60 protein-coding genes (2 of these 60 only partly in view) are annotated in these 54,453 nt (G+C 55.2%); 23 read left to right on the top strand and 37 right to left on the bottom strand.

The window, feature by feature from the left end; all coding sequences use genetic code 11:
- The 6 genes from KGP25_RS11795 to KGP25_RS11770 all read left to right on the top strand — a co-directional run.
- Window positions 1-125 carry the final stretch of a hypothetical protein gene (locus tag KGP25_RS11795; protein WP_000089313.1) on the top strand. Its footprint begins 298 nt before the window's first position, so the window shows 125 of its 423 coding nt (coding positions 299-423); its start codon lies off the left edge, out of view; it ends in the stop codon at window positions 123-125.
- A 111-nt stretch (window positions 126-236) separates the two neighbouring features.
- On the top strand, window positions 237-704 hold the full coding sequence (locus tag KGP25_RS11790; protein WP_000218697.1) for a hypothetical protein: 468 nt from the start codon (window positions 237-239) through the stop codon (window positions 702-704).
- Window positions 705-749: 45 nt separating this feature from the next.
- On the top strand, window positions 750-1,121 hold the full coding sequence (locus tag KGP25_RS11785) for a hypothetical protein (protein WP_096645245.1): 372 nt from the start codon (window positions 750-752) through the stop codon (window positions 1,119-1,121).
- 281 nt (window positions 1,122-1,402) lie between these two features.
- Window positions 1,403-1,846, top strand: a complete 444-nt coding sequence (locus KGP25_RS11780) for a PACE efflux transporter (protein WP_196346338.1) — start codon at window positions 1,403-1,405, stop codon at window positions 1,844-1,846.
- 94 nt (window positions 1,847-1,940) lie between these two features.
- Window positions 1,941-2,312, top strand: a complete 372-nt coding sequence (locus KGP25_RS11775) for a VOC family protein (protein WP_223540509.1) — start codon at window positions 1,941-1,943, stop codon at window positions 2,310-2,312.
- A 135-nt stretch (window positions 2,313-2,447) separates the two neighbouring features.
- Window positions 2,448-2,810, top strand: coding sequence for a DUF4406 domain-containing protein (locus tag KGP25_RS11770; protein ID WP_048223225.1), 363 nt, complete (start codon window positions 2,448-2,450; stop codon window positions 2,808-2,810).
- Window positions 2,811-2,848: 38 nt separating this feature from the next.
- Here the strand turns inward: KGP25_RS11770 and KGP25_RS11765 are convergent, their stop codons facing one another.
- A complete protein-coding gene (locus KGP25_RS11765; RefSeq protein ID WP_223540555.1) occupies window positions 2,849-3,622 on the bottom strand; it encodes a DeoR/GlpR family DNA-binding transcription regulator in 774 nt (257 codons plus the stop codon).
- Window positions 3,623-3,708: 86 nt separating this feature from the next.
- Here KGP25_RS11765 and KGP25_RS11760 point away from each other — a divergent pair, with 86 nt between their 5' ends.
- Window positions 3,709-4,293 carry an NUDIX domain-containing protein gene (locus KGP25_RS11760; protein ID WP_063621628.1) on the top strand — a complete coding sequence of 195 codons (585 nt, stop codon included), beginning with the start codon at window positions 3,709-3,711 and terminating at the stop codon, window positions 4,291-4,293.
- 306 nt (window positions 4,294-4,599) lie between these two features.
- Complete coding sequence (locus tag KGP25_RS11755; RefSeq protein WP_045910553.1) at window positions 4,600-5,292, top strand: LuxR family transcriptional regulator; 693 nt, start codon at window positions 4,600-4,602, stop codon at window positions 5,290-5,292.
- 14 nt (window positions 5,293-5,306) lie between these two features.
- Here the strand turns inward: KGP25_RS11755 and KGP25_RS11750 are convergent, their stop codons facing one another.
- Entirely contained in the window at window positions 5,307-5,945 is a 639-nt protein-coding gene (locus KGP25_RS11750; protein ID WP_048223222.1) for an acyl-homoserine-lactone synthase, read from the bottom strand.
- A 439-nt stretch (window positions 5,946-6,384) separates the two neighbouring features.
- On the opposite strand from KGP25_RS11750, the gene tam reads away from it, so the two are divergent.
- Window positions 6,385-7,143: a trans-aconitate 2-methyltransferase gene (tam, locus tag KGP25_RS11745; RefSeq protein ID WP_063621942.1), complete on the top strand. Its 759-nt coding sequence runs from the start codon at window positions 6,385-6,387 to the stop codon at window positions 7,141-7,143.
- Between the two features lie 5 nt (window positions 7,144-7,148).
- Here tam and KGP25_RS11740 read toward each other — a convergent pair whose 3' ends face one another.
- The 6 genes from KGP25_RS11740 to KGP25_RS11715 all read right to left on the bottom strand — a co-directional run bounded on the left by KGP25_RS11740 (window position 7,149) and on the right by KGP25_RS11715 (window position 12,633).
- Entirely contained in the window at window positions 7,149-8,339 is a 1,191-nt protein-coding gene (locus tag KGP25_RS11740) for a cytochrome c biogenesis protein/redoxin (RefSeq protein ID WP_063621627.1), read from the bottom strand.
- 137 nt (window positions 8,340-8,476) lie between these two features.
- Entirely contained in the window at window positions 8,477-9,778 is a 1,302-nt protein-coding gene (locus tag KGP25_RS11735) for an ATP-binding protein (RefSeq protein WP_223540507.1), read from the bottom strand.
- On the bottom strand, window positions 9,775-10,515 hold the full coding sequence (locus KGP25_RS11730) for a response regulator (RefSeq protein ID WP_223540554.1): 741 nt from the start codon (window positions 10,513-10,515) through the stop codon (window positions 9,775-9,777). Before KGP25_RS11730 ends, KGP25_RS11735 begins: the two co-directional genes overlap by 4 nt.
- A gap of 44 nt (window positions 10,516-10,559) precedes the next feature.
- Complete coding sequence (locus tag KGP25_RS11725; RefSeq protein WP_196346334.1) at window positions 10,560-11,555, bottom strand: alpha/beta hydrolase; 996 nt, start codon at window positions 11,553-11,555, stop codon at window positions 10,560-10,562.
- Window positions 11,556-11,709: 154 nt separating this feature from the next.
- Window positions 11,710-12,150: a GNAT family N-acetyltransferase gene (locus KGP25_RS11720; protein ID WP_223540505.1), complete on the bottom strand. Its 441-nt coding sequence runs from the start codon at window positions 12,148-12,150 to the stop codon at window positions 11,710-11,712.
- Between the two features lie 12 nt (window positions 12,151-12,162).
- Entirely contained in the window at window positions 12,163-12,633 is a 471-nt protein-coding gene (locus tag KGP25_RS11715; protein WP_223540504.1) for a GNAT family N-acetyltransferase, read from the bottom strand.
- A gap of 118 nt (window positions 12,634-12,751) precedes the next feature.
- On the opposite strand from KGP25_RS11715, the gene KGP25_RS11710 reads away from it, so the two are divergent.
- Entirely contained in the window at window positions 12,752-13,300 is a 549-nt protein-coding gene (locus tag KGP25_RS11710; protein ID WP_047075363.1) for a GNAT family N-acetyltransferase, read from the top strand.
- Here KGP25_RS11710 and KGP25_RS11705 read toward each other — a convergent pair.
- From KGP25_RS11705 to sad, 9 genes are all read right to left on the bottom strand, one after another.
- On the bottom strand, window positions 13,288-14,202 hold the full coding sequence (locus tag KGP25_RS11705) for a bestrophin family protein (RefSeq protein ID WP_111966668.1): 915 nt from the start codon (window positions 14,200-14,202) through the stop codon (window positions 13,288-13,290). The two genes, KGP25_RS11710 and KGP25_RS11705, sit on opposite strands and share 13 nt — an antisense overlap.
- Before the next feature lie 199 nt (window positions 14,203-14,401).
- Window positions 14,402-15,853 (bottom strand): tagaturonate reductase, encoded by a 1,452-nt coding sequence (locus tag KGP25_RS11700; RefSeq protein WP_223540503.1) that lies wholly within the window; start codon window positions 15,851-15,853, stop codon window positions 14,402-14,404.
- Between the two features lie 117 nt (window positions 15,854-15,970).
- Window positions 15,971-16,498, bottom strand: a complete 528-nt coding sequence (locus KGP25_RS11695) for a GNAT family N-acetyltransferase (protein WP_048030473.1) — start codon at window positions 16,496-16,498, stop codon at window positions 15,971-15,973.
- 82 nt (window positions 16,499-16,580) lie between these two features.
- Window positions 16,581-17,546 carry a sensor domain-containing diguanylate cyclase gene (locus tag KGP25_RS11690; protein WP_048030475.1) on the bottom strand — a complete coding sequence of 322 codons (966 nt, stop codon included), beginning with the start codon at window positions 17,544-17,546 and terminating at the stop codon, window positions 16,581-16,583.
- Window positions 17,547-17,665: 119 nt separating this feature from the next.
- On the bottom strand, window positions 17,666-19,105 hold the full coding sequence (locus tag KGP25_RS11685) for a GGDEF domain-containing protein (protein ID WP_223540502.1): 1,440 nt from the start codon (window positions 19,103-19,105) through the stop codon (window positions 17,666-17,668).
- Window positions 19,106-19,218: 113 nt separating this feature from the next.
- Window positions 19,219-19,575: a DUF4186 domain-containing protein gene (locus KGP25_RS11680; protein WP_021242499.1), complete on the bottom strand. Its 357-nt coding sequence runs from the start codon at window positions 19,573-19,575 to the stop codon at window positions 19,219-19,221.
- Window positions 19,575-20,501, bottom strand: a complete 927-nt coding sequence (gene glsB, locus KGP25_RS11675; RefSeq protein WP_045910537.1) for a glutaminase B — start codon at window positions 20,499-20,501, stop codon at window positions 19,575-19,577. The genes KGP25_RS11680 and glsB overlap by 1 nt, the downstream gene beginning before the upstream one ends.
- Before the next feature lie 62 nt (window positions 20,502-20,563).
- Window positions 20,564-22,153 carry a methyl-accepting chemotaxis protein gene (locus tag KGP25_RS11670; RefSeq protein ID WP_126533879.1) on the bottom strand — a complete coding sequence of 530 codons (1,590 nt, stop codon included), beginning with the start codon at window positions 22,151-22,153 and terminating at the stop codon, window positions 20,564-20,566.
- 111 nt (window positions 22,154-22,264) lie between these two features.
- Complete coding sequence (sad, locus tag KGP25_RS11665) at window positions 22,265-23,653, bottom strand: succinate-semialdehyde dehydrogenase (protein ID WP_223540501.1); 1,389 nt, start codon at window positions 23,651-23,653, stop codon at window positions 22,265-22,267.
- A 97-nt stretch (window positions 23,654-23,750) separates the two neighbouring features.
- On the opposite strand from sad, the gene KGP25_RS11660 reads away from it, so the two are divergent.
- Entirely contained in the window at window positions 23,751-24,629 is an 879-nt protein-coding gene (locus KGP25_RS11660) for a LysR family transcriptional regulator (protein ID WP_223540499.1), read from the top strand.
- Here KGP25_RS11660 and KGP25_RS11655 read toward each other — a convergent pair.
- From KGP25_RS11655 to KGP25_RS11645, 3 genes are all read right to left on the bottom strand, one after another.
- Entirely contained in the window at window positions 24,583-25,065 is a 483-nt protein-coding gene (locus KGP25_RS11655) for a GNAT family N-acetyltransferase (protein WP_048030483.1), read from the bottom strand. The two genes, KGP25_RS11660 and KGP25_RS11655, sit on opposite strands and share 47 nt — an antisense overlap.
- Before the next feature lie 91 nt (window positions 25,066-25,156).
- Window positions 25,157-25,948: a PhzF family phenazine biosynthesis protein gene (locus tag KGP25_RS11650; RefSeq protein ID WP_223540498.1), complete on the bottom strand. Its 792-nt coding sequence runs from the start codon at window positions 25,946-25,948 to the stop codon at window positions 25,157-25,159.
- A 27-nt stretch (window positions 25,949-25,975) separates the two neighbouring features.
- On the bottom strand, window positions 25,976-26,764 hold the full coding sequence (locus KGP25_RS11645; protein ID WP_223540496.1) for a PhzF family phenazine biosynthesis protein: 789 nt from the start codon (window positions 26,762-26,764) through the stop codon (window positions 25,976-25,978).
- A gap of 177 nt (window positions 26,765-26,941) precedes the next feature.
- Here KGP25_RS11645 and KGP25_RS11640 point away from each other — a divergent pair, with 177 nt between their 5' ends.
- A complete protein-coding gene (locus KGP25_RS11640; RefSeq protein WP_223540495.1) occupies window positions 26,942-28,138 on the top strand; it encodes a sugar transporter in 1,197 nt (398 codons plus the stop codon).
- Between the two features lie 85 nt (window positions 28,139-28,223).
- Here the strand turns inward: KGP25_RS11640 and KGP25_RS11635 are convergent, their stop codons facing one another.
- A complete protein-coding gene (locus KGP25_RS11635) occupies window positions 28,224-28,889 on the bottom strand; it encodes a MarC family NAAT transporter (RefSeq protein WP_032651801.1) in 666 nt (221 codons plus the stop codon).
- Between the two features lie 255 nt (window positions 28,890-29,144).
- Here KGP25_RS11635 and marR point away from each other — a divergent pair, with 255 nt between their 5' ends.
- The 3 genes from marR to marB are packed head-to-tail and all read left to right on the top strand — an operon-like array spanning window position 29,145 to window position 30,234.
- A complete protein-coding gene (gene marR / locus KGP25_RS11630) occupies window positions 29,145-29,579 on the top strand; it encodes a multiple antibiotic resistance transcriptional regulator MarR (protein ID WP_008502236.1) in 435 nt (144 codons plus the stop codon).
- A gap of 22 nt (window positions 29,580-29,601) precedes the next feature.
- Window positions 29,602-29,982, top strand: a complete 381-nt coding sequence (gene marA, locus KGP25_RS11625; protein ID WP_008502237.1) for an MDR efflux pump AcrAB transcriptional activator MarA — start codon at window positions 29,602-29,604, stop codon at window positions 29,980-29,982.
- Between the two features lie 33 nt (window positions 29,983-30,015).
- The gene (marB, locus tag KGP25_RS11620) at window positions 30,016-30,234 is read left to right on the top strand and encodes a multiple antibiotic resistance protein MarB (RefSeq protein WP_008502238.1); all 219 of its coding nucleotides are present in this window, start codon (window positions 30,016-30,018) and stop codon (window positions 30,232-30,234) included.
- 32 nt (window positions 30,235-30,266) lie between these two features.
- Here the strand turns inward: marB and eamA are convergent, their stop codons facing one another.
- Window positions 30,267-31,172: an O-acetylserine/cysteine exporter gene (gene eamA / locus KGP25_RS11615; RefSeq protein WP_021242508.1), complete on the bottom strand. Its 906-nt coding sequence runs from the start codon at window positions 31,170-31,172 to the stop codon at window positions 30,267-30,269.
- Window positions 31,173-31,366: 194 nt separating this feature from the next.
- Here eamA and ydeE point away from each other — a divergent pair, with 194 nt between their 5' ends.
- Window positions 31,367-32,584 carry an efflux MFS transporter YdeE gene (gene ydeE, locus KGP25_RS11610; protein ID WP_045910532.1) on the top strand — a complete coding sequence of 406 codons (1,218 nt, stop codon included), beginning with the start codon at window positions 31,367-31,369 and terminating at the stop codon, window positions 32,582-32,584.
- A 46-nt stretch (window positions 32,585-32,630) separates the two neighbouring features.
- On the opposite strand, the gene zinT is transcribed toward ydeE, so the two are convergent.
- The 8 genes from zinT to KGP25_RS11570 form a co-directional block, all read right to left on the bottom strand.
- Window positions 32,631-33,272 carry a metal-binding protein ZinT gene (gene zinT / locus KGP25_RS11605; RefSeq protein ID WP_223540493.1) on the bottom strand — a complete coding sequence of 214 codons (642 nt, stop codon included), beginning with the start codon at window positions 33,270-33,272 and terminating at the stop codon, window positions 32,631-32,633.
- Window positions 33,273-33,324: 52 nt separating this feature from the next.
- Entirely contained in the window at window positions 33,325-34,023 is a 699-nt protein-coding gene (gene urtE, locus KGP25_RS11600) for an urea ABC transporter ATP-binding subunit UrtE (protein WP_223540492.1), read from the bottom strand.
- A 9-nt stretch (window positions 34,024-34,032) separates the two neighbouring features.
- Complete coding sequence (gene urtD, locus KGP25_RS11595) at window positions 34,033-34,830, bottom strand: urea ABC transporter ATP-binding protein UrtD (protein ID WP_223540491.1); 798 nt, start codon at window positions 34,828-34,830, stop codon at window positions 34,033-34,035.
- Window positions 34,830-35,903, bottom strand: coding sequence for an urea ABC transporter permease subunit UrtC (gene urtC, locus KGP25_RS11590; protein ID WP_196364585.1), 1,074 nt, complete (start codon window positions 35,901-35,903; stop codon window positions 34,830-34,832). Before urtC ends, urtD begins: the two co-directional genes overlap by 1 nt.
- Window positions 35,903-37,477 carry an urea ABC transporter permease subunit UrtB gene (gene urtB / locus KGP25_RS11585; protein ID WP_223540490.1) on the bottom strand — a complete coding sequence of 525 codons (1,575 nt, stop codon included), beginning with the start codon at window positions 37,475-37,477 and terminating at the stop codon, window positions 35,903-35,905. The genes urtC and urtB overlap by 1 nt, the downstream gene beginning before the upstream one ends.
- 24 nt (window positions 37,478-37,501) lie before the next feature.
- Entirely contained in the window at window positions 37,502-38,773 is a 1,272-nt protein-coding gene (gene urtA / locus KGP25_RS11580; RefSeq protein WP_023618714.1) for an urea ABC transporter substrate-binding protein, read from the bottom strand.
- Between the two features lie 202 nt (window positions 38,774-38,975).
- Window positions 38,976-40,079 carry a cobalamin-independent methionine synthase II family protein gene (locus KGP25_RS11575; protein ID WP_045910526.1) on the bottom strand — a complete coding sequence of 368 codons (1,104 nt, stop codon included), beginning with the start codon at window positions 40,077-40,079 and terminating at the stop codon, window positions 38,976-38,978.
- Between the two features lie 156 nt (window positions 40,080-40,235).
- On the bottom strand, window positions 40,236-40,649 hold the full coding sequence (locus KGP25_RS11570) for a rhodanese-like domain-containing protein (RefSeq protein ID WP_008502248.1): 414 nt from the start codon (window positions 40,647-40,649) through the stop codon (window positions 40,236-40,238).
- A 73-nt stretch (window positions 40,650-40,722) separates the two neighbouring features.
- On the opposite strand from KGP25_RS11570, the gene ftrA reads away from it, so the two are divergent.
- Complete coding sequence (ftrA, locus tag KGP25_RS11565; RefSeq protein WP_167210587.1) at window positions 40,723-41,730, top strand: transcriptional regulator FtrA; 1,008 nt, start codon at window positions 40,723-40,725, stop codon at window positions 41,728-41,730.
- A 33-nt stretch (window positions 41,731-41,763) separates the two neighbouring features.
- On the top strand, window positions 41,764-42,300 hold the full coding sequence (locus KGP25_RS11560; RefSeq protein ID WP_047075346.1) for a dihydrofolate reductase family protein: 537 nt from the start codon (window positions 41,764-41,766) through the stop codon (window positions 42,298-42,300).
- 162 nt (window positions 42,301-42,462) lie between these two features.
- On the opposite strand, the gene KGP25_RS11555 is transcribed toward KGP25_RS11560, so the two are convergent.
- Window positions 42,463-42,825, bottom strand: coding sequence for a hypothetical protein (locus KGP25_RS11555; protein ID WP_223540489.1), 363 nt, complete (start codon window positions 42,823-42,825; stop codon window positions 42,463-42,465).
- Between the two features lie 245 nt (window positions 42,826-43,070).
- On the opposite strand from KGP25_RS11555, the gene KGP25_RS11550 reads away from it, so the two are divergent.
- On the top strand, window positions 43,071-43,301 hold the full coding sequence (locus tag KGP25_RS11550; protein WP_223540488.1) for a DUF2554 family protein: 231 nt from the start codon (window positions 43,071-43,073) through the stop codon (window positions 43,299-43,301).
- Here the strand turns inward: KGP25_RS11550 and KGP25_RS11545 are convergent, their stop codons facing one another.
- Both KGP25_RS11545 and KGP25_RS11540 read right to left on the bottom strand, forming a co-directional pair.
- A complete protein-coding gene (locus KGP25_RS11545) occupies window positions 43,302-45,266 on the bottom strand; it encodes a U32 family peptidase (protein WP_223540487.1) in 1,965 nt (654 codons plus the stop codon).
- Between the two features lie 80 nt (window positions 45,267-45,346).
- Complete coding sequence (locus KGP25_RS11540; protein ID WP_048030503.1) at window positions 45,347-45,874, bottom strand: XRE family transcriptional regulator; 528 nt, start codon at window positions 45,872-45,874, stop codon at window positions 45,347-45,349.
- A 92-nt stretch (window positions 45,875-45,966) separates the two neighbouring features.
- Here KGP25_RS11540 and KGP25_RS11535 point away from each other — a divergent pair, with 92 nt between their 5' ends.
- Window positions 45,967-47,133, top strand: a complete 1,167-nt coding sequence (locus tag KGP25_RS11535) for a benzoate/H(+) symporter BenE family transporter (RefSeq protein ID WP_223540486.1) — start codon at window positions 45,967-45,969, stop codon at window positions 47,131-47,133.
- Here the strand turns inward: KGP25_RS11535 and KGP25_RS11530 are convergent.
- The gene (locus KGP25_RS11530; protein ID WP_126533893.1) at window positions 47,113-47,985 is read right to left on the bottom strand and encodes a response regulator transcription factor; all 873 of its coding nucleotides are present in this window, start codon (window positions 47,983-47,985) and stop codon (window positions 47,113-47,115) included. The genes KGP25_RS11535 and KGP25_RS11530 overlap by 21 nt on opposite strands.
- A 173-nt stretch (window positions 47,986-48,158) precedes the next feature.
- Here KGP25_RS11530 and KGP25_RS11525 point away from each other — a divergent pair, with 173 nt between their 5' ends.
- On the top strand, window positions 48,159-49,055 hold the full coding sequence (locus KGP25_RS11525) for an EamA family transporter (protein WP_008502257.1): 897 nt from the start codon (window positions 48,159-48,161) through the stop codon (window positions 49,053-49,055).
- A gap of 34 nt (window positions 49,056-49,089) precedes the next feature.
- On the opposite strand, the gene KGP25_RS11520 is transcribed toward KGP25_RS11525, so the two are convergent.
- Both KGP25_RS11520 and KGP25_RS11515 read right to left on the bottom strand, forming a co-directional pair.
- The gene (locus tag KGP25_RS11520) at window positions 49,090-49,764 is read right to left on the bottom strand and encodes a DUF3313 domain-containing protein (RefSeq protein ID WP_223540485.1); all 675 of its coding nucleotides are present in this window, start codon (window positions 49,762-49,764) and stop codon (window positions 49,090-49,092) included.
- A 135-nt stretch (window positions 49,765-49,899) separates the two neighbouring features.
- Complete coding sequence (locus KGP25_RS11515) at window positions 49,900-51,495, bottom strand: ABC transporter substrate-binding protein (protein ID WP_048223159.1); 1,596 nt, start codon at window positions 51,493-51,495, stop codon at window positions 49,900-49,902.
- 111 nt (window positions 51,496-51,606) lie between these two features.
- Here KGP25_RS11515 and pepT point away from each other — a divergent pair, with 111 nt between their 5' ends.
- Window positions 51,607-52,836 (top strand): peptidase T, encoded by a 1,230-nt coding sequence (gene pepT / locus KGP25_RS11510; protein WP_069719249.1) that lies wholly within the window; start codon window positions 51,607-51,609, stop codon window positions 52,834-52,836.
- Here the strand turns inward: pepT and tehB are convergent.
- Window positions 52,833-53,426, bottom strand: a complete 594-nt coding sequence (gene tehB, locus KGP25_RS11505; RefSeq protein ID WP_048030510.1) for a tellurite resistance methyltransferase TehB — start codon at window positions 53,424-53,426, stop codon at window positions 52,833-52,835. The two genes, pepT and tehB, sit on opposite strands and share 4 nt — an antisense overlap.
- A gap of 135 nt (window positions 53,427-53,561) precedes the next feature.
- Between tehB and ydcK the strand changes: the two genes are divergently transcribed.
- Window positions 53,562-54,453, top strand: partial view of a YdcK family protein gene (gene ydcK / locus KGP25_RS11500; RefSeq protein WP_223540484.1) — the 5' portion only. 89 nt of this gene lie beyond the right edge of the window; the window shows 892 of its 981 coding nt (coding positions 1-892); it begins with the start codon at window positions 53,562-53,564; its stop codon lies beyond the right edge, outside the window.

Raw genomic sequence — 54,453 nt, 5'->3', positions numbered from 1 at the left:
TTTTCGATGATATGGTTTCGTGGTACGGAACTGGCTGGGGAATGTCGCTGATGTTCTTCGGGATTCTTATCGTCGGATACGGCCTACTTTATTGGTGGCACAGAAGAAAGTCATATTACTGGTAACTCCGCCGCGGGAAACCACGGTAAAGTTCGGGTGTCACTGAACCCCGAACCGCAAGCGGTTAAATAGCAATCAACTATAGAGAGTAAGTCAAAACATATAAGGGTTAAATAATGACAGTATCTCTTGGCGATGTGTTTGGTGGTTTGGCGTTTTTTCTCTCAATCTATGCAACAATTAAAACCGTAAAGTTCAATGAAAGACAAAAAGCGTTAATAGAAGCGCAAGAAAGGTTAACGAACCTCCAACTTACTAAAGAAAAAAATGAGTTGGAAAGTTCAAAGAAAGCTGATATTAGTGCAAGCATGGTCTCTGTAGGAAATAGAGAATATAAACTAAGAGTTATTAATAAAGGGAAGGTTTCTGCGAAAAATGTAAGAATAGAATTTCCCGATAATAATTCACCAGTATCAATGAGTGACGTTAAAAGCAAATTTCCGCTTGAGTATCTCGCGACAGATCAACCAGTCGATCTCATTGCGTCAGGAGAGTTAGGTCGAGCAAGGAAATTTACTGTAAGACTAATGTGGGATGACGATTTCAAGGATGATAATGAAATTGTTTTACACATAACATATTGATTTAAATACACTTTATATCGAAGCAAAACAAGTAGAGGAGTAAGGATGAAAAATCAACTTTATAGCCGTCAAGGAATATATGACATAATCAGAAGCCACTATTTAAGAAACTTTCCATATACGATTCAATTTGAAGCGCTTAATGCAATAAATGAACACATTAGCCTTATAATTGATAGCGCATCAATACAAAAAAATGAAAGTGGTGAGTACGTATTTATCAATAATAATCCTAATATGGAAGTTGATGACCCATTTGAAAGCACAGAGAGAAATCTTGCTGCTTATCTATCAAAGCCTAGTGGTGTTGAAGCGTTATTCCAAGATGTGAACGCATTACAAAAATGGTTGCTCCAATATGGATTTATCCATGGTGGTATAGCGACTGAAAAAATGCTGGTTACGAATAAACTATAATTGGTTCGCATAATGACGTTATGCTAAAGAGGCCGCTGCGGGATTCGATTTTCGCAGCGGCCTTTTCAACATAACGAGTCGTACATTATGCGCACCAATGTATGATTCCTCAAAATCTGGATGTATTCGGTCGTAATTGTCCTGGACCATTCCGAGCTCGTGCAGTCGCCTTTTCACGCGTTCATGCTGACATGATACCCACACAACCCAACATCTGCGTTTACACATGGTTGAAAGACGTTTGATATACTTCAGCCTTTGACCACTGCTGCCGTAAACTTATGGAAATTGAATTAGATAAAAGTGTCAGAGAAAGGATTTTCCACGCGGTCATTTTTGAAGTGACGGCTAACGTTATCATCGCGCTGTCGCTTGCCTGGCTGATGAACGTGTCGGTACTCCAGTCAGGCTCGCTGTCCGTGATATCCGCGCTAACCGCCACGGCCTGGAATTTTGTGTTTAACAAACTCTTTGACTCTCTTCAGAAAACATACCGATTTGAAAGAACATTTCTGGTCCGCGCGCTCCATGCGGCCTGTTTTGAAGTTGGCCTTATCATAACGTTAATTCCTGTGGCAATGGTGATGCTGAATTTAACGGTGACGGAGGCTTTTTTTGTAGAGATCGGTCTTGTACTGTTTTTCCTGCCGTACACGATGCTGTTTAACTGGCTCTACGACTACCTGCGCTGGACATTTGTTGGGCGGAAACGGTCTGCTCTGTAGCGAGACATCTGTCACATAGGCACGCCCTTGATCATATTCGACTCCTCTCACCTTCTATACTCTTCATTTCTCTATCTCTTTTGAGGAGTCGATAATGTTTGACCATGTTAAATTCGGCGTCAGCGATTATGAAAAAAGTAAAACCTTCTTCCTTGAGGCGCTTCGCCCGCTTGGTGTGGAACTCATTGATGAAGGCGCGCCAGATTACGGTGTTGAAATGAGCGCTGGCGACGTTTCACTTTGCCTTTTCCAGACAAATGATAAACCTGCGCCTCTGCACCTGGCGTTTGTGGCTACTACACGTCAGCAGGTTGATGATTTTTACCACGCCGCGCTGCGCGTTGGCGGACGTGATAACGGCGGGCCGGGATTACGTCCGTACGGTGAAAATTATTATGCCGCTTTTGTCATCTCACCTGATGGTCATAACATCGAGACCGTGTGCCATGCACCGGAGAGCCGGTAGCACAACGCCTTTGTCAAAATGCTCATGCGACTTTGTGCACGATATTGCACGAAGTGTTGTATTTCAGGCCGGTAATGGCGTAAGGTATCCTCTGTAAATGTGCAGTTTCATGCAATAACGCTGACAGAGGTATTAATGACACAACAGTTGATTTTAATTGCCGGTCCCTATCGCAGCGGAACCGATGGTGTTCAGGCGCGAATTGACGAGAATCTGGCGCGTCTCGAAAACGCAGCATTAGCCGTTTACCAGCGTGGCCACATCCCGGTCATTGGTGAATGGCTTGCTTTGCCGCTGGCAAAAGCCGCTGGCTCAAAAACGGTGGGTGATGAAATCAGCGAAGCGATGCTGTACCCCGTTGCTCACCGGCTCATCGCAAAATGCGATGCGATTTATCGTATTGCCGGTGCGTCTAAAGGTGCCGATATGGACATTGAAGTAGCCAGAAAATATGGTCTCAGCGTGTATACCGCGCTTGAGAACATTCCAGAAGCGTAAGCCTGGACGCCAGCCAGCCTGACGTTAAAGGCTGGTTGTCAGAGGCGGTCACGATCTGAGGTCAGCACGACGGATACCCCCTTTTCCGATACCGCGCGGATCCAATCCTTATCCGTACCGTCTTCAACGACGATGGTATTCACTGAAGATACATCGCCAATCACAAACGACGACGCGGTGTTGATCTTTTCCGGAGACGCCAGAACGACCGTTTCCGCGGCTCTGCCGGAAAATGCACGTTTGATGCATGCCTCTTCGAAATCACCGGTTGTCAGCCCCGCATCGGGATGAATACCGGTCACTCCCATAAAGAACAGGTCTGCATGTATATTCTCTATGCCTTCGATGGCCGCAGCACCGACCGCAACAATCGAGTGTTTATACAAGCGTCCACCGATTAAAATCACCTCAATGGAAGGATGATCAACGAGCCCCAGAGCAATACTTGGGCTGTGCGTCACCACGGTGATGCGTAAGTCAGGAGGGAAAAATGTAATCAGCTCCGAGGTAGTCGTGCCACCGTCGACAATCACCACCTGGCCTGATGAAATCAGCTGTGCTCCTTTCCGGGCCACCCTTTTTTTTGCATCCATCTTCACGGATTGCCGTTCTGCAAACGGAGCTATAGCGGAAGATGACGGCAGCGCGCCGCCATGAACACGCTGCAAACGCCCTTCTGCCGCCAGCTCGCGCAGATCGCGCCGGATGGTGTCTTCAGAGACGTCAAAGAGAATGCTGAGCGCTTTTGACTGGACCTGGCCTTCGGCACCCAGCTTTTCAAGGATCAATTGTTTTCGCTGACTGGTGAGCATCATGAATTCCTGATGTTGCATGTTTTATCTTGAACATGCATGATATTGCTGTTTATGATCATTACTCTACGTAAGGAGGAACAATCGTGCAATCAAAACGTGCAGATGTGCGCATCATCGACAGTGAAACTCTCTCAGACAACTGGTACATCCTTAAAAAATATACCTTTGATCTCCAGCGACGTGATGGCGAATGGCAACGGCAGCATCGGGAAGTCTATGACCGTGGCAACGGCGCGACGATTCTTCTCTATAACCGTGAGAAAAAGACGGTGATCCTGACGCGCCAGTTCCGCTTCCCTGTCTTTATCAACGGCCACCAGGACGATTTAATTGAAGCTGCCGCGGGATTGCTGGACAACATGGATCCCGAAAGCCGCATAAAAGCAGAAGCGGAAGAAGAGACCGGCTTTCACGTTTCTCGCGTGCAGAAAATCTTTGAAGCCTATATGAGCCCAGGCTCCGTCACGGAAAAACTCTATTTTTATCTTGCCGAGTACCAGCCAGATGACAGAACCGGCGCAGGCGGTGGGATCAAGGCTGAGGGGGAAGATATCGACGTGCTGGAAATGACGTTTGAAGAGGCATTACGCAGCATTGAAACGGGCAAGATTGTCGACGGTAAAACCATCATGCTGCTTTATCATGTTGCCCTGAAAGGTATTCTGTAACCTACTGGTTTACATCCTGATTTGAAGGCGCATGAAATCGGTACGCTTGTGCGCTACCCGGATGAAAAGCGGAAAACCTCCTAAATTTTGCAGCCTACTATATTTAGTGAACGATTTAGAAATTCGATAAAATCATCAACTATTCCCTGAGTCACCTGCATTTATCATTCAAAAATGCCAAACGTTCACGAGGCTGCCTGCTGAGGTAGCCTGTCTTATCGGTTGTCTGGATTAAAATGCGACTCGCTACAGATAACGAAGCATATTATACTTGGTCCTCCACTCGAACAGGAGGCAGCAACTCACGTGAAGGATACATATTACAACGACATAACGATCAACACGCAAATTCAGAGTGAGCTGGACGCGTTTTTTGAGGATTTCAAAGGGATCGTCTTCGCCTACGCTATTATGAACAAGAAAGATCCTTCACAGATGAGGATACTCAATAATAGCCCCGAGTGGTTTAATATCTACCTTGAAAGAAAATATCAGTTCATTGACCCTGTCATTATTCGGGCTTTGCGCTGTGTTGAAGATTTTTTCTGGGAAAGTGACGTCGTCCTGTCGGATGGTTACAACCTGACACGCATTTTCGACGAAAGTGTCCAGTATGATATTTACCAGGGACAGACCTTTCCTCTGCATGACTATCTGAATAATCTTGTGGTCTTATCCGTCATCAGTCCTAAGCATTCTGGCATTGACATAGAGAAATATCGACCGCAATTTCTACGCTTCCTTGTTCAGTTACATCAGAAGACACTCAATCTTTATAGTCAGCATCAGCAGAAGAAGAATGTTTTCTTATCGCCACGCGAGCGCCAAATCCTTAAATGGGTCAGCGCCGGGAAAACGTACGCAGAAATTGCGGTTATTTTGTCTATTGCTGAGCGCACCGTTAAATTTCACATGGGCAATATAATGAAAAAACTCGGTGTAAATAATGCCAGACACGCAATAAAACTTGGAACGGAACTCCGGTTACTGGAGGACTGAGCCTCAGCCACTGGTTATAAATGGCGTAAATGCTCGAGCATTTCGCGAAGCCAGTGACTGGATTTATCTTTGCTAATAATGTCTTCAATAATGCTGGGGCTGGCAGGCATATAAATATAATAAATAACCTCCCCTTTTTCAGAGACACCGCGCTGTATTACTTCAACTTTCCAGTTTGCATGGCGAAATATGGCATACATACCACGACTGGCTACTGCGTACATCCCGTGATATTTTTTCTTTAGGCAATAAATATTCATTGCAAGAAACAATGCTTTACTGGCGGGCACGCCCTGCAGACTTGCAGAGTCTCGTGTTTCTTTATCTAAAAATAAGCGACTCACTTCACAACAGGGAACATCTGCTGGAAAAACAATGGGATTATCGAAATAGTTGTGAAAGATCTCGCTTATCATTGTCGGCTGCGTTGCGTTAATAAATCGCGCGCCGCATAACAGCTGTCCATCATACATCCCCAGCAAGTATGTCGTGTTATGGGAATCAAACTGATCCTTTTCCATACCTTCGATGCATTCCACTTTCCAGTCGAGTCGGTCCCGAAAAGTTTTTCTTCTGAGTCGGTAGAGTTCGTGTGCTAATGCTGGTGGTAAATCATCGTAGTCGTGTAAAAAAAATTCAATGACAGAATTCATGCTCTTGTTCCTGATAATAACACCTGAAACTATTATCACCTGTCTTTAAGGACAGCTTTCATTGTGCCGCATATTCCCTATACTTAAAAAGTACCTGACCACGAAGTTCTCGCAAAACTAAGCGGTCAGGAGGTCAAAGACCTACGAAACACCAGGGATATACCCATCGATGATTATCTAATATTTAAAGTTTCGGGTACAGAGCATAAGAAGCACTTTGCCGATAAAATATTAAAAAACAATAATCACAAAATAATTACAATAAAAACATTGCCCCTTAATCTTTTAAGGGGTAATATTTCTGTTTGCTTATTTTTTCTACCTTCCCTTCGTTTTACTGACTCTGCTGATTTCATCTGCCCAAAACCCTCGTCGGTACCGCTTTACAGACATCTGCCTGTGCTATTCTTGCTGAATCATGTAAGACGGAGAATTGATGATGGCCGACTGGAACCCTTCTCTTTACCTGCAATTTGGCGCAGAAAGAACGCGTCCAGCCGCCGAATTGCTCGCCAGAATTCCTCTGGATGAGGCTGCGACTATCGCCGATCTGGGCTGCGGTCCGGGCAACAGCACGGCGCTGTTGAAGCATCGCTGGCCTTCTGCGCACATCACCGGGGTTGATAACTCCCCTGCTATGCTCGAGGAAGCACGCGCCGCCTTACCTGACTGCCACTTTGTTGAGGCCGATATCCGGCAGTACAAGCCTGGTCAGCCGCTGAGCCTGATTTATGCCAACGCGTCACTGCAATGGGTTCCGGACCATTACGATCTCCTGCCGCATCTTGTCTCCCTGCTTAAGTTAAATGGCGTGCTGGCGATCCAGATGCCCGACAACTGGCTGGAACCCACTCATGTGGCGATGCGTGAAGTGGCGCTGGAGCAAGAGTACCCAGACCGGGGCCGCGAACCTCTGCCGGGCGTACATGCTTATTACGATATTCTGTCGGAGGCTGGCTGTGAGGTGGATATCTGGCGGACAACCTATTATCACAAAATGAGCTCTCATCAGGCCATTATTGACTGGGTAAGCGCCACCGGCCTGCGGCCCTGGCTCCAGGAACTGAATGAGAGCGAACAGAAACGTTTCCTGAAACGCTACCATGAACTGCTGGAAGAGCAGTATCCGCTCCAGGAAAACGGGCAGATACTGCTGGCTTTTCCTCGATTGTTTATCGTGGCTCAACGCCAGCCCTGATCCGATTACAGGCGGGCTTCTTTGAGCAACTGCTGGATAACCTTTTCCTGCTGCGCATAATCCCCCTCGCCAAAGGCGGTATAGCGCAGCTGCCCTTTGGCATCAAAGTAGTAATGCGCTGGCCAGTACTGGTTGCCGAACGCATTCCAGATTTGATAGTTGTTATCCGTCACGACCCGATACGGCAGTTGCCACTTTTTCACCGCATTTTTAACCGACGAAAGCGGTTTTTCCCAGGGGTATTCCGGGGTGTGAACCCCAATCACCACCAGACCCTGCGATTGATACTTTGTAGCCCACTCCCGCACATGTGGGAGCGTATGCTGGCAATTAATGCAGTCCCAGGTCCAGAAATCAATCAGAACAACCTTCCCTCGCAAGGATTCAGACGTGACAGGGTCACCGTTAATCCATCCTGTTCCACCACTTAGCGAAGGCAGCTGGCTGCTGGGCTCAGCGATCGCCACCGGCTGGAGCTTCACCGTCGCGGTTGTGGGTTTTGCCAGGTTTAAGAGCGCGGTCTCAAGACGGTCTGCGACGCCGTTAACGCCTTTCAGCAACGAGGTCATCCCCGTCGCATTCAGGACGACTGCCGCTAACATCGCCACCCCCGCCCCCTGACGCAGCTTCGCCATGAGTGCCGATTTTGCTCTCAGCGGGGTCATTAGCGTGCGGCCTCCAGTGACGAGTAATCCCAGCATCAGCGCGCATCCGCTGCCATAGGCAGCCAGCAGTGCGCCGGTGGTAATGGCGGAATGCCCCGCAATGTTAATGCTGAAGATCGCTCCCAGGATGGGGCCCGCGCAGGGAGACCAGAGCAGTCCTACCGCAAGCCCGGCCAGAAAAGCCGATGCCATTCCGCGCGTTTGCCCGCTTCGGGTGTTGAGGACATTTCCCGCGCTGACGGCCGGACCGGCAATACGCTGGGCGAAAGACGGGAAAATTAAGGCCAGCGCGGCGGTGGCCAGAATGACGAGCGCGATCCAGCGCCCGACAATGGTCGCCTCTGTTATCCACTCGCTGGCGACGGTGACGACCATCGCCACCAGGGTGAACATCACGACCATCCCTGCGAGCAGGGCCAGAATATGTCGTCGCTGCCCCTGAAAACCGGCAAAAAGGAGTGGAATAACCGGGAGCGTACATGGGCTGAGCAGGCTTATCATCCCGCCCAGAAAAGCGATTAACAGAAACATAATGACCTCACATTACTCGTCCTGCGACACTGCAGTGAGGTTATTTCATCGTCCTGATGTGTTCAGGATATGTGTAAACGCGCGGTTTTTGTCTGGCTCTGTATCACCCAGGCCAGGAGATACAAAGCCGTACAATTTTACGAACGACGCGGTAGCGTAATGGCGACATCCAGTCCGCCTCCGGCGCGGTTCGCCAGCCTGAGTTTGCCGTCCAACTGTGCGGTCAGTTGCGCGGCAATCGCCAGGCCGAGTCCTGTCCCGCCGGTATCGCGATTACGCGAGGTTTCAACCCGATAAAACGGCTGCAGAACCGCCTCCAGTTCGGCTTCGGGTATTCCCGGCCCGTCGTCCACAATGTGAATCACCACCTCTTCGGCAGACGAAATATCAATGGCAATGACGGCACCGCCGCCGAACTTAAGCGCATTATCCAGCAGGTTAGTCATCACTCTACGAAGCGCCTGTGGACGCGTGACGATGGGCAAGCGGGTTTCGCTTGCCTGAAACTGCACGTTTTTACCAATGTCCTGATAGTCGCTGGCGATGCTGTTGACCCAGGCGTTCAGCTCCAGCTTCAGCGACGTTTCTTCCAGTGATTCTGATGACCGGGCATACGCGATACCCTCCCGCACCAGACGAGACATGCTATCAAGATCATTGAGGAGCTTGTCGCGTAGTTCCGGTTCCCGGGCCATTTCGACACGCAGCTTCATGCGAGTAATGGGCGTCTGGAGATCGTGGGAAATCGAGGCCAGGATCTGCGCGCGTTCCCGGAGATAAGACTGAATGCGCGCCTGCATGGCGTTGAAGGCATGCGCTGCCCGCTGCACCTCAAGCGGTCCCTTTTCCGTCATTGGCGTGCTGGCCGCCGGATCCAGCGCGTCCACCGCGCGGGTAAAGTGTGAAAAAGGCCGTACCACCTGCCGCACGGCGATCCAGGCGCAGACGGCCAGAACCAGCAGTTGCAAAACGAGAACGATCGGGAGCCAGCTGGCGACGGGCGGCATGCGCGGGATCAGGTCAATGGTCAGCGGCGCGCCATCGCGTAATGTAAGATGGGCCTGAATATGCGAAATGGCACCGGGAACCGCGGTAAAGCTAAGCGGGTAATGCGCGGCAAGCGTCGCTTTTAAGGTTCGGATAGCATCTTGCGAACGCTTATCCGTCGGCGCTGCGCCGGGTTCTCCTGTGCCCAGAATATAACGATAGTTACCTCGTTCAAGTCGAGGCAGCCAGGCGGCGCGTTCGCTGGCCGGTAAGCGGTCTAAAATGGCGACGCTGGTTGCGACATCGTTTTCCAGATTACCTAGCATCACCGTGCGCGCGCTGTGCATGCGTTCAGTCATGACCAGCGTCAGGCTCAGGGCGTTAGCCAGCAGCAAACCGGACAGTACGACGATCAGCAAACGGGCCAACAGAGAGCGTGGCCAGAGCGTCATTCGTTAACCTCTTTGATGGTCACCGGCATCGTAAAGACGTAACCTTCGCTTCGCACGGTTTTGATATAGGCGGGCGTGCGGGCATCTTCATTGAGACGCTGGCGAACCCGGCTTACCAGCAGATCGACAGAACGTTCAAACAGTTCGGCGTCACGCCCCTGCGTCAGATTGAGCAATTGGTCACGGGTCAGCACGCGCTGCGGATGGTCCAGGAAAACGCGCAGCAGACGATACTCCGCCCCACTGAGTGCCACAATCACCCCTTCCGGGTCGATTAAGTGGCGAGCAACGGTATCGAGCTGCCATTCACCGAACATCACCAGCCGCCCTGCTTCTGTCACCTGTAGATTGGGCGGCATTGTGCGAAAACGCCGTAAAATCGCTTTGATGCGTGCCAGAAGCTCACGGGCGACAAACGGCTTCACCACGTAGTCATCCGCCCCCATCTCCAGACCCAGGATCCTGTCCGTCTCCTCATTGCGCGCCGTCAGCATCAGGATGGGCAGATCTTTATGTTTGCCGCTGCGTAGCTGCCGGCATAGCGTGAGACCGTCATCGCCAGGCATCATGACGTCCAGCACCACCAGGTCGATATGCTGTTTATCCAGTACGCTACGCATCTCTTTGCCGTTGGCCGCGCCCGTCGCGCGATAACCAGACTTAACGAGATAATCGACAATCAGTTCACGAATATCCCTGTCGTCATCGACAACAAGGATGTGGTCAATATGTTCCACCGAACTCTCCAGACCGAAGGGTAACGTACTGAAAATAGCACATTTCACAGCTTATCCGCGTCGATAACTGCCTTGACGAAATCCTGTGGATCTTCCTGAGGCGGGTTATGCCCCACGGCTGCGCCGAAGGTGCGGTGCTCATATTTGCCGGTAAATTTAGCTGCATAGGCCTGCGGTGCCGGATGCGGCGCGCCGTTGTTGCCGCCTTCGATGGTGATCGTTGGGACGGTGATATTCGGCAGCGTGGCCAGTTTTTGCTCGTAGCGGTCGTATTTACGCTCGCCTTTTTCCAGCCCTAAACGCCAGCGATAATTACTGAGCGTCACCGCGACGTGGTCCGGATTATCGAGGGATTTGGCGCTGGCGTTAAAGACCGCATCGCTAAATTTCCAGTCAGGCGAGGCCTGCGACCAGATTAAGCGTGCAAAGTCATGCGTGTTTTTGGCATAGCCTTCAGCACCGCGCGCGGTGGCGAAATAGAACTGATACCACCACTGCTGCTCTGCTTTTGGCGGCAGCGGCTGTTTGCCAATCTGCTGGCTGCTGATGAGATACCCGCTCACCGACACCAGTGATTTTACGCGCTCAGGCCACAGCGCCGCGACGATATCCGCCGTCCGGGCGCCCCAGTCATATCCGGCAAATACCGCCTGCCTGATATTCAGGGCATCCATCAGATTAACGATATCTTTCGCCATCGCCGAGGGCTGGCCGTTGCGCGGTGTGTTTGCTGACAGGAAACGCGTGGTACCGTAGCCGCGCAGAGACGGCACAATGACCCGGTACCCTTTTGCCGCCAGTGCGGGTGCAACCTCGGCATAGCTGTGAATATCGTAGGGCCAGCCATGCAGTAAAATAACCGGCTGACCGTCTTTCGGGCCAATGTCGACATAACCGACATTCAGATCGCCGGCATTAATTTGCTGAGGATGATCAAAGGCTGCGGCGACGTTTGTGCCGGTGACTTCGGCCTGACAGGACATCACGGTGCCAAGCGAAACGGTCAGTGCGAGGGTTGAGTAAGCAAGTTTGCTGAACATGTTGGTATCTCCGGTTGAGTACAATTCACGGGGATATCACAACACCTCAATGTATAGCGGATATGTGCGAAAGCGGGTTTATTGCAAGCCTGTGTATGTATCCGGGACGCTGATACAGTGTGATACAAACACAGGCGCTGAAGTTGCTGAAGTTTTAGAGGGAGAGACGATAGCGGACGTAATCGTCAGCTTCACCATATTTGTCATAGAGTTTACGCGCCGGGTTGTTTTCCCGGGTGACCCAGTACAGTTTCGACCACCCTTCGCGCTTGCCTTCGTCAATCAGCGCGTCAATGAGCGCCTTACCGGCTCCCGCCCCGCGTTCGGCAGCATCAACAAACAGATCTTCCAGGTAGCAGATGGGCGCGGTTGACCAGGTGCCTTCATGCAGAACACACATTGCGAAACCGATGACCTTTTCGTCCTTCTCCACGACCCGGCAGAACATCGATGAATGCGCTGAGAGCGCCCTTTCCCACGTCGCTGCGGTGACGGATTCCTCGAGGAAGCAATCATAAAAATGGGTGTAACCATCCCACAGCGGTCGCCATTGGGAATAATCCTCTGCGCGTAAAGGTCTTACCGTAACTGCCATGTTTTCCTCACATTACAGGTCAATTGCCATTTCAAAACAGCGTAAATCAGCCCCCGCCATACGCGAATGATGATTATGTTCTCTCAGCGTAACAAACCCAAGCTTCTGATAAAACGACTGGGCGTTAGGCGTCGCATCGAGCGTCAGGCGGGTTATCCCCCGGCTGCGGGCCTCATGTTTGAGTGCCTCAATAATCCGGGTCGCCATGCCTTTACCGAAGGCTGCAGGCAAGGTGAAAATCGCCTCCAGGCAATGGGTATCCAGATCGAGATAGCCGCTTGCCGCAACATCGCCCTTTTCATCTTCAACCACGTAAAAAGGGTATTCAATGACCATCTGCCGATAGCGTTCGGGCATCAGATCAGGCGTCCAGCGCGCAATGACCTCTGCGTCGTAACTGGTTTTACAGCCGTGACGAATCGCCTGGTTACGAATGTCCCAGAGTACTTCGGCTTCCTGCGGGTGGGCTCGTCTCAATGCCATAGTGACCTCTGCAAATGATAGTAGGATGGAAAAGTGAGCTTGCTGAGATAGAGTGCTATTGAGATGAAAATACCAGAACGCAAACAAAAGCATAACGCCTAAATAGGGAGATCCGCGCATGACGATACCGACGCTCACGACAGAACGTTTACTGCTGAAACCGCTGGTTGCGGAAGATGCCGTCCAGATACAAACGCTGTATCCGCGCTGGGAGATTGTCCGCTATATGGTCTCTTCCGTGCCCTGGCCCTATCCGGATAACGGCGCGGAAAACTATGTCAACAACGTGGCGCTGCCGGATATGGCGAAAGGGATTGCCTGGTTCTGGAGCATCCGGCGACGTGAGGTGCCGGATGAATTGATGGGCATTATTTGCCTGTACGACGTCGAGGATAACAACCGCGGGTTCTGGCTCGCGCCGGAGTTCCAGGGTCAGGGATTTATGCGCGAAGCCAGCATTGCCGCGACGGATTACTGGTTCAACACGCTAAACAAATCCGTTTTGCGGGCCCCGAAGGCCGCTGCTAACAGCCGCTCCCGTCGTATTTCGGACAGTAGCGGCATGCGGCTTATCAGGACGGAGAAGAAAGCCTACGTCAGCGGGATGCTGGACTCCGAGCTGTGGGAGATCACTCGCGACGAGTGGAACGCCCGTCAGGTCAGCTGATAGTGCTTATCCGGCACCAGCCTTTCCGGAATATTCTCTTCGTCGTTCATCTGCAGCAGATCGCGTTCCATCATGTTGCAGATGGCGTCCAGCGGCAGGTCGTTATCTTCGGTGCCAAACGGGTCTTCCAGCTCTTCCGCCAGGGTGTCCAGCGAGATAAAGGTGTATGAAATCAGCGCCGAGACAAAGGGCGTCATGTAGTGCAGATCCACAACCAGCGCAAACGGCAGCATGATGCAGAACAGATAGACCGTACGGTGCAAAATCAGCGTGTAGGCAAACGGTACTGGCGTGGTCGCAATGCGCTCGCAGCCGGACAGGACGATGGACATATCGTTCAGACGGTTGTTCAGGCTGTGAAACAGGATGTCCGAGAGTTGCCCGTTACGTCGCCGCACGGCCAGCCACTCTCCCATGATCAGTAAAATACGGTTCGCGGGCGCACTGGCCTTCATCACCTGACGTAAATCATCCGGAGAAAGATAGCGAGAGAGTTGCTCTGCGTTCAGCTCCCGGCGCAGGGTCATCCGCAGGCAGTTGGCAAAAGCAATCTGCAGTCGCACGAATTCGCCGAGGTGCTTATCGTCAGGCAAGGTGTTTTTTACCTCGCGAAACAGCGAGCGTGCCGCTATCATCAACTGCCCCCAGAGCAGGCGAGCCTCAACGTAGCGCGAATAACAGGCGTTGTTTCGGAAACCCAAAAAGATAGCGATCGCCACGCCGAGAATGCTGAATGGCGCCACGGTAAATTTGATGCCCAGCGAGGTATACCACGGCAACATCAGGATAACGGCAATAGAAAGCAGGAAATTGAGCAGCAATCGGGTATAGATCTTAGGCAGTACCGAACCGTGCCAGACAAAAATCAGTTGTAGCCAGTGCTGTTTAGGACGAACGATCATAGTGAGTTTCAGGAAAGAAAAGAGCGAGGCTATTAAACGAGATCCCCGTCACCGTTGCAAGCTTGTTAACGGGACATTGCATTTTCTCCCCTGATTAGCGAAATCCGCACAGTGCTGCATGTGCTTTTTAAAACAAAGCCAATAGTATGTTGTAACTAAATAGATCGTATTCAAACCCGGCCGAAGCCGGGTGAACGCATTAGCAAAGCGGTTTAACCGCAGCGCGCATGCCCTTCAGCAGAATGGCATCCAGGTCCAGCGTGACCTGGTCGACAAGCCCACTCACCTGCGTCAAGTCCTGCTCCCAGTGTTCGCGTGCGCTGAGTACGGACTGTACCAGCTCACGGGAGCTCAACTGCCGATCGCGGTGCTGTGCCCAGAGCTGCTGATAGCGTTCCAGCCAGCACGCATCATCCTGCACCGGATAGCTCTCCCCGTCACGCTCCGCGCGGTAGAACGCGATCAACGCGGCTAAGGCAAACGTCAGACGTGCCGGTAATTGCCCCGTTGCCTTCTGCCCTGCCAGCAGCTGCGGCAGGATGCGGGTACGGTATTTGGTCATACCGTTAAGCGCAATGGATAGCAGCTGGTGTCTGATGTAAGGGTTACGAAAACGCCCAGTCACCGCACTGGCGAAAGATTCCAGCTCGTTACGCGGCAAATCGAGGACCGGAATGATCTCCTGATAAATTGCTTTTTCGACGAACGCGCAGATCTCCGCATCATTCATCGCCTCGCCTACCGTATCCAGCCCGGCCTGGAAGGCGACCGGCACCAGCGCCGTATGCGCCCCGTTCAGAATGGCAACCTTGCGTTCTTTGTAGGGCCTGATGTCGTCGACAATCCGTACATTTAGCGGGTACTTATCCAGACGAAGTTCGCGGGCAAGGGATGCAGGTCCCTGAATAACAAACAGATAGAAGTGTTCGGCCGTGTCCAGGAACCCATCGTGATAACCCAGCTCAGCTTCAAGCGCAGCCGCTTCGTCACGTGGATAACCCGTCACGATACGGTCAACCAGCGTCGAGCAGAAGCTGTTGGCGTCATTGAGCCACTGAATAAAGGCGGCGGGCAGCGCCCACTCCTGCGCATAGCGCAAGACGAGTTCACGCAGTGCGTCACCGTTGTAGTCAATCAACTCGCAGGGAATGATGATCCAGCCCTTGTCAGCCGCACCGTTGAAGTGGCTAAAGCGCTCAAACAGCAGACGCGTCAGCTTCGCCGGATAGCTCACCGCAGGGGCATCGTCGAACCGGTCACCCTCGTGGTAGCTGATACCCGCTTCGGTGGTATTCGAGAAAACAAAGCGCATATACGGATTGTGTGCCAGCTTCAGGAACGCATCATACTGATTGTAGACGTCGATTTCCCGGTTAACGGAGCGGATAAGCCGGCTCGCGGTAACCGCCTCACCCTTCTCATTCAGACCACGAATGAGCGTGGTATAGAGACCGTCCTGCGTATTCAGTGACGGCGGGAAGTCGCTCTGAATCGGACGGACGATAACTACGCCGGCGTTAAGATCGGTATGTTCGTTTAACAGGTCAATTTGCCAGTCGACAAACGCGCGCAGGAAGTTGCCTTCACCAAACTGAATGATGCGTTCGGGATACAGAGCACCGGGAAAATCGCGACGGTTGAGCGTGTTCACAAGAGGTTCCTTTTATGATTAGTCATACAGCCTGATAAGATTGGTACGATAACTTATCAAAACTTAACGACCAGAAACCCTGTTTTGATCAATACGTCGCGTAGTTGTGCAGAAAAATTATAAGAACTTATAAAACACGGACGTGGATGTCATGGCACCGTCCGGCATCAGGGCATAGCGCGGGATTTCACCAACCTTTTGCCAGCCGGCACGCTGGTAGAAAGTCTCGGCCCCGCTGCCGGTGGAGGTATCGAGCACCAGCACCGAAATCTCTCTGGCTCTGGCCTCAGCTTCCAGCGCTTCCATCAATGCCATCGCGGCCCCTTTCCGGCGCGCTTTCTCGTGAACCAGCAGCTTCGCCACATCGGCGCGATGCGGCTGGTTTTCCGGCTGATCTGTGATCAGCTGCACCGTTCCGATGACGCCGTCCTGCGCATCGACGCAGGCAAGCACCAGCCGCTCGCCACGCGCGACGCTTTCGGCAATACCGCGCCAGAAAATACGGGCCTTATCCAGGCCATAAGGAAGCATAAAGCTGACGGATGCCCCGCCGTTTACGCAGTTTTCGAGGATCCCGGCCAGCGCATCAAGATGGGTGAGGATCTCTTCCCGGGTGAGATTTTTGATTTGCAGTGAGGTATTCATTGTTTTTCCTTACGTTGAATACACTCACTTTGTATTTAACAACTTATTAACGCAAGCAGATCGGACATAGGCTTTTGTTATGTCACCGGGCGCGCTGGCGCTGCTGTTTCATGGCGTACATCTTTTCATCGGCATCTTTTAACCACTGCTGCAGGTCGTTGCCGTTATGATCGAATTCGCTAAGCCCCCATGAGAAATGAAGCGACCAGGGATGCAGCTTGCGGGCGTTATAGTGTTCCACCTGCTCAGCGAGATACTGCATGGCAATCCAGGCACCCTGCTCGTCGGTATCCGCGAACAGCACCGCGAACTCATCCCCGCCAAAACGCACCAGCAGATCCGCTTCACGGAAAGAAGCACGCATCAGTTGCGCCATGGCTTTCAGCGCCTTATCGCCCTCTTCATGCCCGTAGCGATCGTTGATTTCCTTAAAGCGATCCAGATCCAGCCAGCCGAGCGTGAGCGGCTCAGCCCGGCGTCGGGCAACGGAAAGCGTGAACCGCACCAGCTGATTAAAGCCCCGACGGTTGAATAGACCCGTTAATTCATCCGTTGTCGCCGCGCTGATAGCGGCAAACTCATCTTCAGCCAGCGCGCCAAGATCCCCCAGCACGGCGAGATCGGCCGCTGAAAACTCCCTGGGCGCGTAGTCAATCAGGCAGAGCGAGCCCACGCTCGCGCCATCACGCAGGCGCAGCGGGAAGCCCGCGTAAAAACGCACGCGAGGTTCACCGGCCACCAGCGGATTATCCGCAAAACGATCGTCCTGCAGCATGTCTCCCACCACCAGTGGTGCTTCGGTGAGGATCGTATGGCCACAAAACGAAATGTTACGCGGTACGGAATTGGGTGCCTGCCCGTCGGCCGACTTCACAATAAGTGAATGCTCATCAATCAGATTGACCATCGCCAGCGGCACCTGGAAGAAGCGCTTTGCCAGACGTGTTAACCGGTCAAACGCCGGGGAGCTGTCTATCTCAAGCAAACCGGATTCGCGCAGCGAGTTCAGTCTGTCTGTTTCATTTTCAGGGGTTGCAGGTGCTTTCATAATGTCTCCTGACGTAAAGCGTTACTAAAAGCGTAGCTTAAACAGAGACATTGTCAGTGTTCGAACATCCTGTTAAGCCGCTTGCTATTCACGTCAATGCCTTATGACGATTAACGCAGCTATATTTCACTCCCGGAGGTCGCGGCAAGCTGCTCGTCCGACATCCGGGCACTGGTACGATTTCGACCCGCTTTTTTTGAACGATAAAGATGATCGTCCGCTTCGGCCATCAACGTGTTGAAGACCTCGGTCAACTGCCATGACTCAGACTTTCCGCTTCCGAGGCCAATACTGACCGTCAGGTAGAGCGTCTGGTGGCGCCACGTGAAAGGATGGCTGGCGACGGTGGTTCTGATACGCTCCGCCAGTTCATAACCGTTTTGCGCATTACCAGAGTTTACCACCACCGCGAACTCTTCCCCGCCCATTCGCGCAACCATGCCGTCTTCGCCGACAACCTGTTGAACCTGCCGGGCAAATGACGCCAGCACGCGGTCACCACACTCGTGACCATAGTTATCATTAATGCTTTTAAAGTAATCGATATCCAGCAGCATGACGGTCAGAAAACGCGAGTGCCGGTGCGTCTCTTCGTGTTTTAACGCCTCATAAAGCCCGGAACGCGAGTAAACATGCGTTAAGAAGTCATAATCCGCCCGCAGAGAAACCTGACGGATCAGGGAATTAATGGCAGCCATGCTGACGGAGACCATCACCGGACAGATCGCCATCGTGGCAATACCCAGCCGGGCAGAAAACATCATTGGGGTGGTAAACGGCGTCGCCACGGCAATATTAATCACCGAGTTGGCGACCAGAATAATTTCAATGGCGCCCGTGACAAACGTCAGCAAGCAGGTCACAGGCAATGGGTAGCGTACCGCACACCAGATAAGCGCAGGCAGAGGAAAAGAGAGGCTCCCCGCTCCGCCGATCACCACCGACGCGACCACCGAGACAATCAGCGCAATAACCGGTAACAGTTGCTCCAGAGGCAACCTGAATTCGCGCACGGGCATGCCCAGCGTAAGCATACACGGCACAACAAGCACGCCGGTTGAGAACTGCTCGCTAAACCAGTCGGCGAACAACGGCCAGAACGTATGACTGTCAATTCCGACCGAACCTACCGCGCCGAGCAACGCGCACAGCAGCGCGGCGATCAGACAGTAGTTGAACAGGCGTAATGCGTTGAGCGGATCGGGGGTTTTCTTCATCAGCCGCTTATCACGCTGAACCAGCACGGCCACAACGACGATAAAGACCATGTTAGACAGGTTGATCACCACGGAGGCCATCCCCCAGCTGGTCGTGACCGCGTCGTACAACAGCATCGCGACATAGGATACCGCATAGTAATGCAGGCGATTCAGGAAAACATAACGGGCAAAGATCCCTGCCATCACGCCATTGAGTGGCCAGAACAGCGACAAGGCCTCCACGAGACGTAATTCCGCGCCCACAAAATAGAACAAGGTGGTGAGGATAAAGATCGTCGATGCATTTCGCAGCGGCGTGTCAGGCTGGAAAGGTCTGAAAGCGGTAAGAGCAGAACGCATTAAATATCATTCCATATGAAAGCTTATGGCAATTATTGCGGTCGTCAGCACGATCGAAGCTCACTTAAGATGCATCTATAACACAAATACAGCGGGATCATAACTCGTCAAATTTAGGCGTTCATCTGCAGTACCAGCCAGTGGTGAATAACGCTGACGATATACTGCTGCTGCTGCGCGGTGAGCTGAACACCGTGTGGAATATTATGCCATTTTGCCAGGCAGCCCCGACAACAGGTGGCGGTAGCATGCTGGGCGATAAACACCGGGTGACCGCGCATGGGCGTCTGTTTCCCGTCGTTTGCAGGTTGTGCAGGGGCAAGACGCTTTTCGACAAAATCCGCGGCATGCTGGTCAATGGTATCCGGGCCTTTGTCCCAGCAGTACTGCCGTTCCTTATCGCCTAAGCGAAAGCGCGAGCGAAACGTCGATCGCGCCAGACGGGAAAAAAGAGGATCCAGGTCAGACATCAGTAGACTGAACGTCCCATACGCTGGGTCAGTTTCTCCAGAACCGCCACACCGGCAAGCGAATTTCCGGTTTCATCCAGCTCCGGGCTCCAGACCGCAATCGCCATTTCATGCGGCACAATCGCCACGACTCCGCCACCGACGCCTGATTTAGCCGGGAGACCAACGCGCCAGGCAAACTCGCCGGCGTTTTGATACATCCCGCTGGTCGCCATCAGCGCGTTAACCTGGCGTGCCTGCAGAGGTGAAACCACCTCCTGATCGAGATGCGGCGCGTGCCCCTGATGCGCCAGGAACAGGAACGTCTGAGCCAGCTCAACGCAGCTCATCTTCAGGGCGCAGTAATGGAAGTAGTTTTGCAGGACGGTCGCCACGTCGTTATGGAAATTGCCGAAGGATTTCATCAGCCACGCGATGGCCGCGTTACGGGCGGAATGTTCGAATTCCGAGCGGGCCACCACCGGATCGTAGGCAATGTCGTCGACGCCCGAAAGCTGGCGCACGATCTCCAGCATACGCTGACGCGGCGCGCTGAGGCGGCTTTGCAGCATATCGCAGACCACCAGCGCCCCGGCGTTGATAAAGGGATTTCGCGGTTTACCCTGTTCTATCTCGAGCTGAAGCAGCGAGTTAAAAGGCTGGCCGGACGGATCTTTGCCCACCCGCTGCCAGATCTCGTCTTCTTCATACTGGCGCATCGCCGCAACCAGACTGAGCACTTTCGAAATGGACTGAATGGAAAAACGTTCTGTTGCATCCCCTGCCTGGTATCGCTGTCCGTCGATGGTACAGATAGCAATGCCCAGCTTATTCCCGCTGACCGAGGCAAGGGCCGGAATATAGTCGGCAACCTTCCCCTTTCCAATTAACGGACGAACCTGCGCCAGAATCTCGTCCAACATCTCATTATGGATGACCGCAGCCACACTTTGCTCCTTGCCCTCAGGCTAAAACGGGCTGCGAGTATAACAGAGGCTTATGTATTGCGTCAGGCGCTAAGACGAAAACGCGAAACGGCCTGCAATAAAAGATCGGATTGCTTTTGCAGACGTTCAGAAGCATCCGAGGCGTCAGAGACCAGCAAATCCGTCTGACGGGAGACCTGGTTCAGCGCCTGAAGCTGACGCGTCATCTGGTGAATACTGTCTCCCTGACTGAGCGTGGCGGTGGAGATCTCATTAAGCAAACTGCTTAAATTGCCCACCAGACCGGTGACCTGCTGCAGATTCTCTTCCATCAGGGTGACGGCACGAGAACCGTCTTCAATCCCCTGCACCGAGCGGTTGATCAGCTCCTGAATGGTCTGCGTCGAGTGGCTGCTCTTTCTGGCCAGCAGCCCAACCTCCCGGGCAACGACGGCAAATCCGCGCCCCTGATTTCCGGCATGGGCCGCCTCAATAGCGGCATTCAGCGCCAGGATGTTCGTCTGAAACGCCACGCTGTCGATCATCGCCACGATCCCGCGCATCTCGGACGATCGCTCGACGATCGCCTGCATCGACGCGTTTACGGTCGACATCATCTGGTCTCCCCCCACGGCTGCCTGGCGCGCTTCATCGGCCCGGGCGCTGGCGAGTCTGGCATACCCGGTATTGCCTTCAACGTGGCTTTCCAGCGCCGCGATATGCGCCGTCACATCCTCAAGCTCTTTCGCCTGACGTGCCGACTGCTGATACAGCTTCTGGTTACCCTGTGCCAGGGCATCAATGTTCTCCACCATGGTCGCCGTGGCATGGCTGACCTGCGTCACCAGTTGCTGCAGGCCAAGCTGCATCGTGGCAATACTGTCACTAAGCTGCCCAATCTCGCGATTGAAACGCATAACGTTCGGCGGCGTGCCGGAGAGATCCCCTGCTGCCAGCCGGTTGATATGCGCGATGAGCCGACGCAGCGGTGTAATCACCCATCGGGACATACCGAACCAGACGACAGCGGCGATGGCGACTAACAGCACCGGCGCAAACAGGAATAACGTTTGCAGGTCGGAGAGCTGCGCCATGAGGCTCTGACGCCCCTGCATCGCCTGCTTCTCGCTTGCCTGCTGATAGCGCGCATAGTTGTCGTTAAAATCCGTCTGAAACGCCTGCGCCGGGACGGCAAAAAAAGCGTCGATGGTGTTGGTTTTAACCAGACCTTCCGCCTGCTCTTTGATCGCACCGTAGAAAAGTTGATAGCTGTTCACCAGCGCGTCGTCTTTCGGCGGATTCAGCGCCAGCCAGGCCTTCCATGCCTGCTGCGAAACCGTCAGCGCCTTTTGCGCGTCATCCATCAGGCTATGCCAGCTTCCGTCGGAGCCGGTCTCTTTATCCTGCATAAACCAGACGCCGGAGCGGTTGAGGAGATCGCTTGCGGCCAGCAGAGAGACGCGAGCCAAATCCAGCTTGCTCTGCTGCTGCCAGGCCAGCAGGTTGTGCTGCTCGTTGCGCTGGGCTTCGTTCAGGGAGGCATTAAGCAGGAGTGACGAGGAGAGCTGCAGCGCGGAGAAAAGGCCAATGATGCAAAAGATACCCGTCAGCAGGCCAAAGTGACGGGGGGTGAGACGCTGCGCAATACGGCGGAAAATTTGCGTTAGGTTCATAATTAGCTTCATTTACAAGGCGTTAGACGCGAGCGAGTCTACGAAATGAAAATGACAGAACCATTGCAGAATAGTGACAACGGCCCTCGCGATGAGGGCCGAAATTCAAGATTACACGCGATCCTTCCACACCGTCTGCGCATTACAGAACTCGTGCAAGCCAAAGTGGGAAAGCTCGCGGCCAAAGCCGCTTTTCTTCACGCCGCCAAAGGCTACGCGCGCATCGCTGGCGCTAAAGCCGTTGATAAACACCCCACCGCACTCCAGCTCGCGGGAGAAGGTCTCTGCCAGCGCATCACTGGCGGTAAAGACCGTGGCTGACAGACCAAAATCGCTGTCGTTGGCCAGCATCAGGGCGTGCTCCGCATCTTTCGCGACCGTAATGGCCGCGACCGGTCCAAACAGCTCCTGACGGAACGCCGTCATCGACGGGGTGACATTCGCCAGCACGGTTGGCGCATAATAATTCCCCTCGCCGCTGATTTTCTCACCGCCCAGCAGCAACGTTGCCCCTTCTGCCAGCGTCGCCTGCACCTGCTGATGCAGTTCATCGCGCAGATCAAAACGCGCCATCGGGCCCAGATAGTTTTCTTCCTGGTCCGGCGCACCCAGCTTCAGGGCCGCAACCGCATCGACAAAGCGTTGGGTAAAGGTGCCCGCAATACCTTCTTCCACAATGAAGCGTTTGGCCGCCGCGCACACCTGTCCGGTATTCTGGTAGCGGCCTGCTACCGCCGCCTTCACGGCAAGATCCAGGTCGGCATCGTTGAGAACGATGAACGGGTCTGAGCCGCCCAGTTCAAGAACGCATTTCTTCAGCGCGGCCCCCGCCTGAGCACCAATGGCTGCCCCGGCACGCACGCTGCCGGTGACGGTCACCGCCGCAATACGACGATCGTTAATCGCCTGGCTGACGCCGTCGTTGGTGGCGTTCACCCAGCCGAACACGCCTTCAGGGAAACCCGCATCCGCAAAAATCTGCGCGATAAGATCCGCCGAGCCGAGCACGTTGGGCGCGTGTTTGAGCAGATAGCTGTTCCCTGCCAACATAATCGGCACCGCGCCGCGCAGCACCTGCCAGAGCGGGAAGTTCCACGGCATTACCGCGAGGATCGGCCCCAGCGGACGGTATTCAATAACCGCGTTCTGGTTTTCCACCTGCGTGGGTTCCGCACGCAGCATCGCCGGGCCGTGCTCGGCGTACCAGTCGCACAGGCCAGCGGATTTCGCCACTTCCGCCCGCGCCTGCTGAATGGGTTTGCCCATTTCACGGGAGATCGTCTGCGCCATCTCTTCAGCGCGATGACGCAGCGCGGCACCAAGATCGCGCAGCTTTTGCGCCCGGTGGGAGACGCTTTCGCGACGCCACTGGCGATAGCCTGCGTCGGACTGAGAAATCGCGCGTTCAACCTGTTCCGGCGTCGCCCACGGATACGCGGCGAGGGTTTCACCCGTGGCCGGGTTGACAGAGAAGGCATGTGTTGCAGAGGAATAAGTCATGGTGTTCTCCACGTTTTCGGTTGATTAATTGTGGCCCACTCTGCTATTTCTTAAAAATGAATAATACTGACCACCTTATTCACGAAACGAGAACATTATGGATCTAACCCAGCTTGAGATGTTTAACGCCGTCGCGCTGACGGGCAGTATCACCCAGGCGGCGCAAAAGGTGCATCGCGTGCCGTCTAACCTGACGACCCGCATCCGCCAGCTGGAAGCCGATCTGGGCGTTGAGCTGTTTATTCGTGAGAACCAGCGTTTGCGTTTATCCCCGGCCGGGCATAACTTCCTGCGCTACAGCAAGCAGATCCTCGCGCTGGTAGATGAAGCGCGCATGGTTGTCGCGGGGGATGAGCCGCAGGGGTTATTTGCCCTCGGCGCGCTGGAAAGTACCGCCGCCGTGCGCATTCCGGAAACGCTGGCACAGTTTAACCAGCGCTATCCGCGCATTCAGTTTGCCCTTTCGACCGGGCCATCCGGGACGATGATTGATGGCGTACTGGAGGGAACCCTGAGCGCCGCCTTCGTCGACGGGCCGCTGTCGCACCCGGAGCTGGAAGGAATACCGGTCTACCGGGAAGAGATGATGCTGGTCACGCCTGCCGGGCATGTGGAGGTGACGCGCGCCGCGCAGGTCAGCGGCAGCGACGTGTATGCCTTTCGCGCCAACTGCTCGTATCGCCGACACCTGGAGAGCTGGTTTCACGCTGACCGCGCCGCGCCCGGCCGCATTCATGAGATGGAGTCCTATCACGGCATGCTCGCCTGCGTTATTGCGGGCGCGGGCATCGCGCTGATGCCGCGCTCGATGCTGGAGAGTATGCCTGGGCATCATCAGGTGGAAGCCTGGCCGCTGGCAGAAAACTGGCGCTGGCTCACCACCTGGCTGGTGTGGCGACGCGGGGCGATGACCCGCCAGCTGGAGGCCTTTATAGCGCTGCTAAACGAACGTCTTCAACCAGCGCCTTCTCCATAAACAGGCTGAGCGGATCGTCAACGTACGGGGCAAACGCCGGACGCAAATCGTATCCGCACTGTTCATAAAGACGCACCGCGGCATGCTGCTTGATGCCCGTCTCCAGCCGTACCGTATGGCAATGACGGCTCAGAGCTTCATCTTCCAGGGCGGCCAGCAGCATCTCTCCCAGATGCTGGCCACGATGGGCCGGATCAATATAGACCCGCTTCATCTCGCCCGTACCGTCGCCGTTGAGCACGATAGCGCCACAGCCAACGGCCTGAAGCTGCTGGTCGCGAATGATCATCAGGATCAGCGAGGCTTCCGGCAGCGCAGCCAGATCGAGCAGATGATTACTTTCAGCGGGATAGAGTTCGCTCTGATAGCGGTCAAGCGCCGCGATCAGGCTAAGAATGTCCGGGTGACGTGCAGATTCAGAGGTAATGGAATACATGGCAGGCTCCTTGCTTTTTTATGAGGCTAAATTTCAACATAGCGCAGGCCTGCCAGGGTGCTTCATAGTATTAACTTATCGCTCCGCCCTGTTAGCGCAAAAAAACACGCCCTTTCAGATACAGGGTGGCCTGACCGCCGATCAGTACGCGGTCGCCCTTCAGCTCGCAGCGCAGATCCCCGCCACGGTGCGCCCCCTGGTGGGCATAAAGTGACGTTTTACCCAGCTTTTCGCTCCAGTAAGGGATCAGCATGCTGTGGGCAGATCCGGTAACCGGATCTTCGGGCACCCCTTCGCCCGGGCAGAAAAAGCGGCTGACGAAGTCATATTTATCGCCCGGCGCCGTCACGCAGATCATTTTATCCAGCGGAAGCATTGCCCCAATATCCGGCGTTAACGCTTCTACCTGCTGCTGGCTCTCCAGCACCACCAGGTAATCACGACCAACGCGCACCTCTTTTGCCGCTGTGATGCCCAGGCCGCTAAACAACAGCGCAGGTGGGTTCTCGACCACCTCCGTTGACCACGCGGGGAAGTTCAGCGTCAGCCAGTCGCCGCTGCGTTTAACCGTCAGCTCGCCCACGAAGCGCGTGGTGAAGGTGATTTCAGTGTGCGGATAGTCAAGGTATTCGAAAATAACATGCGATGCGGCAAGCGTGGCATGGCCGCACAGGTTAATTTCATCCAGCGTGGTAAACCAGCGCAGCTCAAACCCACCGTCGGTACGGACGAAAAAGGCGGTCTCAGACTGGTTATGCTGCTGCGCCATTTTGAGCAGCGTCTCGTCCGGCAGCCACTCTTCCAGAGGACATACCGCTGCCGCGTTGCCGCCAAAGGTTTTGTCGCTGAAGGCATCCACCAGATAAAAATCAATTTCCTGCATTGTCTCTTCCTCTCTTGTTATGGGTATTTAGCGCAGAAAAACTGTGCCTTTCAGATAAAGTGAAGCCTGTCCGCTCATCAGCACACGCGAGCCTTTCAGTTCACAGCGCACGTCGCCGCCGCGCGCGGAAACCTGACGGGCAAGCATGGCTGTTTTCCCCAATTTTTCGCTCCACCAGGGAATTAGCATGGTGTGCGCGGAGCCGGTGACCGGATCTTCCGGTAAGGAAACGCCGGGGGAGAAAAAGCGGCTGACAAAATCGTATTCCCCCTCACCGCGCGCCGTCACGCTCACCTTATGCTCGCCTGGCGTCATCGCCGAAAAGTGTGGCGCGAGGGCCTCGACCTGCTGGCGATTTTCCAGCACGATCAGCCAGGCGCGCCCTTTACGGGCTTCAACGTAGCGGCTGATACCCAGCGCCGAAAGCATTTCCGGCGGGGGCGTCTCTTCATGGGTTGGACATGCCGGGAAGTCCAGCGTCATCCAGTCCCCCTCCCGGGTGACCGTCAGGCGGCCAGAGGCGGTATCAAAGTGGATCCGCGCGTCCGGGTAATCCAGCTCGGTAAACAGTACGTGCGCCGCCGCAAGCGTAGCGTGACCGCAGAGATTGACTTCGCTAAGCGTGGTAAACCAGCGTAGCTCAATGCCCCCTTTGCTGCAGACGAAATACGCCGTTTCCGACTGATTATGCTGCTGCGCCATCTTCAACAAGATCTCATCGGGTAACCATGCTTTCAGCGGGCACACGGCGGCCGGATTACCGCCAAACGTGGTATCGCTGAACGCATCGACCAGATAAAAATCAATCTCCTGCATTGTCTTACCGCCTGTTTTTATTGTGTTGTTCTTTTATATTCAATGAAAACAGCGTCCCCGGCTACCGCTTTCATAAGGTAAATATTGAGATCTGCGTCACATAATGGTTGAGTTTTCGCCGTTCGACGTTTTAAGATCGTCTCCTCTTCTTTTCAGCAACGAATCTCAGACATCCCTATGACAACGAACACAGTTTCCCGCAGGGTCGCGTGGCTACGCGTGGTCACGCTGGCAGTTGCCGCGTTTATTTTTAATACCACAGAATTTGTGCCGGTTGGGCTGTTGTCTGACATCGCTGACAGTTTCCAGATGGAAACGGCGCAGGTGGGCATTATGTTGACCATCTACGCCTGGGTGGTGGCGCTGATGTCTTTGCCGTTTATGCTGCTGACCAGCCAGATGGAGCGGCGCAAGCTGCTGATCGGTCTGTTTGTCTTGTTCATTGCGAGCCATGTGCTGTCGTTTATGGCGTGGAATTTTACGGTGCTGGTCATGAGCCGAATCGGCATCGCCTTTGCCCATGCGGTGTTCTGGTCGATTACCGCGTCGCTGGCGATTCGCCTGGCGCCGGCAGGTAAACGCGCCCAGGCGCTGAGCCTGATTGCTACCGGTACCGCACTGGCGATGGTGCTGGGTCTGCCGATTGGCCGCATCGTGGGGCAATACTTCGGCTGGCGCACGACCTTCTTCGCCATTGGGATGGGCGCGCTGGTGACACTGGTATGCCTGATTAAACTACTGCCCACGCTGCCGAGCGAACATTCCGGCTCGCTGAAAAGCCTGCCGCTGCTGATGCGTCGCCCTGCACTGCTGAGCATCTACCTGCTGACCGCCATCGTCGTGACGGCACACTACACGGCGTACAGCTACATTGAACCGTTTGTACAGGTGGTGGCGGGCTTTAGCGCCAACTTTGCCACCGTCTTACTGCTGATCCTCGGCGGCGCGGGCATTATTGGCAGCGTGCTGTTTGGCAAGCTGGGTAACCGGCACGCCTCCCTGCTGGTGAGCAGCGCCATCGGCCTGCTGCTGGGCTGTCTGCTGTTATTGATGCCCGCCGCGGGCAGTGAAAGCCATCTGGCGATCCTCAGCCTGTTCTGGGGCGTGGCGATCATGATTATTGGCCTGGGTATGCAGGTGAAGGTGCTGGCCCTGGCGCCGGATGCGACGGACGTCGCCATGTCGCTGTTCTCGGGGATTTTCAATCTGGGCATTGGCGCGGGGGCGCTGGTGGGAAATCAGGTCATCCTGCACGTGTCGATGTCGGCGATTGGCTATCTGGGGGCTATTCCGGCCCTGGTGGCGCTGATCTGGTCGGTACTCATCTTCCGTAAGTGGCCGGTGGCGCTGGAGGAACAGGGGCAGCACGGGTGAGGGTTGTTGGTGCCGGGTGGCGCTGCGCTTACCCGGCCTACAAAACCCGTAGGCCCGTGCAAGCGAAGCGCCGCCGGGCAAGACATCAATGATAGGTCTTAATAATCTCCAGCACGCCGTTAATAATAAACTGCACGCCCATACAGACCAGTAAGAAGCCCATCAGACGGGAAATTGCCTCGATACCGCCCTTACCTACCCAGCGCATAATGGCGCCGGAGCTGCGCAGCGACACCCACACGATAAGACCGATAATCGCAAAAATCAGCGGTGGCGCAACCGTAAGTACCCAGTCCGGGAAAGTTGCGCTGTCACGCACCGTTGACGCGGAGCTGATGATCATCGCGATAGTCCCCGGCCCCGCCGTGCTCGGCATGGCAATCGGCACAAAGGCGATATTCGCACTCGGTTCGGTTTCCAGCTCTTCCGATTTGCTGGTCGCTTCCGGCGACTCATGCGCTTTTTGCGCCGGGAACAACATGCGGAAACCAATAAAGGCCACAATCAGCCCCCCGGCGATACGCAGACCAGGGATGGAAATCCCGAAGGTATTCATCACCACCTGTCCGGCGTAATAAGCCACCATCATGATGGCAAACACATACACCGAGGCCATCATCGACTGATGGTTGCGCTCTGCGCTGTTCATGTTCCCTGCCAACCCGAGGAAAAGCGCCACCGTCGTTAACGGGTTAGCCAACGGCAGCAAGACCACCAGCCCAAGGCTGATTGCTTTAATTAAATCCAACATAGTGCGTTGTCGTCCTTATCCATATTTAACACAGCAATTATAGGGGGAAAGTGTGACATTCAGCCATGGGGGCAACGTAACGATTATTTTCCTTCAGAAAAGATAACTGTCAGTTATCTCTATGATTTGAAAGACCTCAAAAAAAGTTCATGAAACGTTTTAGCAATTCGTGGCATCGGCTGATTCATTCAGTTGACTTATACTTGCCTGAGCAATAATATCTGCCGTGACTAACTACTTGCCAGGGCAACCATTGTGAAAAGCACCAGTGATATCTTTAACGACGTTGTTCCGCTGGGTCGTCTTATTCATATGGTCAATCAGAAAAAAGATCGCCTGCTCAATGACTACCTGTCACCGCTGGATATCACCGCAACACAGTTCAAAGTGCTGTGTTCCATTCGCTGCGAAGTGTGTATCACGCCGGTTGAGCTGAAAAAGGTGCTCTCTGTCGATCTGGGTGCGTTAACCCGCATGCTCGATCGTCTCGTCTGCAAAGGATGGATAGAACGAAGCCCTAACCCGAATGACAAACGCGGCGTACTGGTGAAGCTAACCAGCGATGGCGCGGCCATGTGCGAGCAATGTCATCAATTAGTAGGACAAACACTGCATCAGGAACTAACAAAAAACTTAACGGCAGATGAAGTGGCAACCCTTGAGCTTCTGCTGAAGAAAATCCTGCCGTAAACAGAAAAAAAGAGGTATGACGATGTCCAGACGCAATACTGACGCTATCACCATTCATAGCATTTTGGACTGGATCGAGGATAACCTGGAATCGCCGCTCTCCCTTGAAAAAGTGTCAGAGCGTTCGGGTTACTCCAAATGGCACCTGCAACGGATGTTCAAAAAAGAGACCGGTCATTCATTAGGTCAATATATTCGCAGCCGCAAGCTGACGGAAATTGCCCAGAAACTGAAAGAAAGCAATGAGCCGATCCTTTATCTGGCGGAGCGTTACGGATTTGAATCACAGCAAACCCTGACGCGTACGTTCAAGAACTATTTTGACGTGCCGCCTCATAAGTACCGAATCACCAGCGTGCCGGGCGAATCCCGATACCTGTATCCGTTAAAACACTGTAGTTAATCATCGCCTGTAACAGACGTAACCGAGGAAATCATGAAAGTTATCGCCTCCGCCGCCCTCGCCTTGCTGGTGCTGTTCTCCAGCCAGACCTTCGCGGAGCAAACCCCTCGTGCAACGCAGCAAAATAATCCTGATACGATGATTTTGCCGTCAGCACATGACCAGTCGCCTTATGATTTCAACCACATGGGTGCTGGTAGCGACAAATCCGACGAATTAGGCGTGCCTTATTATAATCAGCACGGCTTCTGATTCGTTTTTGCCCCGCAGATGCGGGGCTTTTTTTATGCCTTTTCGCTTACCCGCGTCGTCCGACGAACCCGCAGACCAAACACGTTAATGTACAGCCCGGCCATGATCAGCACGGCGCCCAACAGCTGCAGCGCGCTCAGCGTTTCATCCAGCAATATCGCCGCACTGGCAAGTCCTACCACCGGTACCAGCAGGGATAACGGCGCGACGCGCCAGGTCTCATACCGCCCCAGCAGCGATCCCCAGATCCCGTAGCCCACAATGGTGGCGACAAAGGCCAGATAGACGAGAGACAGGATCGTGGTCATATCGATGTCGACCAGACTGTTCAGCATCACCGCCGGACCGTCCAGAATACTCGACGCCAGCAGAAACGGAATAACCGGGATCAGTGCGCTCCACACCACCAGCGACATCACCGCCGGGCGCGCCTCGTGCTGCATAATCAGCTTGTTGAAGATATTCCCGCAGGCCCAGCTCAGCCCCGCCGCCAGCGTCAACATAAACCCGAGCAGCGCCACATGCTGACCATTCAGGCTGGCCTCGATCAGCACCAGCACGCCGAACACCGCCAGGGTGATCCCCGCCAGCTGTTTGCCCTGCAGACGCTCGCCAAACACGAACGCCCCGAGAATAATGGTAAAGAACGCCTGCGCCTGTAACACCAGCGAGGCAAGACCCGCCGGCATACCGAACTTGATGGCGCAAAAGAGAAACGCGAACTGGCCAAAGCTAATGGTCAGACCGTAGCCCAGCAGCAGTTTAAAGGGGATCTTTGGACGCGCCACAAAAAAGATGGCCGGGAAAGCGACCAGCATAAAGCGTAAACCGGCCAGCATCAGCGGCGGCATGTTATGCAGCCCCAGCTTAATGACCACAAAGTTGAGCCCCCATACTACGACCACCAGCAATGCCAGCAGCCCGTCTTTCCGCGTCATATCCCGCCCCTGAATTATTAATAATTTGTTAACACTTCAAGGTAACAGAAAAAAGTACATCACGAGAAGATCATTATTTCTGGCAGGCAGCTGAAGCACTTAGGGATAAATCAGGTGCTATACAAGCCCCTTATGTCATGGTAATCCTGTTAACACACATCTAATAAAAGCATAAGCAACTGTCGGGCAGGAATATGAAACCATCTCTCAGGCGCTCAACCGCAGCGCTGCTGGCATCGTCATTGTTGTTAACCATCGGTAGAGGGGCAACGCTGCCGTTCATGACCATCTATCTCACGCGCGTCTACAGCATGAGCGTCGAGAATATTGGTTATGCACTGACCGTGGCGCTGACCATTGGCGTGGTATTCAGCCTGGGATTTGGCATTCTGGCCGATAAGTTTGATAAAAAACGCTACATGCTGATCGCGATTGTGGCGTTTATCGCCGGCTTTGTGGCGATCCCGCTGGTCAATAACGTCACGCTGGTGGTGCTGTTCTTTGCGCTGATCAACTGCGCCTACTCCGTATTTTCGACGGTGCTGAAAGCCTGGTTCTCCGACGTACTGACCTCCAGCCAGAAGGCGCGGGTCTTCTCGCTGAACTACAGCTTCCTGAACATTGGCTGGACGGTCGGCCCGCCGATTGGCACCCTGTTGGTGATGTACAGCCTGCAGCTGCCGTTCTGGCTGGCAGCCTTCTGCGCCGCCCTGCCGCTGGGCTTTATCCATTTCTTTGTGCAAAAAAGCGTGGCGTTAGATACCGCAGAGGAGAAAACGCCCTGGCAGCCGTCGGTCTTGCTGAAAGACCGCGCGCTGTTCTGGTACACGCTCTCTGGCCTGCTGGCGTCCTACGTGGGTGGGTCGTTCGCGAGCTGTATTTCGCAATACGTTCTGGCCGCGCATGCGGACAGTGATTTCGCCGAAAAGGTGGTGGCCGTGGTGCTCCCGGTCAACGCTGCCGTGGTGGTGACGCTGCAATATGCGCTGGGCCGCAAAATCTCAGCCAGCAATATCCGCCCGCTGATGACCCTTGCCACCCTGTTTTTTATCGTGGGACTGGGCGGCTTTATGCTCTCCGGGGAAAACCTGGTTTACTGGGGCATCGCTGCCGCCATTTTCACGCTGGGTGAGATTATCTATGCGCCGGGTGAATACATGCTGATCGACAACATTGCGCCACCGGGAATGAAGGCGAGCTATTTCTCCGCGCAGGCGCTGGGCTGGCTCGGCGCGGCGGCAAACCCGATGATCACCGGTATCATCCTGACCAACCTGCCGCACTGGTCCTTGTTTGTGATCATGATGGTCGCCATCGCCATGGCCTGGCTGATGATTTTGCGCGGGATGAGCGTGAAAAGTGAAGATAGCGTGTCGGGTGGCGCTGCGCTTACCCGACCTACAAAACCCTAATCGTAGGCCGGGTAAGGCGAAGCCGCCACCCGGCAAAAGCAAAAACCTAGTGGTGCAACATCTCCTCCACCACCTGCTCTTTATACATCTCGTTCGGGTAATAGGTCGGCCAGTTATCCATCTCTTTCAGCAGCGCCTCCTGAGAAGTGTTGCCCATGAAGATATGGAAGTGAGACGAGGCCTTCGGTCCGATGGTATGGTCGCTAAACTGCACGAACTTCGGCGCCTTGCTAGCGGCATCCTTACACTCAAACAGATAGCGAACACCTTTCTTACCTGACGCGTAGGTCAGAATTTTGTAGCCGCTGTAATCATACTGACACCGGCTGACCGCTTTGCCCTGATGGAATTCCATCACGTTATTTTCGATGCCGATGGCATCCACATCCGTCACATATCCCGTGCGGTAGTAGGCTTTCACCTCATCAAAGGATTTGCTTTTATCCTTCTGCGCTTTCTGTTTAAAGACCGGATCCAGCGAACCATCGAGCAGGAACGGATAGACCGACTGCCAGGTCCCGTCCCAGTCAGACAGCGCTCTGTCCTTCACGTCTTTATCCTCAAACACGCCGTTCGCCGCCTTCTGTTCCGCTTCGGTCATCTGATGGCCGTGCGAGTGAGCAAACAGCTGGCCGCTGACCAGCAGCGCCCCCAGAGTCATGGCAAATTTTCCAATATGTGCAGCCAAAGTAACGCCCTCATTCCGTTTTATAAGAATGAGAATGTTATATTATAACATTTCAGATCGCAACCAGGCCGCGCACGCCCTCCTGCTCCATGTTTTCGCCCCGCCCGCGCTGAATAATGGTGCCGCGGGACATCAGCAGATAGCTGTCGGCCAGCTCGGCGGCAAAGTCGTAAAACTGCTCCACCAGCAGGATCGCCATGTCACCTCTGTTTGCCAGGGTGCGGATCACGTGGCCGATCTCTTTAATAACGGAAGGCTGTATGCCTTCGGTCGGTTCATCCAGGATCAGCAGCTGCGGACGGCTCGCCAGCGCGCGCCCAATCGCCAGCTGCTGCTGTTGCCCGCCGGAGAGATCTCCCCCGCGACGATGCTTCATCTCTTTGAGCACCGGGAACAGGTGCCAGATCTCCTCCGGCACCTGCTTCGCCTCGCGGGCGGAAAATCGCGACAGTCCCATCTGGAGGTTCTCCTCCACGGTCAGGCGCGGGAAAATCTCCCGTCCCTGCGGGACATACGCCACACCAGACTGTACCCGCTGGTGCGGTTTACTGTGGGTGATCGTTTTTCCCTGCCAGATGACCTCCCCGGTTTTCGCCGGGATCAGCCCCATCAGACACTTCAACAGCGTGGTTTTCCCCACGCCGTTGCGACCCAGCAGACAGGTGACTTCACCGGTGACGGCCTCAAAGCTCACGCCGCGCAGGATATGGCTGCCGCCGTAATACTGATTCAGTTCGTTGACCTGTAACATTCCCTCTCCTTAACGTCCCAGATAGACCTCAATCACCTGCTCGTTGGCCTGCACCTCGCGAAGCGACCCTTCCGCCAGCACCCGCCCCTGATGCAGCACGGTCACATGGTCGGCGATGGTTTCAACAAAGCCCATATCGTGCTCCACCACCATCAGGGAGTGTTTGCCCGCCAGCGTTTTGAACAGCTCTGCGGTGTATTCCGTTTCTGCGTCGGTCATTCCGGCGGCGGGTTCATCCAGCAGCAGCAAATGCGGGTCCTGCACCAGCAGCATGCCGATCTCCAGAAACTGCTTTTGTCCGTGGGAAAGCAGCCCGGCGCGGCGGTCGCGCTCGCCGGTCAGCCGCAGTAAAACCAGCATCTCGTCGATCCGATCGCGCTGCTCGCCGTTGAGTTTTGCCCGCAGGCTCGCCCAGACGGACTTATCGGTTTTCATCGCGATCTCCAGATTTTCCCACACCGTCAGCGCCTCAAAGACCGTGGGTTTCTGGAATTTACGCCCGATGCCCTGGCGGGCGATGGCCGCAGGCTCCAGCGCGGTCAGGTCGATGGACTGATCGTAAATCGCCCTGCCGCTCTTTGGCCGCGTTTTGCCGGTGATGACGTCCATCAGCGTGGTTTTACCCGCCCCGTTGGGACCGATCACGCAGCGCAGCTCGCCCACGCCGATATTCAGCGAGAGATCGGTCAGGGCCTGAAAGCCATCAAAATTGACGTTAATCGCCTCAAGCTGCAGGACCGGGTCGGTCTGATCGCGGTAGCGATCGCCGGGTAACTGGCGGGTGAATAATCCTTCGGCTGGCTGCATTATTTTTCTCCCTTACGAAACAGTCCGTAGACGCCGCGCGGTAAAAACAGCGTAACGGCGATAAAAATCAGCCCCAGAAACAGCTGCCAGTATTCCGGCATCGCAACGGTGAAGAAACTTTTCGCCCCGTTCACCAGCGCCGCGCCAATCACCGGCCCCACCAGCGTGCCGCGCCCACCCAGCGCCACCCAGATGGCGGCCTCTATCGAGTTTGTCGGCGACATTTCCCCCGGGTTGATAATGCCCACCTGCGGCACATAGAGCGCCCCCGCCAGACCGCACAGCACGGCAGAGAGCGTCCACACCAGCAGCTTGAACCCGCGCGGATCGTAGCCGCAAAACGTTAGCCGGTTTTCGGCGTCGCGAACGGCGGTCAGAATGCGGCCAAACTTGCTCTTCGCCAGCGCAAACCCGGTGCCCAGGGCCAGGAGCAGCAACAGCACGGTGGCCAGAAACAGCGCGATACGGGTCGTCGTTTCCGTTACTGAAAACCCGAGCAGCGTGGTGAAGCCGGTAAAGCCGTTATTGCCGCCAAAGCCGGTTTCGTTGCGAAAGAACAGCAGCATCCCGGCATAGGTCAGCGCCTGGGTCATAATCGAGAAATAGACCCCTTTGATCTTCGAGCGGAAGGCAAACCAGCCAAATACCAGCGCCAGCAGCCCCGGCACCAGCACAATCAGCACCAGCGCCCAGGCAAAATGCTGGGTGCCCCACCAGAACCACGGCAGTTCGCTCCAGGAGAGAAACGACATAAACGCAGGCAGACCGTCACCTGCAGCCTGGCGCATCAAGTACATGCCCATCGCGTAGCCGCCCAGCGCGAAGAAGATCCCGTGCCCAAGCGACAGCATACCGGCATAGCCCCACACCAGATCCAGCGCCACCGCAACGATGGCATAGCAGAGGATCTTGCCAATCAGCGTCAGCATCCAGGTCGACAGCGCCAGCGGATGCGTCGCAGGCAGTAAGGCGAAAAACGGTAATATCAGCAAACACACCACCAGCAGGCTACCTGCTATCTGCGTGGTGCGTGGCGCTTTACGCGCCAGCGTTAAGGTCAGCGGCTGGCTCATCAGTCAATCACCCTCCCTTTCAGCGCAAACAACCCCTGGGGGCGTTTCTGAATAAACAGCACGATCGCCACCAGAATCACGATTTTGCCCAGCACCGCCCCCATCTGTGGTTCAAGGATTTTATTAAAGATCCCCAGACCAAACGCCGCGGCCACGCTGCCTGCCAGCTGGCCTACGCCTCCGAGCACCACCACAAGGAAGGAGTCGATAATATAGCCTTGTCCCAGCTCCGGCCCGACGTTACCGAGTTGCGATAACGCCACGCCGCCTAACCCCGCAATGCCGGAGCCAAGCCCGAACGCCAGCATATCGACGCGCCCTGTCGGTACCCCGCAGCAGGCGGCCATGCTGCGGTTTTGCGTCACCGCCCGCACATTGAGCCCCAGACGGGTTTTATTGAGAATGAGCCAGGTGAAGAACAGCACCAGCAGCACGAAGCCCAGCACCACAATGCGGTTCCACGGCAGCGTCAGGTTGGCAAAAACCTGCACCCCGCCGGAGAGCCATGCCGGGTTCGCCACCTCGAGGTTCTGGGCGCCAAAGGTCATGCGCACCAGCTGGATAAGCATCAGGCTGATGCCCCACGTCGCCAGCAGCGTCTCCAGCGGACGACCGTACAAATGACGGATCACCGTGCGCTCCAGCACCATTCCAATGCCCGCCGTCAGGCAGAACGCGACCGGCAAGGCGATAACGGGATAGAGCGCCAGCCACTGGGGTGCAAGCCCGGCCATCGCCTGCTGCACCATCCAGGTGGCATATGCCCCCAGCATCAGCATCTCGCCGTGGGCCATGTTAATCACGCCCAGCAGGCCGTAGGTGATAGCCAGCCCCAGCGCGGCCAGCAGCAGTACCGATCCGAGGGACAGCCCCATAAACGCCTGGCCCAGCAGATCGCCCCACATCAGTCGGTGCTGGATCTGGCTAAGACTCTCTTCTGCGGCCGCGCGAACGCCGCTATCCGGCTCCGTCTGTGGCTGGGTAAACGGGGTGAGTCTGGACTGCACGTCCGGATCGTCGGACTGGCCTAACAACGCCACGGCCTTGCGGCGCACCTCGGCCTGCGGGCTTGCCAGCTGGAGATTCGCGACCGCCAGCAGCAGCGCCTGACGCGCCACGGCATCCGTTTCATCGCTCACTCGCTTTTCCAGAAAAGCGAGCATGTCGGGCCGGGCATCGCGCTGCAGCTGACGCGCCGCCGCCCGCCTTTCGGTGACACTGTCACTCACCAGCTGATGCGTGGCGATGGCGGTCGCAGCCAGCACGCGCAGCCGGTTCGTCAGACGAACGGCTTTGGTTGGGCCCTCTGCCATCTGACTTTCCCCCAGCGGGATGACGTTGCCATTGCGTTGTGCAAAGGCGTGCTTTTGCGTATCGACGTAGAGATTTTCTTTCTGCAGCGCCTCAAGGAGCGGCAGTCTTGACGCATCCGGCGCGGCGGCCCACTGCGTCAACAAATCCGCCTGCTGGCTGCGGCTGGCGGCAACAAAACGATCGGCATCCGATGCCTGCACCATCCCTGGCAGCAGTCCGGAAAGCCATACAAGAGCGATGAACAGGCGCATGGCGTTCATGACGTTTCTCCCTGCGGTGATGGCTTAGTTGCTGGCGGTTTTCATCGGCTGGTCGGGCTTTTTGTCATTCCCGGCGATGAACGGACTCCACGGCTGGGCGCGTACCGGCTGTTCGGTCTGCCACACCACGTTAAACTGACCGTTGCCTTCGATTTCACCGATCATGACCGGCTTATGCAGATGATGGTTGGTGGCATCCATGGTGAGCGTAAAGCCTGAAGGCGCCTTAAAGGACTGACCGGCCATCGCCGCACGCACTTTGTCCACATCGGTTGTGCCTGCTTTTTCCACCGCCTGCGCCCACATATGAATCCCCACGTAAGTCGCTTCCATCGGGTCGTTGGTCACCACGGTGTCGGCGTTCGGCAGCTTGTGCGCCTTCGCATAGGCTTTGTAATCCGCCACGAACGCCTGGTTAGTCGGATTATCGACGGACTCAAAGTAGTTCCACGCCGCCAGGTTACCCACCAGCGGTTTGGTGTCGATCCCGCGCAGCTCTTCTTCACCGACGGAGAATGCCACTACCGGCACGTCGGTCGCTTTCAGCCCCTGGTTAGCCAGCTCTTTGTAGAACGGCACGTTGGAGTCGCCGTTGATGGTCGACACCACGGCGGTTTTGCCGCCCGCAGAGAATTTTTTGATGTTGGCGACGATGGTCTGGTAGTCGCTATGACCAAATGGGGTATACACCTCTTCAATATCCTTATCCTCCACCCCTTTCGAATGCAGGAACGCGCGCAGGATCTTGTTGGTGGTGCGCGGGTAAACGTAATCGGTGCCCAGCAGGAAGAAGCGCTTCGCCGCGCCGCCGTCTTCACTCATCAGGTATTCCACCGCCGGGATAGCCTGCTGGTTCGGCGCCGCGCCGGTATAGAAGACGTTTGGCGACATTTCCTCGCCCTCATACTGCACCGGATAGAACAGCAGGCCGTTCAGCTCCTCAAAGACCGGCAGTACGGATTTGCGCGACACCGACGTCCAGCAGCCGAATACCACTGCCACTTTATCCTGGCTCAGCAGCTGACGGGCCTTTTCGGCAAACAGCGGCCAGTTTGAGGCCGGATCCACCACCACCGGCTCCAGTTTCTTACCCAGCACGCCGCCTTTGGCGTTGATCTCGTCGATGGTCATCAGGGCAACATCTTTCAGCGGGGTCTCGGAGATAGCCATCGTGCCGGAAAGAGAATGCATGATCCCCACTTTGATGGTATCGGCCGCCTGCGCGCCAAAACTCATCCCCATCGCCACGACGGACGCTGACAACGCGAAGGCTTTTAGTAAAGTACGACGGTGCATATTTTCACTCCTGAAAAAGAACGCTGTGCGAAAACGTCCGTTACGGCGTGGACGCGGAAAAAATGTGTCAGCGAAGCAGGAGCAAAAAGAATGCCAGAATGGAGATAGCGCTATTTCTGGGAGGGGAACGCCGGATGTAAAGAGAACGTCTCACAATGGCACAGCGCTGCACTTTTATAATGCAGCGCTGAGGAGGAAGGTTTTACCAGACTTCGCTGGCGATCTGCGTGACCAGACGGACTTTGTCCCACTGCTGGGATTCGCTCAGGCTGTTGCCCTCTTCGGTAGAGGCAAAGCCGCACTGCGGGCTAAGGCAAATTTGCTCTTTCGCCACGTATTTCGCCGCCTCTTCCAGACGGGCTTTAATCCCCTCCGGGTTCTCCAGCTCGCCGTTTTTCGTGGTAATAAGACCCAGCACCACCTGCTGCTTGCCCGGGCGGACAAAGCGCAATGGCGCAAAATCCCCGCTGCGGTCGTTATCATATTCGAGGAAGAAGGCGTCAACGTTGACGGTTCCGAACAGCACTTCCGCTACCGGCTCGTAGCCGCCCTCGGAAATCCAGGTGGAGCGGAAATTGCCGCGACAGACGTGCAACCCGATGGTCAGGTCGTCCGGCTTGCCCTCCAGCGCCTTGTTCAGCACGCGGGCATAGATGCGCGCCAGCTCATCGGCGTCGTCGCCGCGCTCGCGGATCTGACGGCGCTGATCGTCCGAGCAGAGATAGGCCCAGACGGTGTCATCCAGCTGCAGATAACGGCAGCCCGCATCGTAGAAGGCCCGAATGGCGTCGCGCCAGGTGGTGGCCAGGTCATCAAAATAGACGTTCAGGTCCGGGTAGACGGTCGCGTCAATGTCTTTGCGACCGCCGCGGAAATGCAGCACGCTCGGGCTGGGAATGGTCATTTTCGGCTGGGCGTTCCCGCTGATGCTTTTCAGATAGCGAAAGTCTTCCAGCATCGGATGCTCGCCAAAGCCCAGCTTGCCGGTGACGCGTACGCCGTGGGCTTTGGTTTGCACGCCGTTAAACTGGATGCCCTGCTGCGAATCGTAACGCTCAACGCCCTGTAGACCATCGAAGAAGTCGAAGTGCCACCAGGCACGACGAAATTCTCCGTCGGTCACCACATGCAGGCCGCACGCACACTGCTGCTCGACGACGTGGCGAATGGCCTCGTCCTCCACCGCGCGAAGCTGCCCGGCATCAATCTCACCGCTGGCAAATTTCAGGCGAGCCTGCTTGATGGCATCCGGGCGTAAAAAACTGCCGACTACATCGGCGCGGAACGGGGCGTGGTGTCGTTGCATGGAAATCTCCTCAGCCTGCCGGCAATAATTGCCCGCAGTGATAATTCATCATTTGAAGCTTTAGACTTCTGGATGTCTAAATGTCCAAAAACAATGTCATACCTCACCGGTGCCGGCAAACGAGAAAATTTCACGGGTGTTGAAAAAAATTCATCTTCACAGCGCGGCGACGGACGCCTCGCTGGCAAACGCGTAGCGTTCATCTTCCCAGCCGGTGATCCCACCGAGCATGATTTTGACCGGCAGCCCGAGACGCGCCAGCTTCAGCGCGGCTCTGTCCGCGCCGTTACAGTGCGGCCCTGCGCAGTAGACGACGAACAGCGTCCCTTCAGGCCATTGGGCCATGCGCTCAGCAGTCATCTGGCTCCACGGCATATGCAGAGCGCCCGGCACATGGCGACGGGCAAACTGCTCCGGGCTTCCCACAACGTGCAGTAAAACAAAGTCCTGCTCATTATGCGTGATGGCATGATGCACATCGGCGCAGTCGGTTTCGACGCTCAGGCGGCGCAGGAAATGGGTAACGGCTTCCTGCGGCTCGGCAGCTGGAAATTCAGTAACATAGCTCATGATCCTTCCTCATCTTTGGCGTTTGTGTTAACACTACTCTATCCACAAATTCAGCCCGTGAATGCGCTCGCTTATGCCAGAAAACAGCAAAAAGATGACAACGTTAAGACAGATTGCCCGCCCGAAGGTGGTGGTGCTGGCGTATGACGGTCTGTGTACCTTTGAGTTTGGGGTGGCGGTGGAAATCTTCGGCCTGCCGCGCCCCGAGTTGGGCGACGACTGGTATCGTTTTGCCGTGGCAAGCGTTGACAGTGGTGAGCTTCGGGCGACAGGCGGGATCCGTATCATTACCGATGGCGATCTCTCCCTGCTTGAGTCTGCCGATCTGATCGTGGTGCCGGGCTGGCGTGGGCTGGACTCGCCGGTGCCGGACGCGCTCCGCAACGCATTACGTCAGGCCAGCGCGCGAGGCTGTCAGCTGCTCTCCATCTGCTCGGGCGTATTTGTGCTGGCCGCCTCGGGGCTGCTGAACGGACGTAAAGCCACGACGCACTGGCGCTACATTGAGACGCTAAAAACCCGCTTCCCTGACATCGACGTGGTCGAGGATGTGCTCTACCAGGACGAAGGCGATATACTGACTTCCGCAGGCAGCGCGGCGGGGATCGATCTCTGCCTTCACGTTGTACGAAGAGATTATGGGATGGAAACCGCCAACAGCGTGGCGCGTCGGCTGGTCATTCCCCCTCATCGGGATGGCTCTCAGCCGCAACAGCTGAGTCGCCCGGTGGCGCAGCTGCGCGAAAGCCAGCGCCTTGGTCAGCTGTTTGATTTTCTGCACACGCATCTTACCGAGCCGCACAGCGTCGACTCGCTGGCGCGCCGCGTCGGTATGAGTCAGCGCACGTTTCTTCGTCGCTTCGAAGCGGCAACGGGAACGACGCCTGCCCGCTGGCTACTCAATGAACGCCTGCTGCGGGCGAAAGATTATCTTGAAAGCAGCCGTTTAAGCATCGACAGCATCGCGGAACAGACCGGGTTTGGTCAGGCATCGACGCTGCGTCATCATTTCCGCCAGCAGTTCGCGATTTCCCCGGCCCAGTACCGTAAACAATTTTCTCATTCCGGTACTGCGCGCTGAGGCGTTAGTTTTATGGTTAATACGGAGCACCTGATGGTCACCACACACGTTTTTATCGCAACCAGTCTTGATGGCTACATCGCCAGACACAATGACGATATCGAGTGGCTGCTGCAGCGCGATGACCCGACTGAGGATCATGGCTATGCGGCGTTCATCGCGGACAAAGAGTGGATCGTGATGGGCCGGGGGAGCTATGAGAAGGTGCTGACTTTTGACACCTGGCCGTATGATCGGCCCGTGCTGGTCCTCTCCCGACGGCTGGCCGACACGCCGGTGCCCGACGCATTGAGGGGCAAAGTACAGTTTTCAGGCCGCACGCCAAAGGAGGTGCTCGACGATCTGGCGATGCAGAACGTCCATCGCGTCTATCTTGATGGTGGGCAGGTGATACAGTCGTTTCTGCGGGAAGGATTGGTCGCCGATATGGTGATCACGACCGTTCCTGTCCTGCTCGGCTCGGGTAAATCACTGTTTGGCGCCCTGCCCGGGGATATCGATTTGACGCTGGTCTCCAGCCGCAGCTTCCCTTCGGGTCTGGTGCAGTCGCACTACCGACTGATGCCGTAAAACCACGATAAATACTGCGCAAAAAAAAACCGCCAAAAATGGCGGTAAATGCTTGCATGGATAGATTTGTATTTTGGTCTCTACGTCCCGACACGACATGGCCGGGCTGCGGATCCTATACAAGCTAACACCCGTTGTCTTAACGAAGGTTAAACAGCCTTATTAACCTGCATGGGTGTTGATCTGCAAATAACGCATAAGCCCCTGTTCAGCGCTCTGTTTTGCATCATCATTAATGGCTTCAAGATAAAAGGATCGCGCAACGCTATAAGGCGCCGTTTCAGAGGGAAATACCGCAAACTGGAATATTTTTCCTCTCGCTTGATGAGTGCAATCTAATTCCCAGCGCTGATCGTTCACTTTTTTGCTGGCACATGCAACACCACCATAGTCGCTGGTTAAATAGGAACCAACGCGAATTTCTGCTGATTGAATATATTCTGGTTCGTCATTGCCTGCATAACGAATTCCTGCCACGGCACCAACCGCAACAGCCAGAAGCGCAAGCGCAATTATTTTTTTCATTTATTAATGACCTGTTCCTTAGCCAGAGATTCATTATCATATAGGATTTATCTTTAATGCAATAATCCATCTTTAGTCCAGAAATGGTGGGTTTACAAAACGTACAAGTATTTTAGGATAAATCTTAAACACCATTACGAACCCACAGTATTTGACATTCTCTTTGCACGAGTTTGAACTTTTGAATAATAACACTAAGAAATAATCGGCATGATTATCCCGCGTTGTTCTTAAGCGGTGACTTCATGGTTAAAAAAGGTTTATCTCTCGTGATGCTGATCTGTGCCCTCTTTTCAGGCCAGCTTATAGCCGGGCACAAAGGACATGAATATCTGTGGGTAAAGAATGTGGAGCATCAGCTGCGTCATGAAGCCGACAGCGATGAATTGCGAAGTGCGGCGGAGGAGTCGGCGGAAGGTTTGCGCGAACACCACCTGTGGCAGAAATCGCGCAAACCGGACACGCACGTTCGATAATTAGCTGCCCTTGCGTTTTGGCAGCGTTTTCATCAGATCGTCCGGACTGATGGACGCCACAATACTGCCGGGCTGCGGCATTTTGAAGATGTGGTTTTTCATCTTGCCAATCACATGCATTTCGCAAGGACGGCAGTCAAATTTAAGGGTCAGCACTTCGTCACCGTTTACGAGCTGCATAGGGGTAGCCTTCCAGCTCTTGATGTTGCCTTTCGCCTGCTTAGGACACAGGTTAAACGCGAAGCGGAGGCAGTGCTTGGTGATCATCACCGGCACATCGCCCTTCTCCTCATGCGCTTCATAGGCCGCGTCGATCAGCTGCACGCCGTGGCGATGATAGAATTCACGCGCTTTATGGTTATAGACGTTGGCCAGGAAGGATAGATGCGTATCCGGGTAGACGGGCGCAGGAACGGCTTCCGCTTTACGGCTAGCGCGTGGGTAGTTCGCCAGGCGCGCGTCATCCAGCATCTCGGCGGTTTCACGGCGGAACTGGTTGAGCAAACTGTTCGGTACAAACAGGGCATCCGGCAGGTTGACCTCAACGTTGCGGGCGTAGTAAATCGTCTGGCCCAGCTTCGCCACGCCATCCTTCAGGCTGTTGAGCGCTTTCTCCGCGTTGTTTGCCACCTCGAACAGGCCATCAAGCGTATGCGTTACGCTGATGCCGTCTTCACAGGTCATGGTCAGAATCAGCTGCTCTTCCCAGCCGCCCAGTTCAATATCCACCGCGATACGACGTTCGCTGGAGGTTTTCAGCAGCGCCTGCTGCCAGTTATGATCGAGGTTACGGTTAAGCGCCGCGTTCGGTCGCGCCTTGTAGAGATCGGCCGGCATTTCATTCGGCCACACGCGGTAGCGGTTCTCGCCGGTTTTTTCGACTGTGTTGGCGCGGAAGCCCACCACTTCACGCTTAATCATCACGTTAAGGCCATCGCCGTTCGCCAGCGGCTCCGTCACCACAACATCAAGGTGATCTTTCGCCACTTTCAGCACTTCGCCAACCGGTAAGCCGATAAACTTCGGTGAGTCAAACGCGCCGATATCCCCTTTACGGGCATTCACAAAATAGTCCGTGCTGCCGCGGTGGAACGTTTTGTCCGTCGACGGAATAAAGAAATGCTCGGTACGACCGGCCGACGCGCGCGCCAGATCACCGCGATCCTCAATAATGGCATCCAGCATCTGGCGATAGTGCGCGGTGATGTTCTTCACGTAGCTCATATCTTTATAGCGCCCTTCAATCTTGAAGGAACGCACGCCCGCGTCGATCAGCGCGCCCAGGTTGGCGGTCTGATCGTTATCCTTCATCGAGAGCAGGTGTTTTTCAAATGCCACGACGCGGCCCTGATCGTCTTTCAGGGTATACGGCAGACGGCAGGCCTGTGAACAGTCGCCGCGGTTGGCGCTGCGCCCCGTTTGCGCGTGGGAAATGTTGCACTGACCGGAATAGGCGACGCACAGCGCGCCGTGGATAAAGAATTCAATCGTCGCGTCTGTCGCCTGGTGAATATCGCGGATTTGATTCAGGTTCAGCTCGCGGGCCAGGACGATCTGCGAAAAGCCGACGTCAGAGAGAAACTTCGCCTTCTCTACCGTGCGGATATCACACTGGGTACTGGCGTGCAGTTCAATGGGCGGAATATCCAGCTCCAGCACGCCCATATCCTGAACAATCAGGGCATCCACCCCGGCCTGATAGAGATCGGTAATCAGACGTTGCGCAGGCTCCAGCTCATCATCATGAAGAATGGTGTTCAGGGTCACGAACACTTTCGCCCCGAAACGGTGGGCGAACGGCACCAGTTCAGCAATATCGCTCAGGCTGTTGCTGGCGTTATGGCGGGCACCGAAGCCAGGACCACCAATGTAGACGGCATCTGCGCCATGAAGGATCGCTTCACGGGCAATGGCGGCGTCACGGGCCGGGCTTAAAAGTTCAAGATGATGGGATTGCAGGCGCATACTTCGTCGTTATCCGTTATGGTCAAAATGGCGGCTATTGTAGTCAGAAGTCTGCGTCAGCGAAACAGTTTTGCGTAGCCTCAGCGGGGATAATGAATCAGGGAGTGAAAATGCACCGTCCGGTCACTGCTGTTGCGGTAGGCATGCGGTTTATCGCCGGCGAAGCGGACGCCCGAATCGGCAGAAATCGTCTGCCACTTGCCCTCGAGCTTCATCTCCAGCTCGCCGCTGACCACCACCACATGTTCAATCACCCCTGCCTCATGCGGCGTGGATTCACTCAGGGCGCCGGGGGCCAGGGTAATGGAGAAATAATCAAACCGGAGCGCCTCGTCCCACGGAAAGAGCGGCTTGACGACCATCGCCTGCTGCTGCGGGTCAAACACCGCCTGCCGGTCCGCCTCAGGCGTGATGAAGGCGGAAAACGGCACGTTCAGTCCTGTGGCAATTTTCCACAGCGTCGACACCGTGGGGCTGGATTCATTTCGCTCGATTTGCCCGAGCATGGCCTTTGACACGCCGGTCTCGTCCGCGAGCTTCGACAAACTCCAGCCGCGTGCCTGGCGCAGCGTTTTCAATGTGGTTGCAAGATGTCGTGTGATGTCCATGTTCCCTCCTGGTGACATTCAGCATACCACTTGTACGCTATAGCGCACAGTGCTACCTTACTTCGGACGTTATAACGCACAACGGAGTTTTCATGCGCCCTTCCTCTCATCTTATTCCAGTCGCACTGGCTGGATTTGTCGCCGTGCTGGTCGGTTACGCCAGCTCGGCAGCCATCATCTGGCAGGCCGCCGCCGCGGCAGGCGCCAGCGCGCAGCAGATTGCGGGCTGGATGACCGCGCTGGGGATTGGGATGGGCGTCAGCACGCTGGCGCTCTCCTGGTGGTACAAAGCGCCTGTACTGACCGCCTGGTCGACGCCCGGCGCGGCGCTGCTCGCCACCAGCCTGCACGGCGTCACGCTGGCGGAGACCATTGGCGTGTTCATCTTTGCGAACGCGCTTATTTTGCTCTGCGGCGTTACGGGGCTTTTCGCCCGTCTGATGAAGCTGATCCCCCATTCGCTTGCTGCCGCCATGCTGGCCGGGGTATTGCTGCAGTTTGGCCTCCACGCGTTTGCGCATCTTGAGGGGCACTTTCTGCTGTGCGGCAGCATGATTGCGGCGTGGCTGATCGCCAAAGCGCTGTCGCCGCGCTATGCCATCGTGGTCACGCTCCTGGTGGGCGGTATGGTGGCATGGGTCGGTGGTGACGTTGTCACGGATAAGCTCACGCTTTCACTGGTGATGCCCGAATTTATTGCGCCCGCCTTCACCTTCACCAGCCTGGTGAGTATTGGCTTACCCTTCTTCCTGGTCACCATGGCCTCACAAAACGCGCCGGGGTTCGCCACGATGAAAGCCTCTGGTTACCCGCTGGCGGTCTCACCGCTCATTATCGTTACGGGGGGAATGGCGCTGCTGTTTTCTCCGTTTGGCGTCTTTTCAATCTGCATTGCGGCCATTACCGCCGCCATTTGCCAAAGCCCGGATGCACACCCGGATGCGGGTAAACGCTGGCTGGCGGCCATCGCTGCGGGAGGGTTTTATCTGCTGGCGGGAATTTTCGGTGGATCCATTACCGGGCTGATGGCCGCGCTGCCGCTCAGCTGGATCCAGACGCTGGCCGGTCTGTCACTGCTGGGCACCATCAGCGGGAGTTTATATCAGGCGCTGAGTCACGAAGCGGAGCGCGACGCGGCTATCGTCACATTTCTGATGACCGCAAGCGGCGTGACAATCCTGGGCATCGGTTCGGCATTCTGGGGGCTGGTGCTGGGCGGAGTATGCTACGCCCTGTTTTCACGCGCTCGCCGCGCGTAGCTGCGAAGGCGTCATGCCCGTCGCGCTGCGAAAGCGGTTGCTGAAGTGGCTGGCGGAGTTAAACCCACAGGCAAGCGCGATCTCCGTTAGCGGCGTCGTCGTATGCTGGACAAGGGCTTTCGCTTTCTCCATTCGCCTCTGCATCACATACTGATGCGGCGCCAGCCCCGTCGACTGGCGGAACATGCGGGCAAAATGGTATTCGCTGAGGGCAGCCTGCGCCGCCAGTTCGGCGAGCGTCAAGGGCTGCCCGAGATTCTCTTCGATAAAGGCGAGGACGTTGCGCAGCACAAACGGCGACAACCCTCCCGTGACAACCGGCAGCTTCCACTGCACGTTTGAGTAGTTTTGCAGCAGATGGGTCAGCAGCAACGTGGAGGCCGTGCTCAGGGTCAGCTGGTTGGCGTGCTGCTGCCAGTCACAGCCCAGTAAAAACTGGCGATACAGCGTGGTGATCTTCGGATCGCTGCCAAAAATGCGCTCGTCCAGGGTCAGCGAAAGCGGTCGCTTGTCCCAGATTTTCTCCCCCACATCGCGCAGGTGTTCATCGGTGCAGTAGAGATGCACAAACGACAGGTCATCACGGATATCCCACGTCGATTCGCTCTCTTTGGGCATCAGGCAGAAACGGTCCGGCCCCCCACCGTTCTTCCAGCCGCCCGGCGTTTTTTGATAGCTTTCGTAGCCGTCCGCCACGTACAGGCTGAGGGTATGATGGTTGCTTTTAACGGTTATCGTGTCGTGCTTGTTGTACCACGCAGCCAGCTGAATACCCGAATTCAGCGAGACGGTTTCCCGCAGGACTGCATTCTGTTGGCAAAGCGTTTCAAAGGTATCGTAAGCGTGAGACATAACCGTTAGCGCATGAATGATCGGAATATCAGTCTAAAAAGAGTTGTCCCCCGTTGCCAGACCCCAGGGAAGAAAAAAGCGCAAGATTTTGCAAGTCACCCGCAAGCAGGTGAAAGCCCGTTACGCAGCTCAGCGCCATACTGCGGGCTTCCGCGGTTTGAGAAGAGACAACTATGAACGCATTATTATATGGACTCGTGGTCATTATCTGGGGAACCACCTGGATTGCGATTTTCCTGCAGCAGGGCCCCGTCGCGGCGCCGGTGTCGATTTTCTGGCGCTTCGCCGTCGCCAGCCTCACCATGATGGTGGTGTTACTCGCCCTGCGTCGCCTGCGCACGCTGGCGCTTCGGGATCATCTTTTTTGCCTGCTTCAGGGATGCTGCGTTTTCTGCTTTAACTTCTGGTGTTTTTACACGGCAGCGGCACATATCAATACCGGACTGGAGTCGGTGATCTTCTCCATGGCGGTGCTCTATAACGCCATTAACAGCTTTATTTTCTTCGGACAGCGCCCGCCCGCGCGTTTCTGGACGGCGGCGGCACTGGGGCTGGTTGGGATTGTCACCCTCTTCTGGGACGATCTGCTGGCCAGTGGCTGGAGCGCGTCACTCCTGACCGGTATTGGGCTTTCCGCGCTCGGAACCTACGGCTTCTCGCTGGGCAATATGATCAGCATGCGCCATCAGCGCAGAGGCCTGGAAACCATGACCACCAACGCCTGGGCGATGCTCTATGGCACGCTGGTGATGGGCTGCATTGCGCTGTTCAGAGGCGATAGCTTTGTGCCGGAATGGACGGTGAGCTATCTCGGCGCGCTGGTGTATCTGGCCCTGTTTGGCTCGGTGATTGCCTTTGGCGCCTACTTCACGCTGGTTGGACGTATTGGCCCAGGCAAAGCGGCCTACAGCACGCTGCTCTTTCCGCTGGTGGCGCTCTCCATCTCCACGGTCTATGAAGGCTACGTCTGGCATGTCAACGGTATCGTGGGATTAGTGCTGATCCTGGGAGGAAATATGGTGATGTTTACCAAACCGGAAACCTGGTTCAGACGCTTACGGATGGCGTAAATAAAAAGGCCTGCATTACGCAGGCCGTTTTATTTTATTTTGCGGTCTTTTTCACATCAAACATGGTGGCATCCGTCGCCATATCATCAACAACCTGCTTCAGCGTCGCAAAGGTCATTGGTGTGTTTTCGTTATTCAGCTCTTTACCTTCGCCTTTACGTACCACCTTCATGACCGGTTTATTGGTGGCCGCATCGATCAGCTCGCCTTCAAAGAAGAGATGCGTATCCATGGTGCGGTGTCCGGTTGCCATCTGCGTACCGGCAACCACCAGCGCAACAGGCACCACTTCATAGAACTGCAGCCCCTCTTTCTGCGAACTCACCCCGGTAATCGCGCCGCGGAAAATCAGGCTATGTTTACCCGGCGTGGTCACAACCGGCTTACGCGTACCAATCGCCGTTTTCATTTTGTTATTGGTGTAATTCAACAACTCATCAAGCGTTTTTTGACCAATTTGCGTGGTCGGTTTTGGCGTTGGGTAATAGGTAATCGGCGTCCAGAGAATACTGTCGTAGTTAGCCTCATTATAAGAAGGATCAACCCAACGCAGCGTTGGTTTACCCGTCGCAGACGTTGTCTGCTGCAAGCCTGAGTAGTCTCTTAAAAAGCCGGAGTATTGTTCTGGAGCGGCGACTTTTGAAGAACAGCCCGCCAACGCCAACAGACCAGTAAGCACTGCAACTTTAAAAAAAGTTTGAGTACGCATGATAGTTTTCCATGTTATCTGCAAGTATGCATTTGAAGTTATAGCAAAAGACTGGCGGGTTTGTTGTGACAAAAAATGATGCGGTGAGCACAAATTGCAAAAAGATTGCCCGGACGCATGCCGGGCAGTGAAAAATTACTGATTTATATCCACTTGCCAGAACAGATGTTTGCCAAACGGGTCGATTTCATAGCCCTTCACCTCCTTGCGTACCGGTTCGAAAATCGTTGAATGCGCAATCATCACCGCAGGCATCTGATCATGCATCATCTGCTGCGCCTCTTTATACAACGCCACGCGCTTATCATGATCGGTTATCGATTTCGCCTCGGCAATGAGGTTATCGAAGGGCTTGTAGCACCATTTCGCCGAGTTTGACCCGCCGTTCGCCGAGGTGCAGGTAAAGAGCGGGCCGAAGAAGTTATCCGGATCGCCGGTGGCCGTCGTCCAGCCCATCAGCGCGGCCTGATGCTCTCCGCCCTTCACGCGTTTCAGATACTCGCCCCATTCGTAGGTAACGATTTTGGTCTGTACGCCAATTTTCGCCCAGTCCGCCTGAATCATCTCCGCCATGCGTTTCGCATTCGGGTTATAGGGACGCTGGACCGGCATCGCCCATAAATCGATGCTGACGCCGCTGGCAAAGCCGGCCTCTTTCAGCAGCGCTTTGGCTTTTTCAGGATCGTAGTCGTAATCCTTAAGCTCGCTGTCGGCACTCCAGACGCCCGGCGGCAGCAGATTCTTCGCCACGGTGCCGGTACCGTGGAACACCGCATCAATAATGGCCGGTTTGTTGATGGCCATCGCCAGCGCCTGACGGACCTTCACGTTATCCAGCGGCGGCTTCTGCGTGTTGAACGCCAGAAAGCCGGTATTCAGTCCGGCTTTGCTCATCAGGTTGATATCTTTGTTGGCCTTCATGCGCGGCAGATCGGCCGGGTTCGGGAACGGCATCACCTGACATTCGTTCTTCTCAATTTTGGCAAAACGCACGGAGGCATCCGGGGTGATGCTGAACACCAGCCTGTCCAGCTTCGATTTCCCCTGCCAGTAGTCGGCAAACGCCGTGAACAGGATCCGGGAATCCTTCTGATACTGCGCCAGCTTAAACGGCCCGGTGCCGATGGGCTCCATATCCACCTTCTCCGGCGTGCCCGCTTTCAGCATCGCGTCGGCATACTCCGCTGAAAGGATCGAGGCAAAATACCAGGCCAGATCGGCGACAAACGGCGCTTCCGGGTGCGCCAGGGTAAAGCGCACGGTGTGGTCATCGACTTTATCAATGGCGGTAATCAGGCTGCCGAACTCCAGGCTTTCGAAGTTGGAATAGCTGCCGTTAGAGACGTTGTGGTAGGGATGATTGACGTCTTTTTGCCGCATAAACGAGAAGATCACGTCGTCGGCGTTAAAGTCACGGGTCGGCGTGAAGGATTTATTGCTCTGGAACTTCACGCCCTTGCGCAGATGGAAGGTGTAAACCTTGCCGTCGTCGCTCACCTCCCAGCGTTCCGCCAGGCTCGGCACCAGCTCCGTGGTGCCGGGTTTGAAATCGACCAGACGGTTATAGACCGGCACGGCGCTGGCGTCGACGCTGGTTCCCGAAGTGTAAAGCTGAGGGTTAAAGTTTTCCGGCGATCCTTCGGAGCAATACACCAGCGTTTTCGCAGCGACAGCGGAACTGACCGTGAGTGCCGCGAGCGCCAATGTGAAAGTTGTGAGTTTGCTTGTCATCATTTATTCCTGTCTTTTTAATTCGACGGCTAATTAATTCTTTTGCCATTTCATAAATAACATTAAAGTGATGTGGCAAACACCTGAAAAATAAATAAGGAATAAATCACTATGGGCTCGCCGCTTTCCAGACAATTAACGCACCGTTTTTTCCGCTATCTCGCGATCACCAGCCAGAGCGATCCCAGAGTCAAAACCCTGCCCTCAACGCCGGGCCAGCATGACATGGCGCGCGAGCTGGCGCAGGAGCTGGCACAGCTGGGGTTAGACGACATTGTGATAGATGAATTCGCCACGGTGACGGCGGTTAAAAAAGGCAACGTGCCCGGTGCGCCGCGCATCGGCTTTATTACCCATATTGATACCGTCGACGTGGGACTTTCACCGGATATTCATCCACAAATATTAACGTTTACCGGTGAAGATCTCTGTCTGAATAAAGAGAAAGACATCTGGCTACGGGTAAACGAGCATCCCGAAATTCTGGCTTATCCGAACGAGGAGATTATTTTCAGCGACGGAACCAGCGTATTGGGCGCCGATAATAAATCGGCGGTCACGGTGGTCATGACGGTGCTGGAAAACCTGACGGCGGAACATCAGCATGGGGATATCGTCGTGGCGTTTGTGCCTGACGAAGAGATCGGCCTGAACGGTGCCAAGGCGCTGGATCTTAAGCGCTTCGACGTCGATTTTGCCTGGACCATTGACTGCTGCGAGCTGGGTGAGATTGTCTACGAGAACTTTAATGCGGCAGCCGCGGAAATCCGTTTTACCGGCGTGACGGCGCACCCGATGTCCGCCAAAGGCGTGCTGGTGAATCCCCTACTGATGGCGACTGATTACATCAGCCATTTTGACCGCCAGCAAACGCCAGAGTGCACCGAGGGACGTGAAGGCTATATCTGGTTTAACGGCATTCAGGCCGGACAGAACGAGGCCGTTCTTAAGGCCAATATACGCGACTTTGATAAGGAGAGCTTTGCCGCGCGCAAGCAGCAGATTGCCGACGTAGCCGCGCTGATTGCCGCCCAATATCCGACGGCCAGCGTGGACTATCGCATTGAAGATACCTACAGCAATATCAGCAATGCGATTGGCGAAGACCGGCGCGCCATCGATCTGATGTTCGAGGCAATGGAATCGCTCGGCATCACGCCGAAACCGACGCCGATGCGCGGCGGCACCGACGGCGCGGCGCTCTCGGCTAAAGGGCTACTCACCCCGAACTTCTTCACCGGGGCGCATAACTTCCACTCGAAGTTTGAATTCCTGCCGCTGTCGTCGTTTGAGGCGTCTTATAAGACTGCCCTGCAGATCTGCCTGCTGGCCGCCCGTTAAGCGGGCTTTCGTGCCAGCATCGTGGCAAAGCGCAGCTTGATGCGATTGCCGTTTTCATCAGTGCGGTGCAGTTCGCCAACGTCCTCGTTGTATTTGAGCAACTCCCAGCCTTCGTAGTAGTTGCTCAGCTCACCGCTCCTGAAGGCAAACGGGAAGCCGACCGTGCAGGGGTAGTCTGCCGTATCCATGGCGGCAACGATCAGATTGTAACCGCCCGGCGTCGTGCAGCGCTGCATATTGGCGATAAGGCCCGGGATGGTTTTTGCCTCCAGGAACATCATCACCACGGTAGAGAGAATAAAATCGTACTGGCCGTCAAAACTCAGGTTGTTCAGATCCTTAATCGCCGTATGCAGATTGGCGATCCCTTCTTCCGCCTTGATGCGCTCGATATTGTCGATGCTCATCGGGTTCTTGTCCCACGCGGTCACATCGTACCCGTTGGCCGCAAGGTACAGGCTGTTACGGCCGTTGCCGCAGCCCAGATCCAGCGTTTTACCGGGTTTCACAATCTCCGCGCTGTATAGCACCTCTGAATGGGTACGGGTTAAGCCATATTTCTCTGTGAAGTAATTCTCATCGACGGTCATTGTTTTTCCTGCGTTCGCATAAAGTGAAAGTGCATTTTACATGCCATTTTAAGGCGTTTACCGTCTGGTTGCCAAGCCGCTCGAAATGCGAAAACTTTGCTACGTTTAGTGAAGACGCTTATCAGAGACATGAAGATGAACAAATATCGCCTTAGCGACGAGACACGCCTCTGGCAATGGAAAAACGGCGAAACCACCCACGCCACCACGCTGCGGCAGATTATCGCCACGGCGGACTTTAACGACGTGACAGTCGGCACGAGAGGCGGCTGGATTGACGATGAGCGCGCCCTCGCGCAGGACGGCGACTGCTGGATCTACGATGAAAACAGCGTGGTGTTCGCGGGTGCAGTCGTCTCCGGCAACGCGCGTCTTACCCTGCCGTGCATCATTAGCCATAACGCGCATATCGGCGACAGCTGCTGGCTGGACGGCGCAGAGGTCAGCCACGGGGCGCGAATAAGTGACAACGTCACCATTCAGCAATCCTGCGTACGGGGCGAGTGTCATATCTCCGGCGACGCGCGCGTGCTGCATCACAGTGTGGTCATTGCCGCCAAAGGGCTGACGCCGGACCATGAACAGATCCTGCAAATCTACGACAAGGCGACGGTGAGCCAGTCGCGGATTGTGCACCAGGCGCAAATCTACGGCGAGGCGATGGTCAATTTTGCCTTTGTTGAACACCGGGCCGAGGTCTTTGACAACGCGATCCTGGAAGGTAACGAACTCAACAACGTCTGGGTGTGCGACTGCGCAAAAGTCTATGGTAACGCCCGCGTGATAGCCGGGTTTGACGACGATGCCATCCCCACGGTGCGCTATAGCTCTCAGATTGCGGAGAATGCCGTGGTCGAAGGCAACTGCGTCATTAAGCATCACGTCCTGATTGGCGGGCAGGCCTGGCTGCGCGGCGGGCCAATCATGCTGGATGATAAAGTGGTGATCCAGGGGCGCGCGCGCATCAGCGGAGATGTGCTTATCGAACACCGGGTTGAAATCACCGACGATGCGGTCATTGAAGCGT

Origin of the sequence: Enterobacter sp. JBIWA003, assembly GCF_019968825.1 — a bacterium.
GTDB lineage: Bacteria > Pseudomonadota > Gammaproteobacteria > Enterobacterales > Enterobacteriaceae > Enterobacter > Enterobacter quasiroggenkampii.
The sequence above is the reverse complement of the archived record's forward strand: the minus strand, read 5'-3'. Positions and strand labels throughout refer to the sequence as shown.

What these genes read in the sequence shown, in the direction of transcription:
- KGP25_RS11540 (WP_048030503.1), bottom strand. Translation starts at nt 45,874, where the DNA reads ATGGACATCACACGACATCTTGCAACCACATTGAAAACGCTGCGCCAG.
- ftrA (WP_167210587.1), top strand. Translation starts at nt 40,723, where the DNA reads ATGCCAGAAAACAGCAAAAAGATGACAACGTTAAGACAGATTGCCCGC.
- KGP25_RS11695 (WP_048030473.1), bottom strand. Translation starts at nt 16,498, where the DNA reads ATGAATACCTCACTGCAAATCAAAAATCTCACCCGGGAAGAGATCCTC.
- KGP25_RS11765 (WP_223540555.1), bottom strand. Translation starts at nt 3,622, where the DNA reads ATGCTCACCAGTCAGCGAAAACAATTGATCCTTGAAAAGCTGGGTGCC.
- KGP25_RS11685 (WP_223540502.1), bottom strand. Translation starts at nt 19,105, where the DNA reads ATGCGTTCTGCTCTTACCGCTTTCAGACCTTTCCAGCCTGACACGCCG.
- KGP25_RS11560 (WP_047075346.1), top strand. Translation starts at nt 41,764, where the DNA reads ATGGTCACCACACACGTTTTTATCGCAACCAGTCTTGATGGCTACATC.
- KGP25_RS11740 (WP_063621627.1), bottom strand. Translation starts at nt 8,339, where the DNA reads ATGTTTCTGTTAATCGCTTTTCTGGGCGGGATGATAAGCCTGCTCAGC.
- KGP25_RS11515 (WP_048223159.1), bottom strand. Translation starts at nt 51,495, where the DNA reads ATGACAAGCAAACTCACAACTTTCACATTGGCGCTCGCGGCACTCACG.
- KGP25_RS11715 (WP_223540504.1), bottom strand. Translation starts at nt 12,633, where the DNA reads ATGGCATTGAGACGAGCCCACCCGCAGGAAGCCGAAGTACTCTGGGAC.
- KGP25_RS11555 (WP_223540489.1), bottom strand. Translation starts at nt 42,825, where the DNA reads ATGAAAAAAATAATTGCGCTTGCGCTTCTGGCTGTTGCGGTTGGTGCC.
- urtE (WP_223540492.1), bottom strand. Translation starts at nt 34,023, where the DNA reads ATGTTACAGGTCAACGAACTGAATCAGTATTACGGCGGCAGCCATATC.
- KGP25_RS11690 (WP_048030475.1), bottom strand. Translation starts at nt 17,546, where the DNA reads ATGAAAGCACCTGCAACCCCTGAAAATGAAACAGACAGACTGAACTCG.
- tehB (WP_048030510.1), bottom strand. Translation starts at nt 53,426, where the DNA reads ATGACCGTCGATGAGAATTACTTCACAGAGAAATATGGCTTAACCCGT.
- KGP25_RS11640 (WP_223540495.1), top strand. Translation starts at nt 26,942, where the DNA reads ATGACAACGAACACAGTTTCCCGCAGGGTCGCGTGGCTACGCGTGGTC.
- KGP25_RS11725 (WP_196346334.1), bottom strand. Translation starts at nt 11,555, where the DNA reads ATGTTCAGCAAACTTGCTTACTCAACCCTCGCACTGACCGTTTCGCTT.
- KGP25_RS11710 (WP_047075363.1), top strand. Translation starts at nt 12,752, where the DNA reads ATGACGATACCGACGCTCACGACAGAACGTTTACTGCTGAAACCGCTG.
- sad (WP_223540501.1), bottom strand. Translation starts at nt 23,653, where the DNA reads ATGACTTATTCCTCTGCAACACATGCCTTCTCTGTCAACCCGGCCACG.
- urtC (WP_196364585.1), bottom strand. Translation starts at nt 35,903, where the DNA reads ATGAGCCAGCCGCTGACCTTAACGCTGGCGCGTAAAGCGCCACGCACC.
- KGP25_RS11575 (WP_045910526.1), bottom strand. Translation starts at nt 40,079, where the DNA reads ATGCAACGACACCACGCCCCGTTCCGCGCCGATGTAGTCGGCAGTTTT.
- marB (WP_008502238.1), top strand. Translation starts at nt 30,016, where the DNA reads ATGAAAGTTATCGCCTCCGCCGCCCTCGCCTTGCTGGTGCTGTTCTCC.
- tam (WP_063621942.1), top strand. Translation starts at nt 6,385, where the DNA reads ATGGCCGACTGGAACCCTTCTCTTTACCTGCAATTTGGCGCAGAAAGA.
- KGP25_RS11770 (WP_048223225.1), top strand. Translation starts at nt 2,448, where the DNA reads ATGACACAACAGTTGATTTTAATTGCCGGTCCCTATCGCAGCGGAACC.
- KGP25_RS11780 (WP_196346338.1), top strand. Translation starts at nt 1,403, where the DNA reads ATGGAAATTGAATTAGATAAAAGTGTCAGAGAAAGGATTTTCCACGCG.
- KGP25_RS11660 (WP_223540499.1), top strand. Translation starts at nt 23,751, where the DNA reads ATGGATCTAACCCAGCTTGAGATGTTTAACGCCGTCGCGCTGACGGGC.
- KGP25_RS11530 (WP_126533893.1), bottom strand. Translation starts at nt 47,985, where the DNA reads ATGTCTCACGCTTACGATACCTTTGAAACGCTTTGCCAACAGAATGCA.
- urtD (WP_223540491.1), bottom strand. Translation starts at nt 34,830, where the DNA reads ATGCAGCCAGCCGAAGGATTATTCACCCGCCAGTTACCCGGCGATCGC.
- KGP25_RS11705 (WP_111966668.1), bottom strand. Translation starts at nt 14,202, where the DNA reads ATGATCGTTCGTCCTAAACAGCACTGGCTACAACTGATTTTTGTCTGG.
- pepT (WP_069719249.1), top strand. Translation starts at nt 51,607, where the DNA reads ATGGGCTCGCCGCTTTCCAGACAATTAACGCACCGTTTTTTCCGCTAT.
- eamA (WP_021242508.1), bottom strand. Translation starts at nt 31,172, where the DNA reads ATGACGCGGAAAGACGGGCTGCTGGCATTGCTGGTGGTCGTAGTATGG.
- KGP25_RS11670 (WP_126533879.1), bottom strand. Translation starts at nt 22,153, where the DNA reads ATGAACCTAACGCAAATTTTCCGCCGTATTGCGCAGCGTCTCACCCCC.
- KGP25_RS11650 (WP_223540498.1), bottom strand. Translation starts at nt 25,948, where the DNA reads ATGCAGGAAATTGATTTTTATCTGGTGGATGCCTTCAGCGACAAAACC.
- KGP25_RS11680 (WP_021242499.1), bottom strand. Translation starts at nt 19,575, where the DNA reads ATGTCTGACCTGGATCCTCTTTTTTCCCGTCTGGCGCGATCGACGTTT.
- urtA (WP_023618714.1), bottom strand. Translation starts at nt 38,773, where the DNA reads ATGCACCGTCGTACTTTACTAAAAGCCTTCGCGTTGTCAGCGTCCGTC.
- KGP25_RS11635 (WP_032651801.1), bottom strand. Translation starts at nt 28,889, where the DNA reads ATGTTGGATTTAATTAAAGCAATCAGCCTTGGGCTGGTGGTCTTGCTG.
- KGP25_RS11735 (WP_223540507.1), bottom strand. Translation starts at nt 9,778, where the DNA reads ATGACGCTCTGGCCACGCTCTCTGTTGGCCCGTTTGCTGATCGTCGTA.
- KGP25_RS11545 (WP_223540487.1), bottom strand. Translation starts at nt 45,266, where the DNA reads ATGCGCCTGCAATCCCATCATCTTGAACTTTTAAGCCCGGCCCGTGAC.
- KGP25_RS11720 (WP_223540505.1), bottom strand. Translation starts at nt 12,150, where the DNA reads ATGGCAGTTACGGTAAGACCTTTACGCGCAGAGGATTATTCCCAATGG.
- KGP25_RS11525 (WP_008502257.1), top strand. Translation starts at nt 48,159, where the DNA reads ATGAACGCATTATTATATGGACTCGTGGTCATTATCTGGGGAACCACC.
- ydeE (WP_045910532.1), top strand. Translation starts at nt 31,367, where the DNA reads ATGAAACCATCTCTCAGGCGCTCAACCGCAGCGCTGCTGGCATCGTCA.
- KGP25_RS11790 (WP_000218697.1), top strand. Translation starts at nt 237, where the DNA reads ATGACAGTATCTCTTGGCGATGTGTTTGGTGGTTTGGCGTTTTTTCTC.
- KGP25_RS11785 (WP_096645245.1), top strand. Translation starts at nt 750, where the DNA reads ATGAAAAATCAACTTTATAGCCGTCAAGGAATATATGACATAATCAGA.
- KGP25_RS11520 (WP_223540485.1), bottom strand. Translation starts at nt 49,764, where the DNA reads ATGCGTACTCAAACTTTTTTTAAAGTTGCAGTGCTTACTGGTCTGTTG.
- KGP25_RS11750 (WP_048223222.1), bottom strand. Translation starts at nt 5,945, where the DNA reads ATGAATTCTGTCATTGAATTTTTTTTACACGACTACGATGATTTACCA.
- urtB (WP_223540490.1), bottom strand. Translation starts at nt 37,477, where the DNA reads ATGAACGCCATGCGCCTGTTCATCGCTCTTGTATGGCTTTCCGGACTG.
- KGP25_RS11775 (WP_223540509.1), top strand. Translation starts at nt 1,941, where the DNA reads ATGTTTGACCATGTTAAATTCGGCGTCAGCGATTATGAAAAAAGTAAA.
- marA (WP_008502237.1), top strand. Translation starts at nt 29,602, where the DNA reads ATGTCCAGACGCAATACTGACGCTATCACCATTCATAGCATTTTGGAC.
- KGP25_RS11535 (WP_223540486.1), top strand. Translation starts at nt 45,967, where the DNA reads ATGCGCCCTTCCTCTCATCTTATTCCAGTCGCACTGGCTGGATTTGTC.
- KGP25_RS11570 (WP_008502248.1), bottom strand. Translation starts at nt 40,649, where the DNA reads ATGAGCTATGTTACTGAATTTCCAGCTGCCGAGCCGCAGGAAGCCGTT.
- KGP25_RS11550 (WP_223540488.1), top strand. Translation starts at nt 43,071, where the DNA reads ATGGTTAAAAAAGGTTTATCTCTCGTGATGCTGATCTGTGCCCTCTTT.
- KGP25_RS11655 (WP_048030483.1), bottom strand. Translation starts at nt 25,065, where the DNA reads ATGTATTCCATTACCTCTGAATCTGCACGTCACCCGGACATTCTTAGC.
- KGP25_RS11645 (WP_223540496.1), bottom strand. Translation starts at nt 26,764, where the DNA reads ATGCAGGAGATTGATTTTTATCTGGTCGATGCGTTCAGCGATACCACG.